Consider the following 57,671-nt stretch of genomic DNA (forward strand, 5'->3'; position numbering starts at 1 on the left):
GCGCAGCGACTGAGCGCCGGGAGTGAAGAACGAGACCAAGGGGGCCCCGAACCCGCGACGCCGCAGGCGGCGCCAAAAACACAGAACCTTCACGAGCAGGCCCGCTCCTCACCTTCACGAGCAGGCCCGCTCCTCACCTTCACGAGCAGGCCCGCTCCTCACCTTCACAACCCACCCAGGGCCCGAACACACCACCCATCACCCCACCCCCACCTCCCCTCCCCACGTAGCCCGACCTCCTGACCTCCACGGCCGAGTCCGTCCCCCACGCACCTCGTTCTCGGCCTCCCCGGCAAGCCCGGCCGCACCGCCCCCACCCACGATGAGCGACACTATGACCTATGCACTACCGGCCACCGACAGATCTGCCCTTCGAGACACAAACAGTCCCGGTGGTCCGCAACGGCTCCTGCGAGCCGACGTCGCCCGCCCGGTCCCGGCCCACACACAATCCTGTTCGCGCCGGTCAGCGCCGCGGAGTAGCCCGGTGAGGCGGCACCGTACCGCCCGTGGCCCGCGTGGACGCCGATGCGATGAACTACGCGCCCCGGCGCACCGCCGCCCCACCGTCCACCCGAACCCCGCGGGGCTCACCGAGAAGCCGTGCGGCGGCGTGATGTGCGTCCGGCCGCACCCCGCGCAGCAGGACGAACGCCGTCCCTGACCCCGGCCCGGTAGCGCCCGGCGGGTCGCAGCCCCGCCGAACCGGCCTGATCAGCGCATACCCGGCATACCCCCGAACAGCACCTCGAAGACCGTCGGGTGGTTCTGGTAGATCCGGGTCGATGGGATGAACGGGTTCACCTCCGAGGTGTCCGTCACCACATAGTCGGCGTGGCTGTCCGGCACCCGGTCCACCACTCCGTCGCAGCGGGGCCCGCCCGTCGCGTTCACCTTGGGCAGGTCGTTGGGGTATTGGTACGCCTCGGCGCCGTACATGAAACTCGCGTTGAAGGACGCGCCCGGGTTGCGACCGCCGAACAGGTCCTCGGCCAGCGGCATCGCCTTGGCGATCCCACGGATAACGCAGGTCAGAGCCGGTTTGTAGTTGTTGAGGAGTTCGCTGGTGGGCCGGAGCAGATCCAGCGCGGTGCCCAGGTTCTGCTCGTTCTCCGCCAGGACCGACCCGGTGGTATCGGCCAATCCGATCGTTTCGAGCAGCAGGTTGTCGAAATTCTGTTCGTTATCGGTGAGCGTGCCGCTCAGGGCGGTGGCGTTGTCCACCGTGCGCAGCAGATCGGGCGCCGTGTCCGCGTAGAGGTTGGTGACCGCCGCGGCGGACTGGAAGTCGTGGCGCAGCGCGGGCATGGTCGGGTTGATCTCGCGCAGCAGTTTGTCCGCGTTCACCAGCAGATCACCGAGTTGCGCGCCGCGGCCTTGCAGGGCCGTCCCCAGTGCGGTGAGGGTGGCGTTGAGTTTGGCCGGTTCGACCATATTCAGTACTTCGGTGAGCCGTTCGAACAGAGTGTTGAATTCGACCGTCACCGATTCCCCGCGCAGCACCTGACCGGGTTCCAGACGACCCCAGGGCTCGGGCGGCGCGACGAAGTTCACGTATTTGGCCCCGAAGACGGTGGTGGAACGGATATCCACGAGCGCGTTGCCCGGGACGAGCCCCATCAGGTTCGGGTTCATATCGAGTTCGATCCGCACCTGCCCGTTCTCGGGTTCGACCGAACCGACCCGGCCTACTTCCGCGCCCCGGAATTTCACCTTGGCATCGGGGTCCATCACCAGACCACTGCGCGGGACCACCACAGCGACGTGTTTTTCCGGGGTGAAGCCCCCGAGGAAACTCGTCAGCGAGACCACTACGACGAGTACCAGCACCGTGACCATGGCAAGCGCCGCCAGTTTGTACTGTACGGCCGACCAGATCTTGCGCAGTGTCGTATGGCCATCGGACTGGGTGCGTATGGGTACCACCACTCACCTGCCTTGCGACGTTCGGCACCCCGGCGTGCCGAACTTAACCGGAATAATGTCCAGACAGCTGTTCATGTTATGGGTGATTCGACCGGGGCGGTACGGTTTTCGCCGAATGCGCCCGGATTACTTCGCGGTACGACATTTTCGCAGGTAGAAAGTGAAAAAGGCCCGCTCACCACTGGGGCGAGCGGGCCTCGATCATAAGCCGTTACGGCATCGGTTACAGCGCATTCTCGATCGCCGCGACCAGCGTGTCCGCATCCGGTGCGGTCGTGGGGCGGAAGCGGCCCGCCACTGTTCCGTCACGGCCGATCAGGAACTTCTCGAAGTTCCACTGCACATCGCCGGCAGCGCCCTCGGCGTCAGGGGTATCGATAACCTCCCGATACAGCGGATGCCGGTTCTCGCCGTTCACATCGGCCTTTTCGAGCAGCGGGAAATCCACCCCGTAGGTGGTCGAACAGAACTGTTCGATCTCCTCGGCGCTGCCCGGTTCCTGACCCATGAACTGGTTGCACGGGAATCCGACCACACTGAAACCGCGGTCACCGTAGGTCTTCTGCAATTCGACCAAACCGGTGTACTGCGGTGTGAGCCCGCATTTCGACGCGACATTGACCAGCAGCACCACCCGGTCGCCCACCAGCTCACCCAGCGTGGCGGCCGAACCGGACAGTGTGTTCACCGGAATATCTCGGACGTTCATTCGTAGCGCACCTGCCAACTCTTGATTCCGTTGATCCACCCCGATCGCAACCGTACCGGATCCGATACAGATTTCAGGTCGGGCATGGCGTCGGCGATCGCGTTGAACATCAGGTCGATTTCGAGGCGGGCCAGATTGGCGCCCACACAGTAGTGGGTACCGGTACCGCCGAACCCGACGTGCGGATTGGGGTCGCGCAGGATATCGAAGGTGAACGGGTTCTCGAAGCCGGCCTCGTCGAAATTGGCGGAGCTGTAGAACAATCCGAGGCGCTGCCCCTTCTTGATCTCCTGCCCGCCCAGGACATGGTCCTCCGTGGCGGTGCGCTGGAACGCGGTCACCGGAGTGGCCCAGCGCACGATCTCGTCCGGCGCGGTCCGCGGGCGCTGCTCCTGATAGAGCCGCCACTGTTCGGGGTTGTCCACGAATGCCTTCATCCCGTGGGTGATGGCATTGCGGGTGGTCTCGTTACCGGCGACGGCGAGCAGGATGACGAAGAAGCCGAATTCGTCCGAGGCCAGCCCGTCCCCGTCGACATCGGCGTTGATCAGCTGCGTGACGATATCGTCGGCCGGACACGAGCGCCGCTCCTCGGCCATATTCCAGGCGTAGCCCAGGATCTCCGCCGACGCCACGGTCGGGTCGCCGTATTCGGGGTCGTCGTAGTTGAGCATCTGGTTCGACCAGTCGAAGACCTTGCGCCGATCGTCCTGCGGGACCCCCAGCAGTTCGGCGATCGCCTGCAGGGGCAGTTCGCACGCGACCTGGGTGACGAAATCACCGCCACCGGCCTTCTTCGCCTCGTGCACGATCTTGTGCGCCCGCTCGGTGAGCGCATCACGCAACCCCTCCACGGCACGGGGAGTGAACCCCTTGGAGACGATCCTGCGCACCTTCGAATGCTTCGGCGGATCCATATTCACCAGCAGCGCCTCGGTCAGCGCCATCTGGTCGGGCGTGATGTCCCCCGGCAGGCGGACGATGGAACCCTTCTGCTGCGACGAGTACAACTCCGGGTTGCGGGAAAGCTCCTTGACATCCTCCAGGGTGCTGACGACCCAATACCCGCCGTCGTTGAAACCGCCCGACGCCTCGTCGGTCTGGGCGTTCCACCAGACCGGGGCCGTCCGGCGCAGCAGCGCGAATTCCTCGACCGGGCTGCGGTCGGCCCACAGGGCGGGGTCGGTGAAATCGAAACCCGGGGGCAGTGCGGTTGTCATCTAGGAATCCTTTCCCTCTTCCGGGAGCGGCCGCAGCGGGGCTTCCGGCTGTACCTCGACGAGCACCAGATGTGCCCCGCGCGGGGTACCGACCACAGCCGAGACCGCGCGGGCCAGATCGGCGGCGCGCAGCATGTACGGATGCCGCGCGAAACCCCATGACTGCCACGATTCGAGCAGCGGTCCCACGACCTCGGGCGCGGCGTTCATCCCCATCCCGGTCACCGTCGGGCCGGGCCGGACGAGCGAGGCCCGGATACCGGTGCCCTCGAGCTCCATCCGCAGCTGCCCGACCATCGCTTCGACTCCGGCTTTGGCCGCGCTGTAGGCGCCGTTCCACGGCCGCGGCGCGGGCGCGCAATCGGAGCTGATCAGTACGACATCGCCGCGGCGGCGCTCCAGCATCCCGGGCAGCACCGCATGCGCCATCCGATGCGCACCGATCAGATGGATCTGCACTTGATGTGCGAAATCCGCGGGATCCATATCCTGAATGAGGCCGAACTCGATATCGCCGGCGCCGGAGACCAGGATCTCGGCCGGTCCGATGGCAGCCTCGGCCGCGGCCACGAATTCGTCCACCGACGACTGATCGGTGACATCGAGCCGGTGCGCGAACGCGGTACCACCGTCGGCGCGGATCTTGCCGGCCAGATCCTCCAGCACCTCCACCCGGCGCGCACCGAGCGCGACCGGATGCCCCTGGGCGGCCAGTTCCACCGCGGTGGCCGCGCCGATACCGGACGACGCGCCGGCCACGATCGTGGGCCGCTGCTCGGGGTTGGGTTCGAACCGGGGCATTACCGCACCTCCACGGAGATCGGGAGCTTGGCGAAGCCCCGTACATTGCTCGAGTGCACGCGCTCGATACCGTCCTCGAGCACCCGATAGGACTTGACGCGCGAGGAGAATTCACGCAGAGCGACCGTGGCCTCCAGCCGGGCCAGATGGGCACCGAGGCAGAAGTGCACACCCGCGCCGAAGCTGGCCAGATTGCCCTTTTCGGCACGGTCCAGGTCGTAGGCGTCGCCGTCGTCGAAAACGTCGGCGTCGCGGTTCGCCGAACCGATCAGCAGCAGCACTTTGGACCCGGCCGGGATCACCTTGCCGTGATATTCCAGATCCTCGGTGGCGGTCCGGGCGACCATCTGGCTGGAGGTGTCGTAGCGCAGGGTCTCCTCGACCCAGTCCGAGACCCGGTCCTGATCGCCGGCGACCTTGGCGTACTGCTCCGGATTGCGACCGGCCCAATACAGCGCGTTGCCGAGGAGTTTGGTGGTGGTCTCGTTACCGGCGACGACCATGAGGAACATGAATCCGATGATCTCGTCGTCGGTGAGGACGTCACCGTCGATTTCGGCGTCGAGCAGGGCCGAGGTCAGATCGTCGGTGCGCTGGGCCCGGCGCTCGGTGACCATGTTCGAGTAATAGACCACGAGGTTCAGCGAGGCCTCGATCGCCGAATCCGGGACATCGGTGACACCGTCCTCGCGGTGCATGACCATATCGGCCATCCGGCGGATCTCGGCGCGGTCGGCGGCCGGTACACCCATCATCTCGGAGATGACATCCATCGGCAGCTTGCCGGCGACTTCCTCGATCCAGTCGAACTCACCGCGTTCGAGGGCCGGTACCAGGTATTCGAGGGTCAGCTCGTGGATACGGGCTTCCATATCCGCGACCCGTTTCGGGGTGAAACCCTTGAACACCAGTCGCCGCATGCGCATATGCCGCGGATCGTCCATGGCCAGGAAGGACATGGTGCGATGCGCGTCGGGACCCCAGGCGGCCGGATCGAGTGATACGCCGTTGGCGTTGGACAGTTGCGTGGCCTGGCGGAAACCGTTCGTCACGTCGGCATGCCGGGACAGGGCGTAGAAGTCGAGCTCCGCGTTGTAGTACAGCGGCGCCTCCGCGCGCAGCCGGGCGTACGTCGGGTACGGGTCCTCGTGGAAGACGTAGTCGTACGGATCGAACGTCACCGGCTCCAACGATGCTGCCGTCATCGGATCCACCTCTGCTTCGATAACGAGTTCTCGCCGGGCGGGACGGATGCACCGCCGGGGGGAGACACATAGCTGGACATGTGTCTGGACGGTACCAGCGGCGCGGCGTCGCGACAATGATCGTACGGGAATTCGCCGCCCAACTGCGCGAATCCGATAGGCACCCGGCCGCGGCCCGGCCTTCGCTCACATCCCGCGCCGATATCGGGCACGATCAGCGCTGAGCACGATTCGATAGAACCCGTTCTTGCACTCCCCGAAGATTCCGGACTATATTCCATACACCTGTCCAGACAGTATTGGGGTCTTCAATGAACAGTCTTCTGCCCGGCGACAGTTCCCGACTGCTGATCGGCGGGAGCCTCCTCGCCGGCGGCAACGGCGTGTTCGACAATGTGAACCCGGCGACCGAGGAGGTCATCGGGACGGCGGCCGACGCGGACGCCGCCGATATGAACGCCGCGATCGCCGCCGCGCGGACCGCCTTCGACGAGACCGGCTGGTCACGCGATCACGCATTCCGAGTGCGCTGCCTGGAACAGTTGCAGGCAGGCCTGAAGGCGCACGCCGAGGAACTGCGGGAGATCACCATCGCCGAGGTCGGCGCACCTCGTATGTTCACCAGCGGTCCGCAGCTCGAAGGTCCGATCGAGGATCTGAGTTTCGCCACGAAACTGGCCGCGAACTACGAGTGGGAAACCGAGCTGGGCGTTGCCGCGCCCATGGGGATCAGCACCCATCGGGTCCTGCGCCGCGAGGCGATCGGCGTGGTCGGCGCGATCACCCCGTGGAACTTCCCGCACCAGATCAACTTCGCCAAACTGGGTCCGGCGCTGGCCGCCGGGAACACAGTCGTCCTCAAGCCCGCCCCCGACACCCCCTGGTGCGCGGCGGCACTCGGCTCGATCATCACCGAGGAAACCGATATTCCGCCCGGTGTGCTCAATATCGTCACCTCGTCCGACCACGGCCTGGGCGCCCAGCTCTCCGGCGATCCGCGGGTCGACCTGATCAGTTTCACCGGTTCCACGAATACCGGCCGCGCGGTAATGGCGTCGGCCGCCGCGAACCTGAAGAAAACCTTCCTCGAGCTCGGCGGGAAGTCGGCGTTCATCGTTCTCGACGACGCCGACCTCGGCACCGCCGTGAGCTATGCCGGTTTCTCGCTCTGCGTGCACGCGGGACAGGGTTGCGCACTGGCTACCCGGCTGCTGGTCCCCCGTGCCCGGTACGAGGAAGCACTCGAGGCCGCCGCGAACACCATGCGCGGTATCCGGCCCGGCGATCCCACCGACCCGGGCACCGTCTGCGGCCCGGTGATCTCCGACCGCCAGCGCACCCGGGTGCTCGACTACATCGATAGCGCCCGGGCCGACGGCGGCCGGATCGTGGCCGGTGGTGGCCGCCCGGCCGAACACGACCGCGGTTTCTTCGTCGAACCCACGGTTATCGCCGACCTGGACAACAGCGCCAAAGCCGCCCAGGAGGAAATCTTCGGTCCGGTGCTGGTGGTACTCCCCTACGACGGCGACGACGATGCCGTCCGGATCGCCAACGATTCGCCGTACGGCCTGTCCGGCGCGGTCTGGGGTAAGGACCCCGAGCGGATCCGCCGGGTTACCGATGGGGTGCGCACCGGAACGCTCGGTGTCAACGGCGGTATGTGGTACAGCGCCGACGCCCCGTTCGGCGGGTACAAACAGTCCGGTATCGGCCGCGAGATGGGCGTCGCCGGCTTCGAGGAATACCTCGAGACCAAGCTCGTCGCCACCGCGCAGTAGGCGCGAATGTGTGCCGCGCAGTAGGCGCGATCCCCAGTTGACCCGAAAACCCTTTACGACCAGGCTTTCCACATAGCAGCGAGGAGCTCGATCCCATGGCTCGTTTCACCGGCAGGTCCGCCATCGTCACCGGAGCCGCACGCGGTATCGGCGAGGTCTACGCGCAGGCGCTGGCCGCCGAGGGCGCGTCCGTCGTCGTCGCCGATCTGAACGTCGAAGGCGGGACGGCCGTCGCCGAGAAGATCAACGCCGACGGCGGCACCGCGTCGTTCCATACAGTCGATGTCTCCGACCCGGAGTCGGCCAAGGCATTGGCCGATTTCACCGTCGAGAAGTACGGCAAGATCGACCATCTGGTCAACAACGCCGCCATCTACGGCGGTATGAAACTCGATCTGCTGCTCACGGTGCCCTGGGACTACTACAAGAAGTTCATGTCGGTGAACCTGGACGGCGCGCTGGTGATGACCCGCGCCGTCTGGGAGAACATGGCCGCCAACGGGGGTGGTTCGATCGTCAACCAGTCGTCGACGGCGGCCTGGGTGTACTCCGGTTTCTACGGACTGGCCAAGGTCGGGATCAACGGCCTGACCCAGCAGCTGGCCACCGAACTCGGCGGATCGAATATCCGGATCAACGCCATCGCGCCCGGTCCCACCGATACCGAGGCGACCAAGACCACCACGCCCGAGAGCATGGTCAAGGATATGGTGAACCGCCTGCCGCTCAAGCGGATGGGCACACCCGAGGATATGGCCGGCGCCCTGCTGTATCTGCTCTCCGACGACGCCAAATGGGTCACCGGGCAGATCTTCTGCGTCGACGGCGGTCAGGTGATCCGCTGATGAGCGCGGACGGGGGCAGCGGCACCCGGGTCGGATTCATCGGCCTGGGCGATATGGGCGCGCCGATGGCGAAGAAGCTGCTGGACTGGTCCGGCGGCCTGACCGTCTGCGATACCCGGCCCGAGGCGCTGGAACCGTTCACCGGCGCGGGCGCCGAGGCGGCCGGCAGCCCCGCCGAACTCGCGGCGAAATGCCGCGTCATCTGTATCGCGGTGGTCAACGACCGGCAGGTCCGCACCGTGCTGACCGGTGAGAACGGCGTACTGAGCACCGCTGCACCGGGCACCGTGGTGGCCGTGCATTCCACTATCGGCGATGAATCGGCCGTGGAATTCGCCCAGCTGTGCGCCGAGCGCGGGGTGGATCTGGTCGACGCCCCGATCAGCGGCGGTGCCGCGGGAGCGAACAGCGGACGGCTGGCGGTGATGGTCGGCGGCAGCGAGAACGCCGTGGCCGAGGTGCGCGAACCGTTCGGCTGCTTCGCCGATCTGGTCGTACACGCCGGAGAAGTCGGGGCGGGTACCCGGATGAAGCTGGCCCGTAACCTGCTGCATTTCATCTCGTTCACCGCCGCCACCGAGGCACAGCGGCTGGCCGAGGCCACCGGGCTCGATATCACCGCCCTCGGCAAGGTCGTCCGCCATTCCGACGCGGTGACCGGCGGAGCCGGCTCGATCATGCTCCGCGATACCACCGCGCCCATCGAAGAGGGCGATTTCTGGTTGCCGATACTCACCCACGTCCGCGAACTCGGCGAGAAGGATCTGTCCCTGGCGCTGGAACTCGGCGGCCGGCTCGGCGCCGACCTGCCCTTGGCCGAAATCGCGCTGGCCCGGTTCGGCGAAGGCCTGGGAGTGGGCCGAGGCGATATCTCCGCGACGCGACAGCGCATCGTCTCCGCTCAGCGGGACGGCGACGGCGCCGCGGCGGCCCGGCATGACACCATCGCCGAGCGCGGTGTCGCCGCTGCTTCCGAGCAGAACGATGCGGCCGCCGCCGGACCGCAGGGCGCCGCGGCGCAGAACGACAGTAAGGAATCCGAATAATGGCCGACGCCACCCCTCTCCGCCCACTGCCCGCCGCCGAGGTCACCGAATGGGACCGCACCACCGATGTGCTGGTCGCCGGTTACGGGATCGCCGGGGTCTGCGCCTCGATCGAGGCCGCGCGGGCCGGGTCGCGGGTGCTGATCCTGGAACGCACCAGCGGCTGGGGCGGGGCAGCGGCGCTGGCCGGCGGGTTCATCTATCTCGGCGGTGGAACGCCGCTGCAGCGCGCGCTGGGCTTCGAGGACAGCCCCGAGAACATGGAGAAATTCATGATCGCCGCGCTGGGTCCGGGCGTGGACCGGGACAAGATCGGTGACTACTGCCGCGGCAGCGTCGAACACTATGAATGGCTGGTGGCCAACGGGGTTCCCTTCAAAGAGGAATTCTGGGGCGAGCCCGGCTGGGAACCCCCGCACGACGAGGGGCTGATGTATTCCGGTGGCGAGAACGCCGCACCGTTCAACACCGTCGCCGACCCCGCGCCCCGGGGACACGTCCCGCAGATGTCGAACAAGCGGACCGGATCCAAGGGCGGCGGCTACATGCTGATGAAACCGCTCGCCGAAACTGCCGAAAAGCTCGGGGTCGCAGCCGAATACGACACCCGGATCCAGCGCCTGATCGTCGACGGCGACCGGGTGGTCGGGGTGGTCGCCAAACAGTACGGCAAAGAACTGAACATCCGCGCCGAACGCGGAGTCGTGCTGGCCACCGGCAGTTTCGCCTATCACGATCAGATGATCGAGGGGTTCGCGCCGCGACTCATCGGCCGTCCCGGCGCCGCCATCGAGGAGCACGACGGTATCGCGATCCGGGTGGCCCAGGCACTCGGCGCCGACCTGGCGCATATGGATGCCACCGAGGTCGCCTTCTTCGGTGATCCGCAGATGATGGCGCGCGGCATCCTCGTCAACGGTCGCGGGCAGCGGTACGTCCCGGAGGACACCTATCCCGGCCGGATCGGCCAGATGACGCTGTTCCACCAGGAGAACCAGGCGTATCTGGTCATCGGCGAGGCCGCATACGAGGAATCACTGACCACCGAGACCTCCACCCCGTTCTTCCGGCAGCCGCCGACCTGGGCCGCGGAGAGCATCGCCGAACTCGAATCCGATATCGGCCTGCCCGAACTCGCGCTGCAGACCACCGTCGAGCTGTACAACAAGCACGCGGCGAACGGCCAGGACCCGCTGCTCGGGAAGAAGCCGGAGTGGACCAAACCGCTCGAAGGCCCGTTCGCGGCATTCGATATGCGCGGGTTCACCGCGGGATTCACGCTGGGTGGCCTGCGCACGGACCTGGATTCGCGGGTACTGCACGTCAGCGGCGAACCGATCCCCGGCCTGTTCGCCGCGGGCCGCTGCACCTCCGGTGTCTGCGCGGGCGGATACGCCAGCGGAACATCGCTGGGCGACGGCAGTTTCTACGGCCGCCGGGCCGGGATTGCCGCCGCGAAGAACTGAAACGGTACATTCAGACACATGTCCGAAGGTGAACCTGCCGTCGTGGAAGCGACCCGTCGACGCCTGTCCGCGAAACAGGCCGATACGGTCGACAAACTGACGAAGGCAGCGGTGGAGGTGCTGGCACGCGAGGGGTTCGCGGGGATGACCATCCGGATGGTCGCCGCCGCGGCCGGTGTCGGTACCGCCACCGCGTACACCTATTTCTCGTCGAAGGAACATCTGGTCGCCGAGATCTTCTGGCGCCGGCTGGTGGCCTCGCCGGCGCCGGCAATCGAGGACCCCGACCCCACGAATCGGGTCGTGGCCGAATTACGCACCATCGCCCTGCTCGTCGCCGACGAGCAGGAGGTCGCCGGGGCCGTCACCAGCGCCCTGCTGGGCCGTGACCCCGATGTCGCCCATCTCCGGGCCCGGATCGGACTGGAGATCCGCACCCGGATCGAACGTGCTCTCGGCCCCGAGCCCGACCCGGACGTGGTCGTCTCCCTCGAACTGGTCTACGCGGGCGCGCTGGTACGGGCAGGCATGGGCTACGCCTCCTACGCCGATATCGCGGACCTCATCGAAAAATCGGCGCTGTTGATACTGCGCTGAGCAGCGGAAGAAAGTTGCGGAAGCTTCTATGGACCGACCCAAACAACTCGACTCGTCCCTGGTACCCACCGTCATCAAGTACATGTCCAAGGTCAACACCTGGGCGTACAAACGCACGGGTGGCCGGATCGGCGGGACTTGGCGCGTCGGGGCAGGCTTGCGCAAACCGGTTCCGACACTGCTGCTGGAACACACCGGCCGCAAATCGGGTAAGCAGTTCACGATCCCACTGTTGTTTCTCCGCGACGACACCGACATCGTCATCGTCGCCTCCCAGGGCGGTCTCCCGAAGAACCCGCAGTGGTACTACAACCTGGTCGCCGCACCGGACACCACGGTTCAGATCGGCAAGGACCGGATCCCCGTGCGAGCCCGCCTCGCCGACGACGCCGAACGCGACCGGCTGTGGCCGAAACTGCTCGACCTGTACGCGGATTTCGACAACTACCAATCGTGGACCGAGCGCCGGATTCCGATCTTCGTCCTGGAGCCCCGTACCGCCTGACGGCGAAACCCTCCCCGGATACCGCGGTGACACCTACTCCCCGGGTGCCACCGCGATCCTCGTTCGGTTACCGGGCAGCCGGCACGTTGGCGCGCTCGGCGCCGAGCGTGGTGTCCGGGCCGTGCCCGGTGTGCACGACAGTGTCGTCCGGCAACGCGAAGAGCCGGCCGTTGATCGAGGAAAGGATGGTCGGGTAGTCGGAGTAGGACCGTCCCGTCGCCCCCGGACCACCCTCGAACAACGTATCGCCGCTGAAAACCACGCCCGCGGCCGGCAGGTGGAGGCAGCACGATCCGGGTGAATGGCCAGGTGTGTGCAGCACCGTCAGCCGCGCGCCGCCGATCTCGAAAACCTCGCCGTCGGACAGCGCGCGGTACTCGACCCCCGGATGGGTCTGCTGCCAGAGCACATCGTCCTCCGGATGCAGGTGGATCGGGGCGCCGGTAGCCGCTGACAGGGTCGGTGCGACCGTCACGTGATCGTTGTGGGCATGGGTGCAGACGATCGCCGTCACCCGGCGTCCGGCCACCGCCTCGAGTATCGGCTGCGCATCGTGGGCCGCATCGATGACCAGAACCTCGCTGTCGTCACCGACCAGCCAGATATTGTTCGCCACATCCCAGCAACCACCGTCGAGGCAGAACTGGCCCTCGGTGACGACCCGCTCCACCCGCACGCTCACAGGACCACCACCGAGCGCAGCACCCCGCCGCCGTGCATGGTGTGGAACGCCTGCTCGACCGCGTCCAGGCCGATCCGTTCGGTCACGAACTTATCCAGCGGCAGCCGGCCCTGCCGGTGCAGGTCGATCAGCATCGGGAAATCACGTTCGGGCAGGCAGTCGCCGTACCAGGACGATTTCAGGGCACCGCCGCGGCTGAAGAAATCGATCAGCGGCATCTCGAGTTTCATATCGGGGGTGGGCACGCCGACCAGCACCACGGTGCCGGCCAGATCGCGGGCGTAGAAGGCCTGCTTCCAGGTCTCCGGGCGGCCGACCGCGTCGATCACCACATCGGCACCGAAACCGTCGGTGAGCTCTTGGATCGCGGCGACCGCGTCGGTGGCGGAGGCATCGACGGTATGCGTCGCGCCGAGGTCGCGGGCCCAGTCCAGCTTCCGGGCGTCGGTGTCCACGGCGATGACGGTGCCCGCCCCCGCCAGCCGGGCGCCGGCGATCGCGGCGTCACCCACACCGCCACACCCGAATACGGCGACCGAATCGCCACGGCCGACGTTCCCGGTGTTCACGGCCGCACCGAGCCCGGCCATGACGCCGCAGCCGAGCAACCCGGCGACCGCCGGATCGGTTTCCGGATCGACTTTGGTGCACTGCCCCTCGTGCACGAGGGTCTTATCGGCGAATGCGCCGATTCCGAGTGCGGGTGTGAGCTCGGTACCGTCCTCGAGCGTCATGGGCACGCTCGCGTTGAAGGTGTCGAAGCAGTACCAGGGGCGACCGCGTTTACAGGCCCGGCACCGGCCGCAGACCGCACGCCAGTTCAGGACCACGAAATCGCCGGGCTCGACATGAGTGACCGCCGGCCCCACGGTTTCCACCACACCGGCGGCCTCGTGGCCGAGCAGGAACGGGAACTCGTCGTTGATCCCGCCTTCGCGGTAGGTCAGATCGGTATGGCATACCCCGCAGGCCTGGATCCGCACCACCACATCGCGCGGCCCGGGGTCGGGTATCACGATCGGTACCAGTTCGACCGGGGCGCCGGAACTGCGGGCGATAACACCTCGAACCTGCTGGGGCACTGTGTCTCCTCTCGGGCGGCCATGCTCTGTCGTCCATAGCGCATATGCGAGTGCCCTGCGTGGTTACGCTGCGCTGCCGCCTGCGGGCCCGACTCGCATATGCCTTGATGCACGTTGCCGCATACGTTATCCGCCCGAGCGGGCCGCCGCTCACGCCCCCGGTGCCCGCGGAGCACGCGTCAGGGGGCTTCGCGTCCGGAAAAGGCCCCGGACGAGCAGGCTGCGGGTCGCCCGCCGGACAGCCGGCCGTCCCGTCGGCAAATAGTCAGATAACTCCCCACGCCCGCAAAAGATAGGTCGCATCGGCAGCCGGCGACGTGAGGAGACTCGCCGGATTCAGCGCCGCGTACCCGGCTTCGATCATCTTGTACTTCCTCCTGCCCCCCGAACGGCGCTCGGGTCGCCGAGCATGGTGGAGCCGGGCAAACATCCGATTACCGCACGGAGCCGCTCGGCTGCGGCGGAAAACCGCGGAAGAAAAAACGATCAACTGTCCGGAAATTTGATCGGACACCTGTCCCACTGAGTGCGCACGCAATACCGCCGGCATGTTCACGACAGGTGAAACACCCGGTCGAGGAGTTCGGCGACCGGCGGCCTGTCGACCCGCACAGACGAGCGAGGACCGCCCCGATCAGCCGGCGATACCGACCTCGGGCTCCGGCCCCGGACCGTCGGCCCGCAATTTGAGCAACGTCAACCCGGCGGTACAGGCCAGGATGAGACCGATCACACTGATCACGACCTGCAGTGTCGCGATACCGAAAACCGCCGCTCCCAGCCCACTGGCGAAAATCAACCAGCCACATACTCTGCTCACCGTCGAGCCGGTCCCGGACGAACCGGAATCCGCCGGCTCCACATCCGCCTCCCGCATATCGGGCACCTTGTCTGCCCCGGGCAGTTCGGTGGCGGTGGTCTGGTCTCCCATCATCTACTCCTCGATGGCGCCGATCCGGAAATCACGTCGCGCCTACCACTTCGGGTACATCGGCACCGCGGAACTCCGGCGGCCCCATGTGTCACTTCAGCAACATAAGCTACGGCCACAACCCGACGATTGTTACGCAACACAAGCCCGCGACACGCGGACGATATCAATTCGATACCTGAATCCTGCCCCTGAGCGTGGCTTACACACCGGTAACCAGCGGAATCGGCAGGGCGGGGACTGGTTCCGGTAGACACCCTCGATTAAGGTGAGGCCACTGACATATCACAGGAGCGTCACCGATGGATAGCAAAACGAAGGTCGCCGGTCCCCTGGCCGCCGCGGGCGCGGTATCCCTCGGGCTGGTGTTCATCGGCGCGTGCGGAATCGGTCAAGATGACACCTACGTACCGCCGCCACCGATCCACTCGGGCCCGCAGGCCGTCGAGCAGGCGCGCTATGCGGACCCGACCGCCACCAGCGTGGCCCAGGTCGTGATTCCGCCGTCCCCCTCCTGGCGGATGGCCCCGGAAGCGCCGCCGCCGCGCACCCTCCCACCGGAGTACCAGATCTCGGTCACCTCGTCGGCGCCCTCGTCGACCGGCCCCGGCGAATCGTCGGAGACCGACGAGACCACCCGCCGGCCCACCCTCTCGGCAACTCCCAGCTCCGCTCCCACATCGGATCCGGATTCGGCCACCACCTCGCTACCCGCACCGGAAATCGAACCGGCACACAGCGAATCCCCGATACCCGTCCCGGGCATCGGCGCCGAAGCGGGGCCACCCGATTCCGCCACACCCCCGGTATCCCGCACCACTCCCGAGCTGCCGGTCGCGCCCGGACCAGCAGCCGAGCCCACAGCGCCCCGGCGAGAGCAATTCGATCCGGGCACCGAACCGGCGCGCACAACCATGCCCCCGGGGTCACCGACAACGGAATCCGAACAGCCCGCGCCCTACGGGTTCCCGTGGACGACTACCGAAACCACCGCGCCGGAAACCACTCCCCCCGGTGCCACCACCGTCCCGACCTCCACGATCGTTCCGACGGTGCCCCCGGGGTACGGCGGCTGAAGGGCCACCGCACGCCCGGCGTCGAACCACCGGATGCTCAGAGTTCGGCGTAGGCCACCGCACGCTGCGCTCCGGTCACCATGGGCCGCAGCGAATTGGTGAATCGCTCGGCGTCGACAGCCGCGATATCGACAATTGTGCCGGTGTGGATCGCGTAGCGACCGTCCCCGGCGATATCGATCCAGCACAGCACGCCGAACGGATCGGTTCTCGTGGGCCGGTGCACCGAGACCACGAGCTGACCGATACTGTCGCGCGGCTGTTTCAGACGCACACGGATACGGGCCGGCGCCGCCGGCCCGGAGACCGGCACGGTCACCCGGTCGCGGCCGTCGCGGAGAACCTCGGCACGCGGCGCGCGCAACCGTTCACCGCTACCGGCCGGGGCGCCCGGCAGCGCTGAGATCACTCGCACAGGCAACGAGGTGGCCGCGCCTGCCGCGATGCGTATTTCACCGCCGCGATCGGGTTCACCGCCCGGCCGCTGAGTGGCCACGACCCCGATATGCCCGGCCGAAGCACCCAGCACCCGAGTGGTCGGCTCGCCCGTACCGTCCTGCCCGAATACGGCCACACTCACCTCCGGCCCGGCCAATACCCGTAACGCGGCTTCCAGATCGGCGTCGAGCGTGGTGTCGCACCAATGCCGCAGCGCGGGCAACTGAGCGGTGCGCTCGGCGGAATCTCGGGCCGACAACCGCACTGCCAGCGGATATGGGATGCGGTCGCCGACCGTCCGCTCCCAGGCCAGGGCGAACTGGTCCGGGGTGAGGATCCAGTTCACTCCGCTTCGGTCCACTCACCCAGGACCGGCGGCGTGGTCGGATCCAGGGCACCGATCAACTGCCCGCCCGCATCCGCCGGCTCCAGGAACGTCAGGTCCTCGTCGGCGAAGTGCAATTCGTCGCCGTCGTCGTCGGTCCGATCGACGCGCGCCGGCGCAACCGGTGGGCCGGAGCGGACCGTATCGGCCGCCATCGCACCACCCATCATGCCGCCGATAGCGCCCGCGCCCATTCCGGTGATCGCCTCACCGCTCGAACCGCGCTGCTGCTCCTCACGTTTGCGGTCGTCGTCGGTGGTGGACGCGGCCGGCCGGACCGGGGCGGAGAATACCGGCACGCCCGGTGCGGCAGCGGGTGCCACGGGGGTGCCGCCACCGGACGGAACCGCCGCGGGTGCGGTGGGCGCGGGGCCCGGTAGTTCCGTTCCGGCCGTGGTGGTCGCCTGGGGCTGGTCCGCCGGGACGGGCACGCCGGGCGCGGAGGGGCCGGGCACACCGCCGGGTACCGGGCCGCCGGACCGGGACGGATCATCCTCGGCCACACCGGCCGGACTCTGCTGCCCCTCCGGAGAGGCCACAGGGTTCGGTGCGGGGAACGAAACAGTCTGTTCCACAGGCTTATCCGACCCCGGTACGGTGACGCCGGGGGTGGTGGGAGAGTCCGAGGCGCCCGGATGGCCGGACTGCGGATCGGGCAGGTCGGGAAAAGCGGGAATCTGCGAACCGGTCGGAATGAAGGCACCCGTGTAGACGCTCTCCATCACCCGCACCGCGTCGGCACGTTCGTCGTCCACCGCCCGCTGGGCCGCGATATTGCCGGTGGCCGCATGAGGGTCCAGTAGCGCGGCGCCGAGATCCGGTTCGGTACCGGACGGTTCGGCGATACCGGCACGCAGCGTTTCCGCGGCATCACCGGCCTGTCCGAGCCGTCCGGCGACCGCGGCCAGAACATCGGCCAGCTGGCGGCCGGCGATCTCGAAATCCCGGACCGCGGCCGCGGCCAGACCCGCGGCCGTGCCCCGCCAGCCGTCGGCGATGGCACCGCGGATCTCCGTATGCGCCTGCGTGACAGCGTCGTTCAGACCGCTCGCGGCACCCTGCCAGAGCTGGCCACCGGTTTGCAGCACCGAGGGGTTCAGCAGCGATACGCCGGCATGGATCTGCTCGTGGGTGAGGTTGTCGAATACTTCGACGGTCGGCGCATAGTCGGGATCCACGCGGTTGTGGGCGCCGCGTATCCCGGTTCGGGGCAGATCACGCACCGGACACCCCCGAGGCGGTTCCGAGCGCGGCCGCGACCTCGGTATCGGCCTGCTGATACGCCGCCGCGGCGATCCGGAAGGTATGCGCGAGCTGCCGTGCCGCGCCCGCGTAATCACGCAGGGCCGCGATGGCGTCACCGGCCTTGCCCTCGAACCCGCCGCGCAGCGCCGCGCCGGAGGCGAAGCCGCCGAAACCCGGCAGGGTGAGCGCCCCGGTCAGGGTTTCGATCTGCGCGTCCACCTGATCGGCGAGCTGCTCATAGCGCAGCGCGCACCGTTCGGGCGCACCCTCCGCGACCAGCACCCCATCGATCCACAGCTGCCCGTCCTCGACGGCCGAGCCCAGAGCGGCAATCGTATTCGGCTGCATCGCCGGACCCCCTTCCTGTTCCGCTGTCGCCCAGCGTGTTTCGTTTCACTCGGTACGGCGAGTCTCATATTCGCCGTACCGGCCCCGCGACGTTCTCCTGCGTCCACTGCACGATATCCGCCGCGACCCGGCCACGCACGCGCTCGTGCAGCAGATCGTGGCCCGCATCCGGGTATTCGCGCAGTGCCACCGATTTGCGCCGGTGTGCCCATTCGCGGACTGCTTCTATCGGCGCCCGCCGGTCATCGACCCCGTGCACCGCCAGCACCGGCGGCAGGGGCGCGATCTCATCCGGTACGCCGCCGAGTGCCCGCGACGGCGTACCGCACAGCACCAGGCCGGCCAGTACCGCCGCGTCCAGCGCTGGGCCCACCGGATCGTCGATGGGTGCCTTATCGTCGCCTCCTACGCCGGGAACGGGCGTGGCGGCGCCGAGGGCGGCCAGGGCCGTGACGGCACCCAGCGAATGTCCCATGAGTGTCAGCGGCAGATCGGGTGTCCGGACCCGCACCAGCGCGACGAAACGCACGGCGTCCTCCACCAGCTCCGGCAAATGGCCGGGCCGGTCGGGATCTCCCTCACTCAGCCCCTGGCCCGCGGTATCCAATGTCCACACCGCGACCCCAGCGGTGTTCAACCGGCGTGCGAATTCGTGATAGTGCCCACTGTGCTGTCCCGACCCGGGTAACAACGCCAGAGCGGAGCGGGCGCCGTCGACCGGGCGATCCCGATAGTGCAGCCGGCCGCGCGAGCCGTCGAAGAACCCCATGATCGAATTCTGGCAAAGAAGCACGGGTCGAGCACAAGTCGCGAGGCCCCGGAACGCGGCACCCAGAATTCACCGGTTGCGGGCGTTCGCGGCCCCGCCCGCCTCGACCGCCGGAAACAACCTCCGGACCAGGGCCTACGCCCCCGCAGGGGCCGGCTGGGACGCGGGGGCGGCGGGCTGGGGTCCGGGCGCAGGCGCGGGAGCGGGCGCCGGTTGGCCGGGCGCCGCCGGGACAGGTTGCGGAGCCGGCGGCGGGACAGCCGCATCCGGCACCGGGGCGGGCGCGGCGGCCGGCTCGTCCGGTACGGAGAACAGTCCGACCGTGGGCGTCATCACGCAGAGCGCGCCCGGGTAGGTGACGGTGCCCCACATCGAGGCGAGGACCGTGCCCGGTCCGCTGTTCACGGTCTGCGACAGCGACGGAGTGCCGAACTCGGTGATATCGCTGAGCGTATCCAGCCCGGCACGGCCGTTGTTGATATTGATCCAGGCGACCACCAGACCCGAGGCCTGCGCGATTCCGGAGTGCCGGGGAGTGGCGTGGAAGGTCAGCGTGCCGGGAGTGCCGTGCAGGTTCGAGCTGGGGCCGTTGGCGGTACCGGCCGCGAAGGTGGTGGTGATGACCCCGTTGTCACCGCAACCGAAGGTGGGGGCGGCGTACACGAAGGGCGCGTAGCGGGAGATATCGCTGATCTCACTGGCGGCCACGATGTCGTGGTAGTTCCGCAGGGCGTCCACCCCGGGGCGGGCGGCCGGATCGCCGGCGGTCTGCTCGGTGAGGGCGATCATCGCGGCTTCGCCGGGCGTGGGTGCGGGTTGCGCTGCCGCGGGTGTGGTGAATGTGAGCGCGGCACTGATCCCCAGGGCGGCTGCCGTGGCCGCGGTACGCGCGACGATTCTGTTGTGCACTGCTGAACTCCCTATATTCCGCTCGCGGCGATGGCGTGCCGGACCCGCCGGCTATCCCCCGCCCACCGCTGCAAGGTACCAGCCGCGGGGGGACACCGCCTGGTCACACTCTTCTCTCGGCTCGGCCGATCGGCGGCCCGCGGCAGGTGTATGTGATGCACTCGACGCGGCACGATTGGTGTGGGGTGTAAATTCGATGCGGGACAATCGAGACATAATTGGAGATGTGTATGAAACTAACTCTGTCTCCCGACGAGGTCGCCTTCCGCGACGAGCTGCGGAAGGTCTACACCACGGCGATCCCCGCCGAGATCCGTGAACGCGTGAAGTACGGTCACGAGCTGTCCCGCGAGGACATCGTGACAACCCACCGAATCCTCAACGAGCACGGTCTGGCCGTGCCGAACTGGCCGGTGGAATGGGGTGGCAAGGACTGGACCCCCATGCAGCGGCACCTGTGGCAGGACGAGATGCAGCTGGCCAGCGTGCCGGACCCGCTGACCTTCAACGCCACCATGGTCGGCCCGGTCATCGCGCAGTTCGGCTCCGAGGAACTCAAGAAGCGGTTCCTGCCGGCCACCGCCAACCTGGACATGTGGTGGTGCCAGGGCTTCTCCGAACCCGATGCGGGCTCGGATCTGGCCTCACTGCGCACCACCGCCGTCCGCGACGGCGACTCCTACATCGTCAACGGCCAGAAGATCTGGACCACCCTGGCCCAGTGGGCCGACTGGATCTTCTGCCTGGTCCGCACCGACCCGAACGCACCGAAGAAGCAGGCCGGGATCTCCTTCCTGCTCTTCGATGTGAAATCGCCCGGCGTGACCATCCGCCCGATCAAACTGATCGACGGCGGCTACGAGGTCAACGAGGTCTTCTTCGAGAACGTGCGGGTTCCCGCCGACCAGCTGGTCGGCGAGGAGAATATGGGCTGGACCTATGCCAAGTTCCTGCTCGGCAACGAACGCACCGGTATCACCGGTGTCGGCCGGACCAAGGTGAAGATCGGCGTGGCCAAGGAATACGCGGCAGCCACCAAGTCCGGTTCGGGAACCCTGCTCGAGGATCCGCTGTTCGCGGCACGGATCGCCGAACTGGAGAACGAACTGCTCGCTCTGGAGCTCACCCAGCTGCGCGTCGTATCGAACTCGGCCGAGGGTAAGCCGAATCCGGTCTCGTCGGTATTGAAGATGCGCGGTTCGGAACTGCAGCAGGCCGCGACCGAACTCCTGCTCGATATCGCCGGGCCGGACGCTCTGCCGGTCGGCGCCGGGGATATCGCGGCGCCGGAGTGGGCGCAACGTACCGGCCCCAGCTATCTCAACTACCGCAAAACAACCATCTACGGAGGTTCCAGCGAGGTGCAGCGCACCATCATCGCCTCCTCGATCCTCGGATTGTGAGGTCAGGCCATGGATTTCGATCTCACCGACGAACAGGTCATGCTCCGCGATACGGTGCGTGACCTGCTCAACCGTCACTACAACCCGGAAGCCCGGATCGCCGTCACCGGTACCGACCTGGGCTGGAGCCGCGAGGTCTGGGGTCAGCTCGCCGAACTGGGCGTCCTCGGACTGAGCTTCCCCGAGAAGGACGGCGGGATGGACGCGGGCCCGGTGGAAACCATGCTGGTACTCGAGGAGATCGGGCGACGGCTCGCGCCGGAGCCGCTGCTGGACGCGGTGCTGGTACCGGGTGGCCTGATCAGCGCCGCCGGAACCGCCGATCAGCGGCAGCGGATCCTGCCCGAGGTCGCCGCCGGGTCGAAACTGCTCGCCTTCGCGCACGGTGAACCCGGTACGCGCTGGCCCGATCACACCATCGAGACCGCTGCCACCACGCAGGGCGACGGTTACGTGCTCAGCGGTGTCAAGAATCCGGTACCGCACGGTGACTGCGCCGACGAACTCGTGGTCAGCGCGACACTGCCCGGCGGCGGTCTCGGATTGTTCCTGGTCGCGGCGGATGCCACCGGCGTGACCCGGACCCCGTACGCGACGGTCGACAGCCTGCGCGGCGCGCAGGTGGAGTTCGCCGGTGCGCCGGCCGAACTGCTGGGCACGGCCGAGGATGCCACCGCCACCGTGAACACGGTGCTCGTCGCGGCCCAGGCGGGTCTGTGCGCCGAGTCGATCGGGGCGATGGAAGAGTCGCTGCGCCTGACCACCGAGTATCTGAAGACCCGTAAGCAATTCGGGGTGACGCTGTCGAAGTTCCAGACGCTGACCCAGCGCGCCGCGAATATGTACGTCTCGCTCGAACTGGCCCGCAGTATGAGCTACTACCTGACGGCGTCCCTGGTCGACGCCCCGGGCGATCCGGTGCTCGCCTCCCGGTCACGGCTGCAGATCAGCCGCTCGGCACGGCATATCGGGCAGGAGTCGATCCAGATGCACGGCGGTATCGGCGTCACCTCCGAGTACCCGGTGGGGCATTACACGGCCCGGCTGACCGCCATCGAGCGCACGCTCGGCAGCAGTCTGGAGCATCTGCGGATTCTCACCGCCCGGGTCGGTGATTACGCGCAGCCGGAGCTGTAGTCCGCGTCCGGCCGGGCCCCGCCACTCAGCGGGTGTCCGGCCGGAGCAACTCGGTGACCTCCGTATCGGCGAGCTGATGGAAATCGCGATAGGCGCCACCCACCCCGGCCAGGGCTCCCGGCGCCAGCGGGCACACCACTTCGTCGGCTTCGGCGCGGATCCGCGGTAGCGCCTCCGGGGCCGAGACCGGTACCGCGACCACAAGGCGGCGAGGCTCCTGAGCGCGGGCCACCCGGCACGCCACAACGACCGAAGCACCCGTGGCGATACCGTCGTCGACGATCACCACGGTGCGGTCCCGCAGCGGGATCGGCGCGATACCACCCCGCCAGACCGCACTGCGCCGCGCCAATTCGGCGCGTTCCTCCGCTTCGATCGCATCCAGCCGCGCGGGATCGAGGCCGGTCTGGCGTACGACATCGGCATTGATCACCCGGACCCCGTGTTCCCCGATCGCCCCCGCCGCCAGTTCGGGCTGCCAGGGCACACCCAATTTGCGGATCAGGAGGATATCGAGATCACCGCCGATGACCTCGCGCACCGCCGCCGCCACCGGCACACCACCGCGCGGCAGTCCCAGCACCAGTGGATCCGCCGCACGCAGGTGCGTCAGTTCGCTTCCCAGCGCACGCCCGGCAGATAGGCGATCGGCGTAGAGCATTACCCCCTGACGCTACTCGCCTCCGGCGCCGCCACGGTGTATCTGCGCAGCGCCAGGCTCGGATTGTTCCGGCGCACCTTGTGCAGTACCTCCGGGTCGAGCTCGGCCACAGCGATCCCCGGCTCATCGGCGAGCTGATGCAGCACCCGGCCCGCGGGGTCGATGATCATCGAGGAACCCGCACCGCGCGGCCCGCACTGATCGGCCGCGGCCAGATAGACGGTGTTCTCGATGGCACGGGCCCGCAGCAGGGTGGTCCATTGATCGACCTTGCCCGGGCCCGGTATCCACTGCGCGGGCAGCAGCAGCACCTGCGCGCCGGCGGCGGCCAGACGCCGGAAACCCTCCGGGAAGCGCAGGTCGAAGCAGGTCTGCAGACCGAACGTCAGACCGCTCGCGGTGAACAGGGGTGGGCCGGTGAGCGGGCCGGGGCGCACGATCTCCGATTCGAGCTGCCCGAAGGCGTCGTAGAGGTGCACCTTCCGGTACTGGGTGCACAGCGCACCGTCGGGACCCAGTACGACCAGGGTGTTGTAGATCCGGCCGTCGTCCGGTTCGGTGGTTTCGACGACCCCGGCCACCAGATACACCCCGGTATCGGCGGCGAGCCGGGCGAGTGCGGTGACATACGGCCCGTCGAGCGGCTGGGCGGCCGCGCGCAACCGCTCGTCCAACCGGCCCAGGGCGAACATCGAGTACTCCGGGGCGACCACGACACGTGCACCCTGCTGGGCCGCGGCACGCACCCGCTCGGTGAGGGCCGCGAGGTTCGCGTCGATATCGGTATGCGGTGCGAACTGCACTACGGCGAGCGCCGTGGTGTCCGCAGGCGGTTGATCGGCGGCGTCGGCATCCATGCTCACACCGTATGGCCCGGTGGGCCGGACAACCAGGCCGTACCAGTAAACTCCTGGTCAATGAGCACCAATCAGGGCGACGACAGCCTCGGCGAGGACCCTGGCCAGACCGAAGCCGAAAACGCCGGACCGTCCTTCGCCGATCTCGGGATCGATGACCGAATCCTTTCGGCCATCGCCGATGTCGGCTACGAGTCCCCCTCTCCCATCCAGGCGGCGACCATCCCCCCGCTGCTCGAGGGCGCGGATGTGGTGGGTCTCGCGCAGACCGGTACCGGTAAAACGGCGGCCTTCGCGATCCCGATCCTGATGGGTCTGCTGGAGGATCGCCCCGTCGGCAAACAGCCCGCCGCCCTGGTGCTGGCCCCGACCCGGGAGCTCGCGATCCAGGTCGCCGAGGCCTTCGGCCGTTATGCCACCCATATGCCCAACACTCATGTGCTGCCGATCTACGGCGGCCAGAGCTACGGAGTGCAGCTCTCGGGTCTGCGCCGTGGCGCGCAGGTCGTGGTGGGCACTCCCGGCCGGGTGATCGATCATCTGGCCAAGGGCACGCTGGATCTGTCCCAGCTGCGCTATCTGGTGCTCGACGAGGCCGACGAGATGCTGAAGATGGGGTTCCAGGAGGATGTCGAACGCATCCTCGCCGATACCCCGGCCGAGAAGCAGGTGGCGTTGTTCTCCGCCACCATGCCCGCCGCGATCCGCAAGATCTCCAAGCAGTATCTGCGCGAACCGGTCGAGATCACGGTCAAATCCAAGACCAGCACCGCCACCAATATCAGCCAGCGCTGGGTACTGGTATCCCACCAGCGCAAACTCGACGCGCTCACCCGGATCCTCGAGGTCGAGGCCTTCGAGGCCATGATCATCTTCGTGCGCACCAAACAGGCCACCGAAGAGCTGGCCGAGAAACTGCGCGCCCGCGGGTTCTCGGCCGCGGCGATCAACGGTGATATCGCCCAGGCACAACGCGAGCGGACCATCGGCCAGCTGAAAGCCGGCACGCTGGATATCCTGGTCGCCACCGATGTCGCGGCCCGCGGCCTCGATGTGGACCGTATCTCGCATGTGGTGAACTACGACATCCCGCACGACACCGAGTCCTATGTGCACCGGATCGGCCGCACCGGCCGCGCCGGCCGCAGCGGTGAGGCCCTGTTGTTCGTCGCCCCCCGGGAACGCCATCTGCTCAAATCCATCGAGCGCGCCACCCGGCACCCGCTGACCGAAATGCAGCTGCCGAGCGTGGACGATGTGAACGCGCAGCGGGTCGCGAAATTCGGCGACACGATCACCGAGAACCTCAGCTCGGACAATCTGTCGCTGTTCCGCAAACTCATCGAGGACTACGAACAGGAACACAACACCCCGCTGGCCGATATCGCCGCGGCCCTGGCGGTCGCGGGACAGGACGGCGAGAGTTTCTTCCTCGAACCCGAACCGGAACCGGTGGAGCGGCCGCGCCGGGAACGCGCACCGCGCCGGTTCGACGAGGGCGGTTTCGACGATCGCCGCGCACCCGGCCGGAGTCGCGCCACCGGCGCCGAACTGGCCACCTATCGCATCAGCGTCGGCAAACGGCATCGCGTGGTGCCGGGCGCGATCGTGGGTGCGATCGCCAACGAAGGCGGCCTGCGGCGCAGCGATTTCGGGCATATCAGTATCCGGCCCGATCACAGCCTCGTGGAGCTGCCGGCCCAGCTGCCGCCGGAAACCCTGGAAGCACTGCGGCGTACCCGGATCAGCGGTGTGCTGATCCAATTGCAGCTCGACTCCGGCCCTCCCGGACACCGCCCGCTCGGCCGCGGGCCGCGCCGCGACGGTCCGAAACGGCAGGAGCGGCGCAAACCGCGCTCGTAGAATCCCACGGTCCGTACCACCAGGTCGGAGGCTGTGATTACAGTGGGCCGCGTCCGGTGTGCGCGAACGCGCCCGCCGGGGGTATCACTGGGTCGCAGGAGGGCCGTGGGTGTTCATTGTCGGTGATCGGGTGGTGTGTGGCGCCACGGATCTGGAGCTCGGCACGCGCTGTGAATTCGCGCTGCTGCGCGCGCTCGACGCCGGGCTGGGCACCGTCGCCGCCGATAGTGGGGTACCGACCGGAACAACCGGTTTCGGCGTCTGCGCCGCGCCGTCGGAAAACGCTTCCGGATACGCGGAATTCGATCGGTTGCGCGTATCCGTGCGGAAACGTCACGGCGCCGACGTGGTGGAGCTGCCCGCGCCCCGCGATCCGGCCGACCCGCTGAGCGCGCTCGCGGCCGCCCACGCCGCATCCGTCGCCGCGGTGCGCTCCGGGGCCCCGGCAATCCTGGGCGCGGTATTCCTCGACGGCGGTTTCTTCACGCATGTCGATCTGGCCACCCGGACCCAGCTGGGGCTTCGATTGCACGGCGCCGCGCCCGGGCGGTCGCATGTGGTGGCCACCGCGCTGCGGCTGGCCGGCGGCGCGCGAATCCTCGAATCGCTATCCGTGCCGGTCGATCCGCAGCTGGGTATCCACGCCGGTCCCGAATCCCACACCATAGAACTGACCGCCGCGCGACCCGTGTACGAGGCGGGCCGGCGACGGATACAGCACATCCTGGACGAACATTCGACGGAACTCCTGCCGGTGCAGTGGGGCGATCCGCGCTTCCGGGCCTGTGGCCGCTGCGCGGTCTGTGCCGCCGCCTGTGCCGAATCCCGCGATCTGCTGCTGGTAGCCGGGATGGATCCGGCCACGCGGGCCGGGCTGCGCGCGGCCGGTATCAGCACCATCGACCGTCTCACCACCCGCACCGCGACCCCGCCGGAGATACCCGGGCACCTCCTCACCCGGCTGCGCTCCCAGGCTGTCGTCCAGCTCCGTCAGGAGCATTCGGGCCGTGGCGAATGGGTGCCGGCCGACACCGCCGCCCTGGATATGCTTCCGCCGGCCACTCCCGGTGATCTCGCCCTGCACACCCGCCGGGTGGCACCCGATCGGCTCCGGGTGGTGGTGGCCTCTCGCGACACCACCCGGCTGACCTGCGAACTCCCCCTCGAACCACCGGCCGATCAGCTCACCCCGCAACACCGCACGACCCTGCGCGACGGTGCCCGCCGTGCCTTCACCGATCTGCTCGCCGCGCTCACCGAACCGCTGCTGGCCGACCCGGACCTGCATATCTTCCACTACACCGCAGACGCGCGAACCCTGTTGCTGCACACCAGCGGACGTCTCGGGACCGGGGAGGAAACCGTGGACGCGCTGTTGCGGGCCGGCGCCCTGGTGGATCTGTACCCGATTGTGCGTGGCGCCTTCGTACTCGGGACCCGTTCGTACGCCCTCGACGAGGTCACCCCCGTTCTTGGCGGCCACTGCGGCGAAGCGGACGGCCACGCGGTGCTGTGGCTCGCCGACCGGCTACGCAAGGAGGCCACCGAATCCGCCCCGCGGTATCCCCGGGTACACACCGGCGCACTGGATCTGCTGCTCCGTGACACCCCTTCGGCGAGATCGTCGTCCACCGAAGCCGCCCTCGCCGAGTACGCGTCTCGCCCCCATACCACCGCGGCTCCGGAATCATCCGGGGCCGGGCCGGAGTCGCCGGGCACCCCACCGGACCCGCACGATATCGCCGCGCTCACCGCCGCTCTCCTCGGATACCACCGCCGGGAACAGCAGACTGCCTGGTGGGCGCATATCGACCGGCTGACCCATCCGCTGCCCGAGTGGTCGCCCGGCCCCGGAGTGATGGTGGCCGATACCTGTGGGGTGGATACGAAATGGCATATCGGCCCGGGTGATACGGTTCGCCGCTTCCTCCGGCTCAGCGGACGGCTCACCGGCATCGGTCCGGCACCCGGCACCACCGTCTACGCCGTGTACGAACCCGTCGACCACGCGCACCGGGCGATCCGGACCACCCGCCCGGCCACTGTCCTCGGCTGTTCGGTGGACGCCGATCTCGTCGATACGGTGCGGCTGGAAGAAACCCTGGCACCGGGCGCCGCGGCACACGATGAGCTCCCGGTCGCCCTGGCACCGGCCCTGCCCGGATCCCCGGAAACCACTACGGATGCGCTGGAAGATATCGGCAGCCGGCTCCTCATGACCCTGCCCGCCGTCCCCGATACCGCGATATTCGATCTGCTCACCCGCCGGCCGCCCCGGCTGTGCGGTGCCGCATCCGGATCCGCGAACCCGGGCCTGCCCGGACCCGGCGACGATCCCGCGACGGCCATCACCGCCGTACTGCGCGAGCTGGATCGCTCGTATCTCGCCGTGCAGGCGCCCACCGGCACGGGACGGACCGCCATCCTGGCCGAGGTGCTCGCCGGTCTGGTCGTCCAGGACAACTGGCGTATCGGTATCGTCGCGCCCACCGCCGCCCCGGTGGAGAACCTGCTCGACGCGATCGTACGGGCCGGTGTACTGCCGGAACTGGTCGCGAAAAGCGATGCCGCGGCGGTATCTCCCGAATGGCTGGTGCTAAACGGTGCCCGGTACGCGCGCTTCCTGGACAACGCTATCCGCGGCTGCGTACTGGGCGGCGTCCCGGACGATTTCGCCGATCCCGCCCGGGTGCCGCGAGATACGCTCGATCTGCTGGTGATCGCCGATGCGAACGCCTTTTCCCTGGCGGCGGCCGCATCGGTATCGGTGAGTGCGCGCAATCTACTCCTGACCGGCGACCCGGCCGACCGGCATCGGCCCGAACCCGGGCCCCATCCGGAGCCGGTGGACACCCCGGCCCTCACCTGGCTGACGGGTGGCGGACGCACGCTGCCCACCACCCACGGCTATTTCCTGGATCGAACCCACCGGATCCATCCACAGGTGAGCGACCCCGTCTCCCACCTCTACTTCGACGACCGGTTGCGCGCCGCCCCGGTACCACCTCATCCGGCGGAGACCCTCGAGCCCGGTATCTCCACCGTGCTCGTGGAACATCACGGCAACAGCACCGCGTCCGATGCCGAAGCCCGGGAGGTCCTCCAGCAGATCCGTGATCTGCTGGGCCGCCGCTGGTTCGACGGTAGCGATATCCGGCAGCTGCAACCGCACGATATCGTCGTTGTCTCGCCGCACCGGGCGCAGGTGAGCCTGATCCGGATCATGTTGTCCCGGGCTCGGATCGACGAAGTTCTCGTGGGGACACCCGAGTTGTTCCGCGGCCGGGAGGCGGCTGTCGTACTGGTGTCACCGGCCACCTCCAGTCCGGAGGATATGGCCGGCCCGGCCGGGGCACTGCTGTCGGCCGCGCTTGTTCACGATGCTCTGTGCCGGGCCCGTCGCCGGGCGATAATCGTCCGCTCTCCCCTGTTGACGGAATTTCTCCCGGAGACACCTGCCGAATTATCGGCCCTTTCCCGGTTCATCCAGTTGTAATCGAGAGAAGTGATCAGACGGCGCGGGCCATAACGAAATTCCGGCCGTACCGATAATGAGGATCACCGGCTGCCGATAATTCTCACGAATCGCGGAATACGGTCCGGCACTTCACCCGAAACATTTCCCTTCGCCCCGATAGGTGGGCACTTCGACACGCGTTCCGTCGCTGTCGACCAGATACAGGCGGTCGAACCGTTCGCACAGCTCACCGGCCTTGGCGTGACGGAACCACACCCGGTCGCCGATTTCCGGTGCCGACTTTCCCGACAACGGTGTCTGCACCTCCCCCGCACCCTCGGTGCCGAGAAGTCGCAACCCCTTGGGCCACACCGGTTTCGGCACCCGGCTCGACCCCGCCGGACCGGACGCTATATATCCGCCGGCGAAAACCGTCGCGATATCGGAAGCGGGCCTGCGCAGTACGGGAAGTGCGAAATACAACGCGGGCCGTGGCCGGAAGGAGCGGTAGTCGTCGAACAGTGTCGGCACGTAGAGCCCTGAGCCGGCGGTGATTTCGGTGACCCCCGTCGCCGCGGCACTGAGTTCGATCGAACCGGTACCCCCGCTGTTGACGATCTCCAGGGGGCCGGCGACGGCCACAACGGCATCCAGCACAGCGGCCCGGCGCCGTTCGATATCCCGTGCCGAGGCCTTCTTCACCAGGCGGACCGCGAGCGACGTATCCGGCAGTCCGGCGATCTGCGCCTCATAGGTCATCACCCCGACCACTCGGAACCCGTCCGCGCGGGCCCGGGCGGCCAGTGCCGCGGCCTGTTCCGGTGTCCGCACCGGCGAGCGGCGTACGCCCAGGTGCAGCGGTCCGAGCCGCAGCGAAGCGTCCACATCCAGGCAGATCCGGGGCGCCACCTTCTCGCTGCCCACGGCCGCGCGGATCACATCGAGTTGGGCGGTGTCGTCCACCATCAGGGTGATCGCCTCGAGCAGTCCGGTGTCACCGGCGAGTTCGGCCAGCGCGGCGCGGTCGGCGGTGGGGTATCCGAGCAGTACATCGCGGGCGCCACCGCGGACGAGCCAGATGGCCTCGGCCAGGGAGTAGGACATGATGCCCGCGAACCCACCCGCGGCCGTCAGTTCGGGGCCCAGCACCTCCGCCAGGACGGCCCGGCAGCGCACCGATTTACTGGCCACTCGCAGCGGCCGGCCCGCGGCGCGGCGAACCAGGTCCGCGGCATTGGCCCGGAGCACGGTCAGGTCCACGGCGGCCAACGGAGGGTCGAGATCGGCGGTGGCCGCGCGTACGAACGGATCGGGCCAGGCGGCGGTAGCGGCAGTCGGCGAGGTCGCGCTCACCCCGCCCACTCAACCATCGGACTGGTCAAACGTCCAGCTTATCGGGGGATCAGGCGTCGACCGCCCGGGTGACCAGGTTGGAAACCAGATCGTCGAAGGCCACCAGGATCGCTTCGTCATCACAGTCGGCCAGCCAGCGCAGCACCGACCCCTGCACCACGGTGATCACATAACCGGCGATCGAATCGACCGGCTCGATCCAGCGCGTACCGGAGCGCTCGGAGCACACCTCGAGCCACTCCACCACATGACGCTCCTGCGCCCGCTGCCGCTCCGAAATCACCGGATCGGGAACATAATCGGCGCGCGAATCCCAGTGCTGACACAGCGTCTGCACAGTCTTCTCGTAGGCGTGGATCTGCTCCACCGGCCGCGACTTGACCAACGGCCAGTAGGCACTCATCCCGGCATGCAGCAACACGCGCAATGCCCGCAACCCCGTGACGTCCAGCACAGCGTCGGCGTTATCGACCGCTTCACGTACGGCCGATCGCATCCGGCCCTCCGCTATTTCTCCACGTACGCCCAACGCAAGCTCCCTCGGCAAACATCTCGCACCCTCCGGCACCGATAAAGCTCGGCACCGAAGCGGCCGGCCGGATCGGTAGGCGCAGGTCGGGAAATTTCAGCCTGACCAATCCGTCATCTCAATATTAGAAACGTTTTCGGGGTTTGAGAACAGTAACACCCGGGAAACCCGTACCCGAAGCCTGTTTTGTGACCACTCCGCAACCGGGGGAACCCGCATCAGGACCCTGACGATCACGACATCGGTGTCGTCTGCCCTCATCCGGGCACAGACCATCGGCCAGTCTACGACGACGAATAAGCGATCTCCGAACGCTGTGTGCCATCACACAACGCACCCCGGGCCCGGCCGGTTAGCCTGATGCGGTGACCAGCTCTCCCCTCGCCGATCATCTCCGGATCAGCGGCACCTTCAATTTTCGAGATCTCGGCGGATTACCCGTCCACGGCGGCGGGACCATACGGCCCGGGGTCCTGCTCCGCTCCGCTCAGCTCAGCCGCCTCGACGACACCGGCCACGCGACCCTGCGCGAACTCGGCGTCGGCGCGGTACACGATCTGCGCGGGCATCGAGAGATCGAACGGGCAGGCGCCGACCACTTACCGCCGGAGGTCCGGCTGCGCGTCACCCCATTCGACGACGGGAACACCACCTCCCCGCCGCACGAAGCCGGGGCAGGCCGCGAGGATGCCCCCGGCGCGGCACTCGCCTACATGATGGACGTGTACCGGAACTTCCCGGCCCGCGCCGAGGCGCACGCGGCCATCATGGCGCTCGCCGAAGCCATCGTCGCCGACCGTGGCGCCGTCCTGGTGCACTGCGCCGCGGGTAAGGACCGCACGGGATGGACGGTGGCGACGCTGCTGCGGGCAGTCGGGGTCGGCGAATCCGCGATCCTCACCGATTACCTGCTCAGCAATTACGCCGTCGCCGAACTGCGCTCCTCGCTCAAAGACGAGTTCGGCGCGGACCTGCCGCAGGCGGTACTCGAAGTACGCGAGGAATACCTGCGCGCGGGGATGGAAGCGGGCACGGAACTGCACGGCGATTTCGACGCCTACCTGACGGCGGTGGGGTTCACCCCGGATCTGCGGGCCCGGCTGCGCGACCGGCTGGTCGCCTGACGTCAGGCGCCGCGGCGGACCAGCCCGTCCGGGCCGATGCTGACCTGGTCGCCGGTGCGGAACCACCCGCCGGCGAACCGGTCGGCGGTGCGCTGTGGATCGTTCCAGTACCGCCGGGTCACATTGGGCCCCCGGCACAGCAGCTCACCCTGGCCCGCCGCGGCCCGCGGCCCGCACAAGGCCAGTTCGGTGCCGCCGAACGGGAAACCCAGCACCGTACTGTCCACGGTCTCGCCCGGACCGGCGGTGGGCCCGAGCGCGAGACCGATTCCGCTGGTCTCGGTGGCCCCCCATACCGACCATTGCCGCGCCGACGGGAAGACGTCGCACAGGTCCTGCGCGAACGCCGGGCCCGCGGCATGCCCCTCGGACCCGGCAGTGAAACGATGGTCGGCCGTGGTGATCCGCACCACACAATCGGTCCGCAACCCACCGGCCCGGCCCACCTCCAGATCCGGGAGCAGGCCGCCGAGGATGCGGGCGCTCGCGGCAACGGTGTCGACCCGTTCGGTGGCGATGGCCCGAGCGATCCCCGGAACGCTCTGCGCCAGCACCACGGTGCCTCCCACGGCGAAGGTCGGCAGGAGCTGATCCACACATCCGCTGGCATGGGACAGCGGCTGCAGGACGAGATTGCGCATCCCGTCGGTGGGCAGATCGAGCGCCGACACCATCGATCGGATCGCCGAGAGCAGGTTCTCGTTGGTGAGCTCGACACCGGTCGGCATACCGTCCGCACCCGCGCCGTCGGTGTAGCAGAGCAACGCCAGATCGTTGAGCGCCGCGCCGTCGTCGATGAACGCGGCCCCGTCCGGGAGGTCCGCGGACCACGGCCCGTCGCCACGGGTCGCGCCGCATCCGCGCTGTGGTGAACCGAGCACGAAATCGGCATCACTGTCGGCGATGACCCGATCGACCACCCCATCCGCGAGCCCATGGTGCACCAGCACCGGTACCGCGCCACTGAGCAGCGCGCCCAGAAATGCCTGCACCCAGCGCACCCCGGGCGGCATATGGACGGCCACCCGGTCGCCGTAACCGATCCCGTGTTCCTGCAGCCCGCCCGCGACCCGCGACGCCGAATGCCAGAGCTCGCGGTAGGTCAGCCCGCCCCGGCCGACCTCGACCACGGCTTCGCGGTTGGCGAACGCGTGGACCTGCAGGTCGAGCAGTTCGGTCAGGGCCGGACTGAGATTGCCGTACCGCAGGATGCCGTCCGCCCCGCGCGAGAGCGGCGCCGCCGAACCAGGGTCGGCGACGGGGAATTCCACCAGCTCCAGCCCGGTGTCACCGGCGCCGGGCGTCGTAAGGGGAAACGGACGTACCGAAGGCCCGATGATCGTGGTCGTACCGGCTTGCATCGGACCTCCGTGCAGTCGAACAGTCAGGCATCTGTGACTATATGACCCAGATCACAAAAATGGGTGCGGAGTTGGTGAATCCGGTCGAATCGAGATCCAGAAGTCTCTGGTCGGCGACTTTTCCGCAACTCAGCGACCGAGATAGGTCGCCTTACCGGGCCCCACCTCGAGGAAACTGCGTACCGCGCTCGGCAGATCCTCGGTATCGAAGAGCTCGCCGGAGATCCGCGGCGTCACCGAATCCGCGTGCGCGATCCCGCCGGAACGCCATGCCTCGACGATCTGCTTGGTGGCCGCGTGCGCACGCGTGGGCCCCTCGGCCAGCCGATGGGCCAGTGCCACCGCGGCGGTATCCAGATCCTCGTGGATCTGATTGACCACGCCCCACTCCCGCATGGTTGCCGCGTCGTACAGATCACCGGTCATCACCAGTTCCCGGGCGCGCCCCGAACCGGCCCGCTCGGCCAGCCGTTGCGGTCCACCCATCGACGGGGTCAATCCGACCACGATCTCCACCAGACCGAACTTCGCCTTCGGCGCGGCCAGGATCAGATCACAGGCCAGAGCGATCTCGAACGCGGCGGTGAGCGTGAGCCCGTGCGCGGCGAACAACACCGGGCACGGCAGCGCCTCGATCGGATGGCTGATCCGATCGAACAGCTCCTGCCACAGCTGTGCGCCCTGCCCGGCGGTCAGCCCGTCGAAGCTGTGCACATCCACACCACCCGAAACGACTTTCCCCTCCGCCCGGATCAGCAGGGCACGCGGCGGGCGCGCGGACAGTTCGGCCATATCCTCGGCCAGCGCGTCGAACATCGCCTGGTCGAACAAATTGAGCGGCGGCGCCGCCAACGTCAATGTGGCGACCTCGGCTCCGCCCCCGGTAGCCGTTCGTTCCAGTCGAGTGGGTTTGGTAGCGCTCATACCGCCAGCTTATGGCCAGCCCCTGCAAGACTGGTGACATGACCGAAACGGAACAGGGCAGCTACGTAGAACCGGGCGAATTCAAACGCGATACCAACTACATCACCACCCGGATCACCGCCGACGGCCGCGACGGCTACCCAGTGGAACCGGGCCGCTACCGGCTGGTCGCCGCCCGGGCCTGCCCGTGGGCGAACCGGACACTGATCGTGCGCCGCCTGCTGGGTTTGGAATCGGCGATCTCACTCGGCCTCTGCGGCCCCACCCACGACAAACTCAGCTGGACCTTCGACCTCGACCCCGGTGGAGTCGATCCGGTGCTGGGCATCCCCCGGCTGCGTGACGCGTACCTGGCGCGCTTCCCCGACTATCCGCGCGGTATCACCGTGCCCGCGGTCGTGGATGTGCCGACCGGACAGGTCGTCACCAACGACTACGCACAGATCACCCTGGACTTCTCGCTGGAGTGGACCGCACACCACCGGCCGGGAGCGCCGCGCCTCTACCCCGAGGAGCTGCGGTCCGAGATCGACGAGGTGAACGCCCGGGTCTTCCGGGAGGTGAACAACGGCGTGTATCGCTGTGGTTTCGCGGGCTCCCAGGATGCCTACGATGCCGCCTACGATCGGCTGTTCACCGCACTGGACTGGCTGACCGCCCGCCTGACCGAGCAGCGCTACCTGGTCGGCGACACGATCACCGAAGCGGATGTCCGGCTGTTCACGACGCTGGTCCGCTTCGATCCCGTGTACCACGGCCATTTCAAATGCAACCGGAGCAAGCTCACCGAAATGCCGGTGCTGTGGTCCTACGCCCGGGACCTGTTCCAGACTCCAGGCTTCGGCGACACGATCGACTTCACCCAGATCAAAGACCACTACTACAAAGTCCACACCGACATAAACCCCACCCAGGTCGTACCGAAAGGCCCGGACCTGTCCAACTGGCTCTCCCCCCACGGCCGCGACGCCCTCGGCGGCCGCCCCTTCGGCGACGGCACCCCACCCGAAGCACCCCTCCCCACCGAGCAAGTACCCCCCACCCACGGCGCGCTATAGGCCGACCTCGCGCCTTGGTGGACATATCCGCATCGGAACCCGGGCACCGGGTAATCCGTTGTCAGTCCGTACGAACGTAGGGTCCGTGCCATACAGTGCTTAGGGCCCGCAAAGGAGGATGACGCCGTGCGTAACGGGGCAGTGGAAAAAGCCGTGATCGAGGCTCTCGACCACGGTTCCCGGCTACAAGCACCCGCCGTCGCCAAGTACGTCGCGCGACTGCGGCGGGCCCATCCCGAGGAGACGCCCGCTCAGATCGTCGAACGCCTGGAACGCCAATATCTGCTGGCAGTGACCGGCAGCGGTAGCGCGGTGGGGGCATCCGCCGCCGTTCCCGGGGTCGGTACCATCGCCGCCCTGGCCGCCGTGAGCGCCGAGACCACCTTCTTCATGGAAGCCTCGGCACTTTTCACCCTCGCCGTGGCCGCGGTGCACGGAGTGCGCCCCGAAGACACCGAACAGCGGCGGGCGATGGTGCTGGCCGTAGTTCTCGGTGACAGCGGTATGGAGATCGTGCAGAAGAGCGTCGGGACCTCGGCGAAGAATTGGGGCACCGTCTTCGCGAACAAGATTCCGGGCTTATCCGGTATGAACGATTCGCTGCTCAAACGGTTCATCGTCCGGTTCATCACCAAACGTGCGGCGCTGATGGCGGGCAAGATCGTGCCCGCCGGTATCGGTGCGGTGATCGGTGGTGTCGGCAACCGCGCCCTCGGCAAGGCCACAGTCAACAACGCCCGCAAGGCATTCGGGACGGCACCGCATCGCTTCCCCGACGAGATGATCGTGGACGCCGTCATCGAGCCGGCACCGGAGAAGGCGGACGGCACAGCGGTACAGCGGGATTCGGAGCCCGCGCGGCCGGAAGTGCCCGCGCCGCTGCCAACCGACCCCCGGCAACCCCCGGCCGGTTCCCGGTGACCCCCGCGATCACGGTCCGCGGCCTGACCAAGCGCTACCCGGACTTCGCCACCGGCGCACAGGACGTTTCCTTCGATATCGCCCCGGGAACCTGCGCCGCCCTCGTCGGGCCGCCCGGAGCCGGAAAGTCGACGATCGTCTCGGTGCTGCTGGGGCTGATCCCGCCCACCGCGGGGTCCGCGACGCTGGCCGGCGGGCGCGGTAGTTCGGCGGTCGGCGCCGTGCTCGCTCCCCGCGGCCTGCATCCCCGGCGCACCGTCCGCGACCACCTGCGGGTGTACGCCGCTGCCGGCGGTTATCCCGACCGCCGGGTAGCGGCTGTGCTCGAGGCCACCGGCCTGACCGACCGCGCCCGGACCGTCCCCGACGATCTGACTCCCGGCGAGGAGACTCGCGCCGCATTGGCGACCGCCCTGCTCGGCGACCCCCGGCTGCTGATCCTCGACGATCCGGCGGCCGAGATGCAGCTGGGCGAGATTTCCTGGTTGCAGGGTTTCCTGCGCAACCACACGCGCCGCGGGGGCACCGTATTGTTCACCGCGCAAAGCCTGGTCTCGGCGTTGCCGATCGCCGACCATCTGGTGGTGCTGAGCGCCGGAACGGTCGCTTTTCAGGGCAGTCCGGCCCGGCTGCGACGGCGCAACCCGGATCGGCTGGTGGTCGCGTCCTCGTCGTCGATCGCCGTCGCCACGGCGCTGGCGGCGCGCGGCTTCACCGACGCGGTCATCCGGCCCGACGATCAGCTCGCCGTGGCGGGCGCGACCGAGGACGAAATCGTCGAGGCCGCCCGGGCGGCGAAGGTCCGGCTGGACGGGATCATGGCCGACCGTATCCATCCCGACCGGGTGCTCGCCTCCCTCACCCACGCTGCCACGGCCAGCCCGGCCGGGCCCGGTATGCCGTCCACCTCTCTGCCGTACGGGGTTTCTCGATGATCGACCTGGTGCCCGCGGAACTGATTCCGCCCGTGCATTCCGAATACCGCAAGGCCGTCAGCCTGCGGTATGCGCGGGTTCTCGCCGGGCTGGCGGTGGCGGCGGCGGTTCTCGCGCCCGCTGTCAGCGCGCTGCTGGCGGGACCACGCGACCCGCAGGGCGATCCGGTGACGGGTACCGCGACCATCGGGCTCTACGTGGCGCTCTTCGCGGTGATCATCGGGTCGGCGGCGTTCGGCGCGGCGAGCGCGGCCGGCGAACATGAGCACGGCACCCTGCTGATCACCGCCTTGTTCACCGTCGACCGGGACCGCCTGGCCGGGGCGAAGTTCCTGGTCACCGGGCTCGTGGCGCTCGCGGCCGGGTTGGCGGTGGAGATCGTCGCGATGGTCTGTCTGCTGCTGTTCGGCCGGGGGAAGTTCGAGCTGACCGGTTCGTTGTTCGCGGTCCTCGGGGGCGGACTGGTGGCCGCCGTCTGCTGGGCGGTGATCGGCACCGGTATCGGGTTGCTGCTGCGGTCGCCGGCCCTGGCGGTCGGGTCGGTACTCGGCTGGATGCTGCTCGCCGAACCGCTGCTGTGGGTGGTGACGGCGGGGATCGGTCTACCCGGCGCGGTGACCTTGCTGCCCGGATCCGCGACGCTGAGCACCGTATTCTCCGGATCTTTCGCCGATAGCGATCTGCTGGCCCCCGCACCCGCGGCGATCGTGGTGCTGCTGCTGTGGGCTGTCGGTCTCGGTGCCGCGGGCTGGTGGACGCTGCGTCGCGCCGAGCTCTGAGGCGGCCGGCCACTCTCGCCGGGAACAAGTCCCTGTCGGTAGGCGTCGTTATGGTCGATGACAGGCGAAATGGGGCGGCGTATGAGCGAGTCGGGTCCGGAGGCGGCGGAGCGTAACCACGCAGGGTCTTCCGTCATGCGCGGTCCACACAGCATGAGCGAGCCGGGCCGGGGCGTAACGCAGGGGCCTCGCCCGTGCGTAATGGGCACGGGACTATGAGTGGCGGTGTGCGGCCGGGTTGGATCCGCAGACTGTGGTCGGAATGCCGGCGATATCGCGGAACCCTGGCGGGTATCGCGCTGGCGCTGATAGCGGGCGCGGTGGCGGAGATCGTGGCGCCGCTGCTCACCAAATGGGCCGTGGACTCGGCGACCACGGGTGCTACCGCGGTCATCGGCACCGTCGCGGGATTGCTGGCACTGCTCGCGGTGGGGCGGTTCGCCGCCTCGTTCGGGCGTCGGATGCTGGCCGGGAAACTGTCTCTCGACGTTCAGCACGGGCTGCGGCTACAGCTCCTCGGATCGCTGCAACGGCTCGACGGTGCGGGCCAGGACGCCCTGCGAACCGGCCAGGTGGTTTCCCGTTCCATCACCGACCTGCAGCTGGTCCAGACGCTGCTGGCGATGGCACCGCTGTCGGGAATGTCACTACTGCAATTCCTCCTCGCCGCGGGTGTCATGCTCTGGCTGTCACCACCGCTGGCGGCGGCAGCGCTGCTGATGGTGCCGCTGGTGATCGGGGTGGTGTACCGGATGCGGCCCCGTTTACATGCCGCGACCTGGTCGGCTCAGCAGCGCGCGGCCGAGCTCGCCCAGCATGTGGAGGAAACGGTCACCGGGGTCCGGGTGGTCAAGGGGTTCGGCCAGGAGGCACGCATGGTCGACGTGCTGGAACAGCACGGTCGACGGCTCTTCGGCGAACGGATGCGCGCCGCGGGGATCAATGCCCGCTTCTCCCCCACACTGGCCGCGATACCGCAGGCCGGGCTGGTTGTGGTGATCGCGCTCGGCGGCTGGCTGGCACTGCACGGCGCCATCGGCCTCGGCACCTTCCTCGCCTTCAGCGCCTATGTCACGACCATGACGACAACCGCCCGCACCATGGCCTCGGTGATCATTCTGGCCCAGCTCACCCGGGCCGCCGCGGAACGCGTGTACCAGGTGATCGACGCGGGTCCGGCGGTGGCCGATCCGCCGCGGCCAGTCCCCGTACCGGACGGGCCACTGGGTATCGAACTCGACTCGGTGACCTTCGGTTTCGACCCCCGGCAACCGGTCCTGCGAGGCCTCGATCTCCGCGTGCGCCCCGGCGAAACAGTGGCGATCATCGGTCCGGCAGGGTCGGGGAAGACCACACTGTCGCTCCTGCTACCGCGGTTCTACGCCCCCGATTCCGGCCGGATCCGGCTGCTGGGCGGCGGCGGTGAGACCGTCGATATCGCCGATGTGACAGCGGGCCGGTTACGCGCGGCCGTCGGCGTGGTGTTCGACGATCCGTTCCTGTTCAGTGCGAGTGTCGCGGCCAATATCGCGCTGGGCCGCCCAGAGGCCACCGACGCCGAGATCCGGGACGCCGCGCGCCAGGCCGCCGCGGACGAATTCATCGAGGCACTTCCGGACGGCTACGACACCGTGGTCGGCGAACGCGGGCTCACCCTCTCCGGCGGTCAGCGGCAGCGGATCGCCCTGGCCCGGGCACTGCTGGCCCGGCCGCGCATCCTGGTACTCGACGACGCCACTTCCGCTGTGGACGCGGTGACCGAGGCTGCCATTTTCGGTGCGCTGCCCGACCAGGGGTCGCGCACCACGATCATCCTGGCGCACCGCGAATCCACCCTGGCCCATGCCGACCGGGTGGTCCGCCTGCCGGAGCCCGAGACCGTCGTTGCCGACGGCCCGGCCACCGTAGCCGACCGCATACCGGTCACCAACTCCGCGGACCGTCTCGCCGCCGCCGCGAATCTGAGCGAAACGCCCGAACTCCGGCGCGAGATCGACCGTCTGCCCGCTGCCGATGAACAGCCCCGGTTGGACCCGTCCCGGCTGCGCGAACCGGACCCCCGGTTCCGGCTGCCCCGGCTCTTGCGGCCGGTGCGCGGTCTGGTGCTGGCCTCGGTGGGGCTGCTGGCTCTGGACGCGCTCATCGGGATCGGTTTTCCACCGCTGGTACGCCATGCGATCGATACCGGCGTCGCCGGATCGGATCCGTCCGCCCTCACGGTGACCGCACTACTGGGGACCGTGCTGGTGCTGGCCGGCTGGGTCGTGGCCGCGGCGACCACGCTGCTGACCTCCCGGACCGGGGAGCGGGTGCTGTACGGGCTGCGGATCCGCAGCTACGCCCATCTGCAGCGGCTCGGGCTGGACTATTACGAGCGGGAACTGTCCGGCCGGATCATGACGCGGATGACCACGGATGTCGACGCACTGTCCACCTTCCTGCAGACCGGTGTCTCGACCGCCCTGGTGAGCGCGCTGTCGCTGGCCGGCATCGCGGTGGCGCTCCTGGTGATCGATTCGGGTCTGGCCCTGGTCGTACTGCTCGGTGTGCTTCCACCGCTGATCATCGCCACGGTGATCTTCCGGCGGGTCTCTTCGGTGGCGTACAGCATCTCCCGGGAACGGGTGTCCACGGTGAACGCCGATTTCCAGGAGAACGTCGCCGGGTTGCGGGCGGTACAGGCCTATCGCCACGAACGGCGCGCCGCGCACCGTTTCGCCGAATACTCCGCGGGCTACCGGCGCAGCCGGATGCGGGCGCAGCGTGCCATCGCGCTGTACTTCGCCTTCATGGCCGCGTGGACAGATCTGGCACTGGCCCTGGTCGTCCTCGCCGGAGCCCACGCGGTGGCGAGCGGCGAGACCAGCGCCGGCACCCTCATCGCTTTCGTGCTCTATCTGGAACTGCTGTTCGGTCCGGTTCAACAGTTGTCGCAGGTCTTCGACGGATACCAGCAGGCACGAGTCGGGCTCCGGCGGATCGGCGAACTGCTGCGCACACCGTCGTCGATCCGGGCCGATCCGCCCGGCGCGGATCCGATCGCCGCGGGCCTGCGCGGTGATCTGGCACTCGACGGCGTGCGTTTCAGCTATCCGAGCACCGACCGCCCCGCGCTGGACGCGGTAGACCTGACCGTGGCACCCGGACAGTCGCTGGCCCTGGTCGGCGCGACGGGCGCCGGTAAATCCACCATCGTGAAACTGCTGGCCCGGCTCTACGACCTCGCGGCCACCGATACCGGGGAGGTCCGGGCGGACGGTGTCGATATCCGCGACTATCGCCTGGACCGATACAGATCCAGGCTCGGTATGGTCCCGCAGGAAGCTCACCTGTTCACCGGCGATGTGGCGAGCAACATTGCATTCGGGAAACCATCCGCCACCGAATCCGAGATCGCCGCGGCCGCCCGGGCGGTGGGCGCGGCGGAGATGATCGCCGGATTGTCCGGCGGAATGCACCGCGCCGTCGGCGAACGCGGGCGCGGGCTTTCCGCCGGGCAACGCCAGCTCATCGCCTTGGCACGTGCCCAGCTCGTCGACCCCGATATCCTGCTGCTCGATGAGGCCACCGCCACGCTCGACCCGGATACCGAGGAGAAAGTGCTGGCAGCGACCGGTTCGCTGGCCCGTGACCGGACAACCGTGGTTGTCGCGCACCGGTTGGCCACCGCGGCACGCGCCGATCGCATCGCCGTTATCGCAGGCGGCCGCGTGGTCGAAGTGGGTACGCATACGGAGTTACTGGCGGCCGGTGGGGAGTATGCCCGCCTGTGGACAGCCGCCGGTGACGCGGAAGGAATATTCTCGGTACCAGACGGGTCGTCAACAATGAGGTCGGGGTAGACCGGTGGTCGGTGACGTTGCCGATGAGCACGGGGGCATATCCTCGTCGGAGGGCGTATCGGTACCAATCCGCCGATCCCCGGTGCCGGGCACGTCACAAACGTCGCAGCGCGAAGAACGAAATGAGGCGAACACCTGCTGTGAGCAGCTCAAAATCCCAGTTCGGTCAGAACCAGTGGCTGGTCGACGAGATGTATCAGAAGTTCAAACAGGATCCATCATCCGTCGACGCCAGCTGGCACGAGTTCCTCGCCGACTACACCCCCGAGACCTCCGGTGAATCCGGCAACACCCAGACCGCCGCGGCACCGGCGGCCCGCGCGAACACGGTGAATACCGCTCACGCTCCCGTGCCCGCCGAATCGGCCTCCGTGCAGACCCGGGCCGCCGCGCCTGCCGCCACGGCCAGCGCCGCCACCCCGGCGACCGCCCCCAAGCCGGCGACCCCGGCCACCACGGCCGCGAAGACCACCGCGACCGCGCAGCAGCAGCGCGCCCCGAAGACCACCCCGGCGCCGACCTCCAACGCCGCCCCCACCTCGGGTGCGCCCAAACCGCCGGCGGCCGATGAGAACAAGGTGCTGCGCGGCGCGGCCGCCGCGGTCGCCAAGAATATGTCGGCGTCGCTGAACATCCCGACCGCCACCAGCGTGCGCGCGATCCCCGCCAAGTTGATGATCGACAACCGCCTGGTCATCAACAACCATCTCGCCCGCACCCGCGGCGGCAAGATCTCCTTCACCCATCTGCTCGGCTACGCGATCGTGCAGGCCGTGAAGGCCTTCCCGAATATGAACCGGCATTTCGCCGAGATCGACGGGAAGCCCAACGCGGTGACGCCCGCCCACACCAACCTGGGTCTGGCCATCGACCTACCCGGTAAGGACGGCAGCCGCTCTCTCGTGGTCGCCGCCATCAAGGGCTGCGAGGAGATGACCTTCGGCCAGTTCCACACCGCCTACGAGGACATCGTCCGCCGCGCCCGCGACGGCAAGCTCACCGCCGAGGATTTCAGCGGTGTCACCATCTCGCTCACCAACCCGGGCACGATCGGCACGGTGCATTCCGTACCGCGGCTGATGCAGGGTCAGGGCGCGATCGTCGGCGCCGGTGCCATGGAGTACCCGGCCGAATTCCAGGGCATGAGCGATGAGCGGATCGCCGAGATCGGCGTCGGCAAACTCATGACGCTGACCTCCACCTACGATCACCGCATCATCCAGGGCGCGGAATCCGGTGATTTCCTGCGCACCATCCACAAACTGCTGATCGCGGACGAGTTCTACGACGAGATCTTCCACGGTCTCGGCGTGCCGTACGAGCCGATCCGGTGGCGTAAGGACATCCAGGAGCGCGGTGTCGACAAGAGCACCCGCGTGCTCGAGATGATCGCCGCCTACCGCAACCGCGGCCACCTGATGGCCGATACGGATCCGCTGCGCCTGGTCAAGGACAAGTTCCGCAGCCATCCGGACCTCGACGTCACCGAGCACGGTCTCACCCTGTGGGATCTGGACCGCGAGTTCAACGTGGGTGGTTTCCACGGCGAAGAGCGGATGAAGCTGCGCGATGTGCTCTCGGTGCTGCGCGATTCCTACTGCCGTCATGCGGGCGTGGAATACACCCACATCCTGGAGACCGACCAGCTGCAGTGGCTGCAGGACCGGGTCGAGCAGAAGCATGTGAAGCCGACGGTCGCCCAGCAGAAGTACATTCTGAACCGGCTCAACGCCGCCGAGGCGTTCGAAACCTTCCTGCAGACCAAGTACGTCGGCCAGAAACGGTTCTCGCTGGAAGGCGCCGAAACCGTGATCCCGATGATGGACGCGGTGATCGACCAGTGCGCCGAGTACTCGCTCGACGAGGTCGTCATCGGTATGCCGCACCGCGGCCGGCTGAATGTGCTGGCCAATATCGTCGGCAAACCGTACTCGAAGATCTTCACCGAGTTCGAGGGCAATATGAACCCGGCCGCCACCCACGGTTCGGGCGATGTGAAATACCACCTCGGCGCGCGGGGTACCTATCTGCAGATGTTCGGCGACAACGAGATCGAGGTCTCGCTGACCGCCAACCCGTCGCATCTGGAAGCTGTCGACCCGGTCCTCGAGGGCCTGGTCCGCGCCAAGCAGGATCTGCTGGACAAGGGCGACGGCCCGGACGGCTTCTCGGTCGTCCCGCTGATGTTGCACGGTGACGCCGCGTTCGCCGGGCAGGGTGTGGTCGCCGAAACGCTGAACCTCGGGGGTCTGCGCGGTTACCGCGTGGGCGGCACCATCCATATCGTGGTGAACAACCAGATCGGTTTCACCACCGCCCCGGAGAACAGCCGCTCCACCGAGTACTCCACCGATATCGCCAAGTTCATCGGCGCCCCGGTCTTCCATGTCAACGGCGACGATCCGGAGGCCTGCGACTGGGTGGCCCGCCTGGCGGTCGATTTCCGGCAGAAGTTCCGCAAGGACGTGGTCATCGACCTGATCTGCTACCGCCGCCGCGGCCATAACGAGGGCGACGACCCGTCGATGACCCAGCCGTACATGTACGACGTCATCGACACCAAGCGCAGCGTCCGCAAGAGCTACACCGAGAGCCTGATCGGCCGCGGTGATATCTCGCTGAAAGAGGCCGAAGACGCACTGCGCGATTACCAGGGCCAGTTGGAGCGGGTCTTCAACGAGGTCCGTGAGCTGGAGAAGTACCCGCAGGGTCCGAGTGAATCGGTGGAGGACGATCAGCAGATCCCGTCCACCGTGCTCACCGCCGTCGACAAATCGGTGCTGCAGCGGATCGGTGACGCGTTCCTGAACGTGCCCGACGGTTTCAGCGTGCACCCGCGGGTGCAGCCGGTGCTGGAGAAGCGCCGCGAGATGGCCTACGAGGGCAAGGTCGACTGGGCATTCGCCGAGTTGCTGGCCTTCGGCACCCTGATCGACGAGGGTCGCGCGGTGCGGCTGACCGGTCAGGATTCCCGCCGCGGCACCTTCACGCAGCGGCATTCGGTGATCATCGACCGGAAGACCGCCGCCGAGTACACCCCGCTGCACAACCTCAACAGCGCCAATCCGGGCTGGTTCGCCGTGCACGATTCGGCGCTGAGCGAATTCGCCGCTGTCGGCTTCGAATACGGCTATTCGCTGGGCAACCCGGACGCGCTGGTGCTGTGGGAGGCGCAGTTCGGTGACTTCGTGAACGGTGCGCAGTCGATCATCGACGAGTTCATCTCCTCGGGTGAGGCCAAATGGGGTCAGCTCTCGGAGGTCGTGCTGCTGCTGCCGCACGGGCACGAAGGTCAGGGTCCGGACCACACCTCCGGCCGGATCGAACGCTTCCTGCAGTTGTGCGCGGAGGGTTCGATGACGGTCGCGGTGCCGTCCACCCCGGCGAACTACTTCCATCTGCTGCGCCGGCACGCGCTGGACGGTATCCGCCGCCCGCTGATCGTCTTCACCCCGAAGTCGATGCTGCGCAACAAGGCCGTGGTCAGCGATCTGAAGGATTTCACCGAGTCCAAGTTCCGCTCGGTGTTCGACGAGCCCACCTACGAGCAGGGCATCGGCGACCGCGGCGCGGTCAAGCGCATCCTGCTGACCAGCGGCAAGCTGTACTACGAGCTGGCCGCCGCGAAGGCCAAGCGCAAGCGTGACGATGTCGCCATCGTCCGGGTCGAGCAGCTCTACCCGATGCCGAAGTTCCGGTTGAACGAGGCGCTGGAGCGGTACTCGAACGCCACCGAGATCGCCTGGGTCCAGGAGGAACCGGCGAACCAGGGTGCCTGGCCGTTCTACGGCCTGAACCTGCCGGAGCTGCTACCCCAGCGGCTCGGTCGCCTGCGCCGGATCTCCCGCCGCGCCATGTCGGCCCCGTCCTCGGGTTCGAGCAAGGTGCACGCGGTGGAGCAGGCCGAGATCATCGACGAGGCCTTCCTGCCGACCTCCTGATCAACGACTCGCCCGACGCCGGGCGCGACCCCTCCCGAGGTGTTCGCGGCCCGGCGTCGTGGTTTCTCCGGCGGGTTTCCATGAGCTGCTGCGATAGACCTCGCCGAGATCTGATCGATCGGCTCGCTCCACCGGGCCCATCCATCGAAGTGGATATTACGAATCACCTGTATTATGAATACGAGCATCTCGCAATATCCAAGGAGTCCGATGGCAACCACGGTGAACATCCCGGACGAGGTCTTGAATGAAGCGCTCCGGCTGACCGGCCTTCCGACCAAGAAGGCGGTGATCAATCTGGCGATGTCCGAACTCGTCCAGGGTTACCGGCAACGCGAAGCACTGAGCAGACTGTCTCGGATGGACCACAATCCTTTCCTCACTGCAGACGAACTTGCCGACGAACGGCGTAACGCGGAGTGACATCGCCGTTCGCCCGGCCCCTGTATCTGATCGACCACTCGCTGATGTCGCACTATCGAACCAGCAGTTCCGCAAAGCTCGCAATCGATCGGCTGGCAGTCGAGGGCGTCCTGTGCTCGTCGATGGTGACCATGGACGAGGCTCGCTTCAGCGCTCGGAACAGGCAGGATCTGATATTCATCACCGAGTTGTACGGCGCGGTCTTCCACTGGCTGGAAACCGATGGCGGAGTCGAGGAAGAGGTGGGCCGGATCCGGACCGCACTGTGGAAGATCGGTGCTGGACGTGGCGCGCAGACCACCGATATCCAGATTGCGGCAACGGCTTTGCGGCACGACGCCGTTGTCGTCCACAACGACCGCGACTTCTGCACGATTCACCGCGCGGTACCCGCACTGAACCAATTACGACTGAAACCCTGACTCCGCCGCCGGGGACAGCTGCCGGATGACCTGGCACGGGTTGCCGTCAACAGCTGGGCCGCCTGCGCCGGATCTCCCGGCGCGCCATGTCGGCCCCGTCCTCGGGTTCGAGCAAGGTGCACGCTGTGGAGCAGGCCGAGATCATCGACGAGGCCTTCCTGCCGACCAGCTGAGCGACGACTCGCTTCGACGCCGGGCACGACCCTCACCCGAGGTGATTCGTGCCCGGCGTCGCACGTTTCCGCAGCACGCCGCACGGCAGATCGGAAGTGTTCGGCTTGTACACTGAGCCGAGCGGAATCGGACCCGCCCGTGATGTACGGGAGGAGCAGTGTCATGACTGTCGAGGCAGTGACCCCGGCGTGGATGCATCAGCAGATCACCGCCGCCGAGTACGAATCCTGGTCCGCAGAGCAGTGTGCGGGCATCGAGATCGTGGACGGGATGGTCGTTGTGAGCCCCAGCGCATCCAAACGGCACAACCGGTTGGCCCGTATTCTGGCGAATGCCCTGGATGCGGCGGGTGGGCCGGATTGGAACGCAGATACGGACTTCGATGTTCGACTCCAGGATGTTCCGCTCACCAATCGCCGCCCGGACGTCGTGGTGTACCGCGCGGATACGATCGACGTAATTCCTACTCGTCCTGAGCATGTGCTGTTGGTCGTGGAGGTGGTCTCACCCGGGTCCGAGACCACGGATCGAATCGTGAAGGTGGACCAGTACGCAAAGGCGGGCATCGTCTTCTACTGGCGGGTCGAACAGACCGCAACCGGCGTGCCGCTGATCTACACCTACATCCTCGACCCTGCGACCAGAACGTATCGGACCGGAGAAATGCACACGGGTGTCGTCAAAGCGTCGGCCCCATTCGCCACCGAGATCGACCTGGCCGAGGGCTGACCGGCAGCCCATCGACGCCGGCCGGTCAGAACCGGAGGGCAGCCGCGAGGGCAGGGTTCACCGCCGTCGACAGCGCCAGCAGCGACTCCACCAGCAGGTCGATCAGTTCGTCCCGCGTAATACTTTCCTCGCTCAGCCAGGACAGCGTGGTTTCCTCGGTGAACGCGACCCAGCCCCGGATCGACAGCAGCAGGCGGGGATCTTCGCGCTCCTGATCGGACAGTGGCACCTCGGCGAGGATGATGTCGACGATCGCTCGCCGTGTTTGTGCCACCATGTTCGCCAGGTCGGGATCGGAACTGGTGGGGCCGCGCAGAAGCGCCACGTATGAGCTGCGGTTCTCGCTCACATAGTCGATATAGCGGCCCACCGAATCACGCAGCATATCGGCCAAGCCCAGGCTGGGGTCCGGGACCACCCGCACCAGCAGTTCCGCATTCGCCTGCTGCACGACTGCCAGCTGGAAATCCTGTTTGGTGGGGAAATAGTGGAACAGCAGCCCGCGGGAAATACCGGCCTGAGCTGCGATTTCACTGACCGATATGTCCTCGATCGCCCGTTCGCCGAGCATTTTGACTCCGAGGGTGATCAACTGCGTCCTCCGCTCGTCCGGACTCAGGCGGACGCGTTTGGCGGTTTCTCCCGGACTCGTGCTCACTCGATCCATCCTACTGAACGCTGCTCAATACTGTTGACTCCGACTCAATAGAGCTTTAGTCTGGGGTACATGAGTCGCAAGGTTACAGACAAAGCTGTCGCCGCTGCCCAGCCCCGCCACCTGCGGACGATCATCATCGGCAGCGGTTTCGCCGGCCTCGGCCTCGCCATCCGGCTGACCCAGCAGGGCCGGGACGATTTCCTGGTCCTGGAACGCGGCAGCGATGTCGGCGGCACCTGGCGGGACAACACCTACCCCGGTGCCGCGTGCGATGTGCCCTCGCACCTGTACTCCTATTCGTTCGCCCTGAACCCCGACTGGTCCCGCTCGTTCTCCCGTCAGGGCGAGATCCAGTCCTATATCCAGGGCGTCGCCGAGAAGTACAACGTGCGCGATAAACACCTCTTCGACTGCGATGTCACCAGCGCCCACTGGAACAACGACACCGCCCAGTGGGAGATCAGCACCAGCAAGGGCGATTTCACCGCCGATACCGTGGTTTCCGCGGTCGGCGCACTGTGCGAACCCAATCTGCCCGATATCAAGGGCATCAACAGCTTCGAGGGCGAGATCTTCCACTCCGCCCGCTGGAATCACGATTCCGACCTCGCCGGTAAGCGGGTCGCGGTGATCGGCACCGGCGCCTCGGCCATCCAGATCGTCCCCGCGATCGCCGGCAAGGTTTCCCACCTCGACGTCTACCAGCGCACCGCGCCGTGGCTGCTCCCCCGGCTCGACCGGCCGTACACGCTGCCGGAGCGGCTCGCGTTCAAACATATTCCGGGTGTGCAGCGGCTGTCCCGCGCCGCCATCTACGCCGCCCGCGAAACGCAGGTGGTGGGCCTGGCGAAATTCCCGCCGCTGATGCGGGGGTTCGAGGCGCTGTCCAAGGCCAAACTGCAGTTCGAGATCCGCGATCCCGAACTCCGTAAGAAGGTCACCCCGGACTACCGGATCGGCTGCAAGCGCATGCTGATCTCGAACGAGTACTACCCGGCGCTGGACCGCGACAATGTCGACGTGGTCACCGACGGTATCGCCGAGATCCGCGCGAACTCGATCGTCACGAAGGACGGCACCGAGCGCGAGGTCGACGCGATCGTGGTGGCCACCGGCTTCCACGTCACCGATTCCCCGGCATACCAGACCATTTTCGGCCGCGACGGCCGCAGCCTCTCGGAAATCTTCGACGAGATCGGTCAGCAGGGGTACAAGGGGGCGGCGATCGCCAACTATCCGAATATGTTCTTCCTGCTCGGCCCGAATGTCGGGCTCGGCCACACCTCGATGGTGTACATGATCGAATCGCAGATCAACTACATCGCCGACGCGCTGGCCACCTTCGAACGCAGGAACCTGCGTACTGTCGAGGTGCGTCGCGAGGCCCAGGACGATTTCAACGCCGGCCTGCAGCGCAAACTCGCCAAGAGCGTGTGGAGCACCGGCGGCTGCGCCAGCTGGTACCTCGACAAGCACGGCAACAACACCACGCTGTGGCCGGATTTCACCTTCGAATTCCGACGCATCACAAGGAAATTCGATATGGCCGCCTACGATACGACGACCGCCGCCGACGCACCCGCTCGTCCCGATCTGAAAGTAGTGACTGCCCCATGAGCAACGAGGCTTACTTCCGTAACAAGGTCTGTGTCATCACCGGCGCGGGTTCCGGTATCGGCCGGGCACTGGCCGTTAACCTCGCGCGCCGCGGAGCGAAGCTGGCCCTCTCCGATATCGACACCGAGGGACTTGCCGAAACCGTACGCCGGTGCGAGCAACTGGGCGCCGAGGTGAAATCGGATCGGCTGAACGTGGCCGAGCGCGAGGCCGTGCTGCTGTACGCGGACGCGGTGAAACAGCATTTCGGCGTCGTACACCAGATCTACAACAATGCCGGTATCGCGCACCACGGCGATATCGTGAAAACCGATTTCAAAGACATCGAACGCATCATGGATGTCGATTTCTGGGGTGTGGTGAACGGGACCAAAGCCTTCCTGCCCTACATCCTGGAATCCGGTGACGGGCACGTCGTGAACGTCTCCAGCCTCTTCGGGCTCATCGCCGTCCCCGGCCAGGCCGCGTACAACTCGGCGAAATTCGCGGTCCGCGGATTCACCGAAGCTCTGCGCCAGGAAATGCTGGTGGACAAGGCGCCGGTCCAGGTCACGTGCGTGCATCCCGGCGGAATCAAGACCGCGGTCGCCCGCAACGCCACCTACAGCGACGATATCGACGGTGCCGACGCCACCTCGAAGTTCGACAAATACCTCGCCATCCACAGCCCCGAGATGGCGGCCCAGACCATTGTCGACGGCGTGCGCAAGGGCCGCGGCCGGGTCCTGATCGGCTGGGAAGCCAAACTGCTGGATCTGTTCGTCCGCACCGCCGCGTCCGGTTACCAGCGCATCGCGGTGGCCGTCGAACGCCGTTACCTGCCCTGATCGCGAGAAAGACCGATATGCGAGATATCGCGCTGCCACTGCCCGTGGTGCGGGCAGTCATGGGTCCGCTGTACCGGGTGACATTCCACGCCGGGTTGCCGTTCCGAGTTCAGCGAGCACTGATCGATGCCGCCTCGGTACTGCAGCCGGTGCCCGCGGGTGTCCGGGTGGAGAAGTTACGACTGGGCGGACGCCCGGCCGAGCGACTCGCCCCGCGCACACCCGCCGCGACCGAACCCGCCGCCGTGCTCTACCTGCACGGCGGCGGTTACGCCGTCGGTTCGCTGGCCACCCACCGGTCACTCAACGGCCGGCTCGCCGCCGAAACCGGACTGCCGGTCTATGCCATCGATTACCGGCTGGCACCCGAACACCCCTATCCCGCGGCGCTCGACGATGCCGAGGCCGCCTACCTGGAACTGGTCAACGGATACGGCTACGCCCCCGATCGGATCGCGGTCGCCGGGGATTCGGCCGGCGGCGGGTTGTCGCTTGCCCTGGCCCAGCGGCTGATCGCCCGGCACGGTTATACGCCCGCCGCACTGGGCCTGATCGCGCCCTGGGTGGATCCGAACGAAGAGTCCCAGCGTCCCCGCGACCTGGTGGTCAACGGTCCCTGGTCGCGCGCCTGCGCGGCGGCCTATCTGGGCTCGGGCGACTGCAACGACACCGGTTACGCCCCGCTGCACGGTGTCCTGGCCGGGCTGCCGCCGGTCTATGTGCAGGCCGATATCGACGAACTACTGCACCCGCAGTGTGTCGATCTCACGACCGCGCTGCGGGCGGCGGGTGTCACGGTGGAATTCACCGAGAGCCGCGGGCTCTGGCATGTCGCCCAGTTACAGGCCGCGCTGGTCGGTCCCGCGGCAGCCGTGCTGACCGAAATGGCCGGTTTCCTACGGCAAGCCATGGAGCAGCAACCAGCGAGCGACCTAGGATGAATACCTGATCGGAACTCGTCAGCCCCGGCCACACCGTGTAGTCCTGCGCATTCACGGGTGGCTCGCCAACGGACCTCGCCGGTGGCGTAAATTACCGACCAGTTAGCAAACAGGGAAAGGCAATGATGCGCGAGTTCGAAGCCCCGGCTTCCTACACCATCCCCGAGGACGCGAACAATTCCGATGCCGTGTTCCGGCACGCGAAGGAATCCCCCGCCGCGGTGATGTTCAACGTCCCCGACGGCCGGGGCGGCTGGCGCGATGTTCGGGCGACCGAGTTCGCGAAAGCGGTCACCGATGTGGCCAAAGGTCTGATCGCCACCGGTATCGAACTGGGCGACCGCGTCGCCATCATGGCCGCCACCCGCTACGAATGGGCCCTGCTCGACTACGCCATCTGGGCCGCCGGCGGCTGCACCGTCGCCATCTACGACAGCTCCTCCGCCGAACAGGCCCGCTGGATCCTGCAGGATTCGGCGACCACGCTGCTCGTCGTCGAAAACGACAAACACCGCGGCGTCGTCGCCGAAATCGATCCGGCCGAACTGCCGGAACTGCGCGAAACCCTGCAGATCGACTCCGGCGCCATCGATACGCTGATCGAACGCGGCGCCGAACTCGACGACCAGGCTGTTCACGACCGCCGCGCCCGGGTCGACGCCGCATCCCCGGCCACCCTGATCTATACCTCCGGCACCACGGGCCGTCCCAAGGGGGTCATGCTGACCCACGCCAACCTCTGGGCCGAATCCCGGTCCGACCGGATCGCGCTGGCCTCCTTCCTCTCCCCGGGTAAGAAGACGCTGATGTTCCTGCCGCTGGCGCATGTTTTCGCCCGCGCTGTGGGACTGGCGGCCTTCGACGCCAAGGTGACCGTCGCGCACACCTCCGACTGGAGCACGCTGGTACAGCAGTTCGCCGAACACCGGCCGGACTTCGTGCTGTCGGTACCGCGCGTCTTCGAGAAGGTCTACAACGCGGCCAAGCAGAAGGCGCACGACGACGGCAAGGGCAAAATCTTCGACGCCGCGGCGGCCACCGCGATCGAATACAGCGAAGCCCTGGAAAAGGGCAAACCCGGCCTGCTGCTACAGGCCCGGCGCGCGCTGTTCGACAAACTCGTCTACGGCAAACTGCGGGCCGCCCTGGGGGGCAACTGCCAGGCCGCGGTCTCCGGCGGCGGTCCCCTGGGCGCCCGGCTGGGGCACTTCTTCCGCGGTATCGGTGTCACCATCTATGAGGGCTACGGACTCACCGAGACCACGGCCGCGATCTCGGTCAACACGCCGGAACATATCCGGGTCGGGACGGTCGGCCGGCCGATCGAAGGACACGCGGCCAAAATCGCCGAGGACGGCGAACTGCTCCTGCGCGGTTCGGTGGTGTTCGGCGGCTACTGGGGTAACTCGGACGCGACCGCGGACGCGTTCGAGGACGGCTGGTTCAAAACGGGCGACCTGGGCGCGATCGACGCGGACGGTTTCATCTCCATCACGGGCCGCAAGAAGGAAATCCTGGTCACGGCCGGTGGTAAAAATGTCTCCCCGGCGGTGCTGGAGGATTCGCTGCGGGCGCACCCGCTGATCAGCCAGGTGATGGTGGTGGGCGACGGCAAACCGTTCATCGGCGCGCTGATCACGCTGGACCCGGAGGCGCTGCCGGGCTGGAAGGAACGCAACAATGTCGCGGCGGATGTCGATATCGCGGAACTGGTCAAGAACCCGACGCTGATCACGGAGGTGGAGGAGGCGGTCGCCGAGACCAACAAGAAGGTCTCCAAGGCTGAGCAGATCAAGAAGATCAATATCCTCACGGTGGACTGGACGCAGGAAACGGGTGAGCTCACGCCGAAGATGTCGTTGAAGCGGGCTGTGGTGATGAAGCAGTACGCGGGGGAAGTGGACAAGATCTACAGCTGATCTCCCCGGGCTCGGCGGGCCCCGGTAGGCGAAAGCCTGCCGGGGCCCGCTGCGTTTCGACGGTGTGTTTCGGTGTGCTGAACCGCCGAGGTGGCAAGCGGGGCCGTTCGTGGAGGTTCTGTGTTTTTGGCGCCGCCTGCGGCGTCGCGGGGTTCGGGGCCCCCTTGGTCTCGTTCTTCACTCCCGGCGCTCAGTCGCTGCGCTCCTTCGCTCTGGTCGCTCCAGAACGAGACGGGCCCCGAACCACCGAGGTCGACCGTCCGCATGCGGGGAAACGGGGTTCGGTTGTATGCGGACAGACCGGTGCCGTGCATACAGAGCGATGGAAACCGCCGTCTAGAGGCTGACCGGATCTGCTTTGGGGGCTTCGGTGGGGCCGGCGGGGCGGGGGGCGGGGTTGCGGATGAACAGGACCGAGGCGGCGGCGCCGATCAGGAGTAGGGCGGCAGGTAAGAAGGTGGCTTCGCTCAGGGCGGTGCTGAAGATCTGCCGGATGGGTTCGGGGACCTGTTCGCTTCCCATGCCTTCGCCCGCGGGGGCATCACCCATGCCGCCCGCGGTCATCCGGGCGGCTACCAGGGCGCTGATGGCGGCACTGCCGAGTACCGAACCGACCTGGCGGGTCGTGTTGTAGACGCCGGCGCCGGCGCCGGCCTGGTGGATCGGCAGGTTGTGGGTGGCCGTGGTGGCGAGCGGTGCCCAGATGAACGAGTTGGACAGGCCCGCGACCGCACCGGCGATCACCATCCAGGTGATATTCGCGTGGGGGTTCCGCATCACCAGGGCGAACCAGGCTACGGATATCGCGAACAGCAGGAACCCGGTGGTCGGGATGAGGCGGGGATGAAAACGCCCGGACAATTTGCCGACCACCGGCGCGGTGAAACCCGTGACGATCGCCATGGGCGCCAGGACCAGGGCGGAACGGGTGGGGGTCATACCGTGCACGGCCTGCAGATAGAAGTAGATCGGCACCATGAGGGCGGTGACCGACGCACCCATACTGGCGATCGCCAGGTTCGACAGCGAGAAATTGCGGTCGCGGAAGAGCCCGAGCGGAAGTAACGGTTCCCCTTTGCCGCGGGCCTGGGTCACCACGAATACGGCCAGCACCGCGAGACCCGCGGCGATCATCACCCAGATCTTCGCCGACCAGTCCTCGGCATTGCCCTCCTGGATCCCGAACACCAGCAGGAACATGCCCGCCGCGCTCAGTACGACACCCAGCAGATCGAATTTGTGCTCATGCGTGGGCAGCGCGGGCACCAGCCAGACCGCGAGCACGAAGGCGACGATACCGACCGGCACGTTGACGATGAAGATCCACTCCCAGCCGAGACCGTCGACCAGCAACCCGCCCAGAATAGGGCCGACCAGCGTCGCCAGGCCGGCGACAGAGCCCCACAGGCCCATCGCGGCGCCGCGGCCGTCCGGCGGGAAGGTCCGGGTGATCACCGCCATGGTCTGCGGGGTCATCAGCGCGGCACCCAGACCCTGCACCGCTCGCGCGGCGATCAGCGTCTCGATATCGCCGGACAGCCCGCACCACAGGGAAGCGAGGGTGAACACCGTCAGGCCGAGCAGATAGACGTTCTTTGGCCCGAACCGGTCACCCAGCCGCCCGGTGATCAGCAGCGGTACCGCATAGGTGAGCAGATAGGCGCTGGTCACCCAGATGACCTGGGAGATATCGGCGTGCAGCTCGGTCATGATCGCCGGATTGGCGACTGCCACGATGGTCACATCGAGCAGGATCATGAAGAACCCGACGACCAGAGCCCCCAAGGCCAGCCACGGATTACGTTGAGTGGGCATTGATTCCATTCCTGTCCCAGCGGCGCCGTATGCGCCGGCTCGTGGATCCGTCGCGGTGCGCCGCGCGATCGCACCACCCCATCCGCCACCGGCCGACCCACAGCAGGGCGCGCGGCAGCGGCAAACGGTTCATGCCGTGGTCACTCCGGACTCCTGGTACGACGTCGCGAGCCGCGCCAACATTCCGGGCATATCGGACCGATCGTAACGCCTACTACAGACCGTGCGCGTCCAGCCAAGTCCGCGCCAGCTCTCCCGGATCGGCACCCTCGTCCCGGACTCGCCGCACCAGGGTCACCAACTCATCGGTGGTGAGTTCACCGGCGACATAGTTCAGCTTCTCCAGTTGCTGCTCGCCGAGCACCCCTTTGCGGACCAGAGCGAGCGGGTTCTCGGTGCGTATCTCCGCCCCGGAGTCGGCCAGAACGGTCAGCCCGTCGGTGCCACCGGGAAGGAATTCGGCGGGGCCGCCCAGCACAGCCGCCTGGATCCGGCCGTCCAGCAGAGCCCGGCGCAGTTCGCCGGGGTCGGCGAACTGCTGAGTCGCCGTGAACTCGCAATCCGGGATCCGCCCCGCGACCGCGGGCAGCTCGAACAGTCCCGGAACCGCCGCGGTCCCCGCGACAAGTCCCGCACAATGGCCGCCGAGATCTTCGACCGATTCGATTCCGCGCTGTTCGGCGCCGGCGGTGGTGAGCAGCACCCGGGGTTCGAAATCGGCCCCGTCGGCCGGGTCGGAGGTGGCCGTGTCCTGAGGCAGCGACCCGTTCAGTTCCTCGGTCACCGAATCCACCGTCGCGGCGTCGGCACCGGTATTCAACTCCGCGAGCAGCGCCCCGTTGTGATCGGCCGCCACCGCGACGGTCCCCTCACCCAGCGCCGCGAGAACATCCCCCCGGCCCCCGAGCCCTGTCTCGACCCGTACCGCGGTCCCGGTCCGCGCCAGCGCCTGCGCATAGATCTCCGCCAGCACCCGCGACTGCGCCGACTCCTGTGCCCCCACCACCACAGGCTCGGTGTCGTCTCCACCGCAGGAGACGGTCAGCACCGCCAGTACCGGCACCAGCACCCGACCCACGGCACGCACGGTCCCAGCCAGCACCATCGCGCGAAAACACCCCACTTCCGTAACCAGCCCGCAGCACCCGGTCCCGGGCACCGACAATCATCCAGAATCTACCGTCGCGGCCGACGCGACCCCGCCTCGACCGGGGAGCTGGTCCCGTCAACGAGATAGGCCCGGATCCGCGGGCGTCGGACGGATCGGTGCGGATACACGAGTGTCGAAACATGTACTGGCCCGGCCCCATAATCCGCCTTGGTGGTTCGGGGCCCGTCTCGTTCTGGAGCGACCAGAGCGAAGGAGCGCAGCGACCGATCGCCGGGAGTGAAGAACGAGACCAAGGGGGCCCCGAACCCGCGACGCCGCAGGCGGCGCCAAAACTGCAGCACCCGGCCATTGGTGTCGGCCGGGTGCTGCAGTTGCGGTTACCGCCCGGGTAAGGCGGAACGATCTATCAGGCGACGCCCTCCGCGCGAGCGGCGGCGGCGACCGCTTCGGCGACCGCCGGGGCGACCCTGGGGTCGAGGGGGCTGGGCACGATCTTGTCGACCGCGAGTTCGTCGGCGACCACGCCGAGAATCGCTTCCGCGGCGGCGATCTTCATACCTTCGGTGATCCGCCGGGCACCCGCGTCGAGGGCTCCCTTGAACACACCGGGGAAGGCCAGCACATTGTTGATCTGGTTCGGGAAATCGCTGCGACCCGTGGCGACGATCGCGGCGTACTTACGAGCGACCTCCGGGTGGATCTCCGGGTCCGGATTCGACATGGCGAACACGATCGCCTCCGGCGCCATCGACGCGATCAGCTCTTCGGCGATCGTGCCCGCGGACAGACCCAGGAACACATCGGCACCGGTGAGGGCGTCCGCCGCGGTGCCGCTGAGGCCGCGCGGGTTGGTGCGCTCGGCCAGATCTGCTTTCACGGCGTTGAGGTCCGTGCGGTCGCGGCTGACGATGCCCTTCGAATCGA

Annotated in this window: 47 protein-coding genes and 1 pseudogene (1 of these 48 running past the window's edge); 25 read left to right on the plus strand and 23 right to left on the minus strand. The window is 67.5% G+C overall.

Annotated features, from left to right (window positions below):
* Positions 1-714 precede the first annotated feature (714 nt).
* From ABZ827_RS15550 to ABZ827_RS15570, 5 genes are all read right to left on the minus strand, one after another.
* Entirely contained in the window at positions 715-1,887 is a 1,173-nt protein-coding gene (locus ABZ827_RS15550; RefSeq protein WP_357237715.1) for an MCE family protein, read from the minus strand.
* A gap of 262 nt (positions 1,888-2,149) precedes the next feature.
* A complete protein-coding gene (locus ABZ827_RS15555) occupies positions 2,150-2,635 on the minus strand; it encodes a glutathione peroxidase (RefSeq protein WP_357237442.1) in 486 nt (161 codons plus the stop codon).
* On the minus strand, positions 2,632-3,855 hold the full coding sequence (locus ABZ827_RS15560; RefSeq protein WP_357237443.1) for a cytochrome P450: 1,224 nt from the start codon (positions 3,853-3,855) through the stop codon (positions 2,632-2,634). The genes ABZ827_RS15555 and ABZ827_RS15560 overlap by 4 nt, the downstream gene beginning before the upstream one ends.
* Positions 3,856-4,656, minus strand: coding sequence for an SDR family oxidoreductase (locus tag ABZ827_RS15565; RefSeq protein WP_357237444.1), 801 nt, complete (start codon positions 4,654-4,656; stop codon positions 3,856-3,858).
* A complete protein-coding gene (locus ABZ827_RS15570; RefSeq protein WP_357237445.1) occupies positions 4,656-5,861 on the minus strand; it encodes a cytochrome P450 in 1,206 nt (401 codons plus the stop codon). The genes ABZ827_RS15565 and ABZ827_RS15570 overlap by 1 nt, the downstream gene beginning before the upstream one ends.
* A 311-nt stretch (positions 5,862-6,172) precedes the next feature.
* On the opposite strand from ABZ827_RS15570, the gene ABZ827_RS15575 reads away from it, so the two are divergent.
* The 6 genes and pseudogenes from ABZ827_RS15575 (at position 6,173) to ABZ827_RS15600 (ending at position 12,101) form a co-directional block, all read left to right on the plus strand.
* Positions 6,173-7,642, plus strand: a complete 1,470-nt coding sequence (locus tag ABZ827_RS15575; protein WP_357237446.1) for an aldehyde dehydrogenase — start codon at positions 6,173-6,175, stop codon at positions 7,640-7,642.
* 95 nt (positions 7,643-7,737) lie between these two features.
* Positions 7,738-8,487 carry an SDR family oxidoreductase gene (locus tag ABZ827_RS15580; protein WP_357237447.1) on the plus strand — a complete coding sequence of 250 codons (750 nt, stop codon included), beginning with the start codon at positions 7,738-7,740 and terminating at the stop codon, positions 8,485-8,487.
* Positions 8,487-9,374, plus strand: a pseudogene (locus ABZ827_RS15585) (NAD(P)-dependent oxidoreductase); the annotation flags it as partial. The gene ABZ827_RS15580 and the pseudogene ABZ827_RS15585, both read left to right, overlap by 1 nt.
* Positions 9,375-9,532: 158 nt before the next feature.
* On the plus strand, positions 9,533-10,999 hold the full coding sequence (locus ABZ827_RS15590; protein WP_357237448.1) for an FAD-dependent oxidoreductase: 1,467 nt from the start codon (positions 9,533-9,535) through the stop codon (positions 10,997-10,999).
* Positions 11,000-11,017: 18 nt separating this feature from the next.
* Positions 11,018-11,596 (plus strand): TetR family transcriptional regulator, encoded by a 579-nt coding sequence (locus tag ABZ827_RS15595; protein ID WP_357237449.1) that lies wholly within the window; start codon positions 11,018-11,020, stop codon positions 11,594-11,596.
* 28 nt (positions 11,597-11,624) lie between these two features.
* On the plus strand, positions 11,625-12,101 hold the full coding sequence (locus ABZ827_RS15600) for a nitroreductase family deazaflavin-dependent oxidoreductase (protein ID WP_357237450.1): 477 nt from the start codon (positions 11,625-11,627) through the stop codon (positions 12,099-12,101).
* A gap of 67 nt (positions 12,102-12,168) precedes the next feature.
* On the opposite strand, the gene ABZ827_RS15605 is transcribed toward ABZ827_RS15600, so the two are convergent.
* The 3 genes from ABZ827_RS15605 to ABZ827_RS15615 all read right to left on the minus strand — a co-directional run bounded on the left by ABZ827_RS15605 (position 12,169) and on the right by ABZ827_RS15615 (position 14,796).
* A complete protein-coding gene (locus tag ABZ827_RS15605) occupies positions 12,169-12,783 on the minus strand; it encodes an MBL fold metallo-hydrolase (protein ID WP_357237451.1) in 615 nt (204 codons plus the stop codon).
* Positions 12,780-13,865 carry an S-(hydroxymethyl)mycothiol dehydrogenase gene (locus ABZ827_RS15610; protein WP_357237452.1) on the minus strand — a complete coding sequence of 362 codons (1,086 nt, stop codon included), beginning with the start codon at positions 13,863-13,865 and terminating at the stop codon, positions 12,780-12,782. The genes ABZ827_RS15605 and ABZ827_RS15610 overlap by 4 nt, the downstream gene beginning before the upstream one ends.
* Before the next feature lie 634 nt (positions 13,866-14,499).
* Positions 14,500-14,796: a hypothetical protein gene (locus ABZ827_RS15615; RefSeq protein ID WP_357237453.1), complete on the minus strand. Its 297-nt coding sequence runs from the start codon at positions 14,794-14,796 to the stop codon at positions 14,500-14,502.
* Between the two features lie 302 nt (positions 14,797-15,098).
* Here ABZ827_RS15615 and ABZ827_RS15620 point away from each other — a divergent pair, with 302 nt between their 5' ends.
* Positions 15,099-15,872, plus strand: a complete 774-nt coding sequence (locus ABZ827_RS15620; RefSeq protein WP_357237454.1) for a hypothetical protein — start codon at positions 15,099-15,101, stop codon at positions 15,870-15,872.
* 37 nt (positions 15,873-15,909) lie between these two features.
* Here ABZ827_RS15620 and ABZ827_RS15625 read toward each other — a convergent pair whose 3' ends face one another.
* The 5 genes from ABZ827_RS15625 to ABZ827_RS15645 all read right to left on the minus strand — a co-directional run bounded on the left by ABZ827_RS15625 (position 15,910) and on the right by ABZ827_RS15645 (position 19,966).
* Positions 15,910-16,656, minus strand: a complete 747-nt coding sequence (locus ABZ827_RS15625; protein ID WP_357237455.1) for an ESX secretion-associated protein EspG — start codon at positions 16,654-16,656, stop codon at positions 15,910-15,912.
* Positions 16,653-17,918: a hypothetical protein gene (locus ABZ827_RS15630; protein ID WP_357237456.1), complete on the minus strand. Its 1,266-nt coding sequence runs from the start codon at positions 17,916-17,918 to the stop codon at positions 16,653-16,655. The genes ABZ827_RS15625 and ABZ827_RS15630 overlap by 4 nt, the downstream gene beginning before the upstream one ends.
* A complete protein-coding gene (locus tag ABZ827_RS15635) occupies positions 17,911-18,288 on the minus strand; it encodes a hypothetical protein (protein WP_357237457.1) in 378 nt (125 codons plus the stop codon). Before ABZ827_RS15635 ends, ABZ827_RS15630 begins: the two co-directional genes overlap by 8 nt.
* Before the next feature lie 64 nt (positions 18,289-18,352).
* On the minus strand, positions 18,353-19,057 hold the full coding sequence (locus tag ABZ827_RS15640; RefSeq protein ID WP_357237458.1) for an alpha/beta fold hydrolase: 705 nt from the start codon (positions 19,055-19,057) through the stop codon (positions 18,353-18,355).
* 135 nt (positions 19,058-19,192) lie between these two features.
* A complete protein-coding gene (locus ABZ827_RS15645; protein WP_357237459.1) occupies positions 19,193-19,966 on the minus strand; it encodes a hypothetical protein in 774 nt (257 codons plus the stop codon).
* Positions 19,967-20,196: 230 nt separating this feature from the next.
* Here ABZ827_RS15645 and ABZ827_RS15650 point away from each other — a divergent pair, with 230 nt between their 5' ends.
* Positions 20,197-21,369 (plus strand): acyl-CoA dehydrogenase family protein, encoded by a 1,173-nt coding sequence (locus ABZ827_RS15650; RefSeq protein WP_357237460.1) that lies wholly within the window; start codon positions 20,197-20,199, stop codon positions 21,367-21,369.
* Between the two features lie 9 nt (positions 21,370-21,378).
* Complete coding sequence (locus ABZ827_RS15655) at positions 21,379-22,506, plus strand: acyl-CoA dehydrogenase family protein (RefSeq protein WP_357237461.1); 1,128 nt, start codon at positions 21,379-21,381, stop codon at positions 22,504-22,506.
* Between the two features lie 25 nt (positions 22,507-22,531).
* Here ABZ827_RS15655 and ABZ827_RS15660 read toward each other — a convergent pair whose 3' ends face one another.
* Both ABZ827_RS15660 and ABZ827_RS15665 read right to left on the minus strand, forming a co-directional pair.
* Positions 22,532-23,167, minus strand: a complete 636-nt coding sequence (locus tag ABZ827_RS15660) for a phosphoribosyltransferase family protein (protein WP_357237462.1) — start codon at positions 23,165-23,167, stop codon at positions 22,532-22,534.
* Complete coding sequence (locus ABZ827_RS15665; protein WP_357237463.1) at positions 23,167-24,024, minus strand: carbon-nitrogen hydrolase family protein; 858 nt, start codon at positions 24,022-24,024, stop codon at positions 23,167-23,169. The genes ABZ827_RS15660 and ABZ827_RS15665 overlap by 1 nt, the downstream gene beginning before the upstream one ends.
* A gap of 60 nt (positions 24,025-24,084) precedes the next feature.
* Here ABZ827_RS15665 and ABZ827_RS15670 point away from each other — a divergent pair, with 60 nt between their 5' ends.
* Both ABZ827_RS15670 and ABZ827_RS15675 read left to right on the plus strand, forming a co-directional pair.
* Entirely contained in the window at positions 24,085-25,887 is a 1,803-nt protein-coding gene (locus ABZ827_RS15670; RefSeq protein WP_357237464.1) for a DEAD/DEAH box helicase, read from the plus strand.
* A gap of 109 nt (positions 25,888-25,996) precedes the next feature.
* Positions 25,997-29,383, plus strand: coding sequence for an AAA domain-containing protein (locus tag ABZ827_RS15675; protein ID WP_357237465.1), 3,387 nt, complete (start codon positions 25,997-25,999; stop codon positions 29,381-29,383).
* A gap of 111 nt (positions 29,384-29,494) precedes the next feature.
* Here the strand turns inward: ABZ827_RS15675 and ABZ827_RS15680 are convergent, their stop codons facing one another.
* Complete coding sequence (locus tag ABZ827_RS15680) at positions 29,495-30,697, minus strand: amino acid deaminase/aldolase (protein WP_357237466.1); 1,203 nt, start codon at positions 30,695-30,697, stop codon at positions 29,495-29,497.
* A 49-nt stretch (positions 30,698-30,746) separates the two neighbouring features.
* The gene (locus ABZ827_RS15685) at positions 30,747-31,193 is read right to left on the minus strand and encodes a TetR family transcriptional regulator (protein ID WP_357237467.1); all 447 of its coding nucleotides are present in this window, start codon (positions 31,191-31,193) and stop codon (positions 30,747-30,749) included.
* Between the two features lie 398 nt (positions 31,194-31,591).
* Between ABZ827_RS15685 and ABZ827_RS15690 the strand changes: the two genes are divergently transcribed.
* Entirely contained in the window at positions 31,592-32,350 is a 759-nt protein-coding gene (locus ABZ827_RS15690; RefSeq protein WP_357237468.1) for a tyrosine-protein phosphatase, read from the plus strand.
* 2 nt (positions 32,351-32,352) lie between these two features.
* Here the strand turns inward: ABZ827_RS15690 and ABZ827_RS15695 are convergent, their stop codons facing one another.
* Both ABZ827_RS15695 and ABZ827_RS15700 read right to left on the minus strand, forming a co-directional pair.
* Positions 32,353-33,711: an AMP-binding protein gene (locus ABZ827_RS15695; protein WP_357237469.1), complete on the minus strand. Its 1,359-nt coding sequence runs from the start codon at positions 33,709-33,711 to the stop codon at positions 32,353-32,355.
* Positions 33,712-33,840: 129 nt separating this feature from the next.
* On the minus strand, positions 33,841-34,635 hold the full coding sequence (locus ABZ827_RS15700; protein ID WP_357237470.1) for an enoyl-CoA hydratase/isomerase family protein: 795 nt from the start codon (positions 34,633-34,635) through the stop codon (positions 33,841-33,843).
* Positions 34,636-34,673: 38 nt separating this feature from the next.
* Here ABZ827_RS15700 and ABZ827_RS15705 point away from each other — a divergent pair, with 38 nt between their 5' ends.
* The 9 genes from ABZ827_RS15705 (at position 34,674) to ABZ827_RS15745 (ending at position 47,859) form a co-directional block, all read left to right on the plus strand.
* Complete coding sequence (locus ABZ827_RS15705; RefSeq protein ID WP_357237471.1) at positions 34,674-35,693, plus strand: glutathione S-transferase C-terminal domain-containing protein; 1,020 nt, start codon at positions 34,674-34,676, stop codon at positions 35,691-35,693.
* Positions 35,694-35,834: 141 nt separating this feature from the next.
* The gene (locus ABZ827_RS15710) at positions 35,835-36,614 is read left to right on the plus strand and encodes a hypothetical protein (RefSeq protein WP_357237716.1); all 780 of its coding nucleotides are present in this window, start codon (positions 35,835-35,837) and stop codon (positions 36,612-36,614) included.
* Positions 36,611-37,549 carry an ABC transporter ATP-binding protein gene (locus ABZ827_RS15715; RefSeq protein ID WP_357237472.1) on the plus strand — a complete coding sequence of 313 codons (939 nt, stop codon included), beginning with the start codon at positions 36,611-36,613 and terminating at the stop codon, positions 37,547-37,549. Before ABZ827_RS15710 ends, ABZ827_RS15715 begins: the two co-directional genes overlap by 4 nt.
* On the plus strand, positions 37,546-38,328 hold the full coding sequence (locus ABZ827_RS15720; protein ID WP_357237473.1) for an ABC transporter permease: 783 nt from the start codon (positions 37,546-37,548) through the stop codon (positions 38,326-38,328). The genes ABZ827_RS15715 and ABZ827_RS15720 overlap by 4 nt, the downstream gene beginning before the upstream one ends.
* 215 nt (positions 38,329-38,543) lie before the next feature.
* On the plus strand, positions 38,544-42,170 hold the full coding sequence (locus ABZ827_RS15725) for an ABC transporter ATP-binding protein (RefSeq protein ID WP_357237474.1): 3,627 nt from the start codon (positions 38,544-38,546) through the stop codon (positions 42,168-42,170).
* Between the two features lie 122 nt (positions 42,171-42,292).
* Complete coding sequence (locus tag ABZ827_RS15730; protein WP_357237475.1) at positions 42,293-46,111, plus strand: multifunctional oxoglutarate decarboxylase/oxoglutarate dehydrogenase thiamine pyrophosphate-binding subunit/dihydrolipoyllysine-residue succinyltransferase subunit; 3,819 nt, start codon at positions 42,293-42,295, stop codon at positions 46,109-46,111.
* A 210-nt stretch (positions 46,112-46,321) separates the two neighbouring features.
* A complete protein-coding gene (locus tag ABZ827_RS15735) occupies positions 46,322-46,534 on the plus strand; it encodes a type II toxin-antitoxin system VapB family antitoxin (protein ID WP_357237476.1) in 213 nt (70 codons plus the stop codon).
* The gene (locus tag ABZ827_RS15740) at positions 46,531-46,956 is read left to right on the plus strand and encodes a PIN domain-containing protein (protein WP_357237477.1); all 426 of its coding nucleotides are present in this window, start codon (positions 46,531-46,533) and stop codon (positions 46,954-46,956) included. Before ABZ827_RS15735 ends, ABZ827_RS15740 begins: the two co-directional genes overlap by 4 nt.
* Before the next feature lie 336 nt (positions 46,957-47,292).
* Entirely contained in the window at positions 47,293-47,859 is a 567-nt protein-coding gene (locus ABZ827_RS15745; protein ID WP_357237478.1) for a Uma2 family endonuclease, read from the plus strand.
* 25 nt (positions 47,860-47,884) lie between these two features.
* Here the strand turns inward: ABZ827_RS15745 and ABZ827_RS15750 are convergent, their stop codons facing one another.
* On the minus strand, positions 47,885-48,517 hold the full coding sequence (locus tag ABZ827_RS15750) for a TetR/AcrR family transcriptional regulator (RefSeq protein ID WP_357237479.1): 633 nt from the start codon (positions 48,515-48,517) through the stop codon (positions 47,885-47,887).
* A gap of 69 nt (positions 48,518-48,586) precedes the next feature.
* Here ABZ827_RS15750 and ABZ827_RS15755 point away from each other — a divergent pair, with 69 nt between their 5' ends.
* From ABZ827_RS15755 to ABZ827_RS15770, 4 genes are all read left to right on the plus strand, one after another.
* Positions 48,587-50,134, plus strand: a complete 1,548-nt coding sequence (locus tag ABZ827_RS15755; protein ID WP_357237480.1) for an NAD(P)/FAD-dependent oxidoreductase — start codon at positions 48,587-48,589, stop codon at positions 50,132-50,134.
* Positions 50,131-50,961, plus strand: a complete 831-nt coding sequence (locus ABZ827_RS15760; protein ID WP_357237481.1) for an SDR family NAD(P)-dependent oxidoreductase — start codon at positions 50,131-50,133, stop codon at positions 50,959-50,961. The genes ABZ827_RS15755 and ABZ827_RS15760 overlap by 4 nt, the downstream gene beginning before the upstream one ends.
* A 17-nt stretch (positions 50,962-50,978) precedes the next feature.
* On the plus strand, positions 50,979-51,902 hold the full coding sequence (locus ABZ827_RS15765; RefSeq protein WP_357237482.1) for an alpha/beta hydrolase: 924 nt from the start codon (positions 50,979-50,981) through the stop codon (positions 51,900-51,902).
* 125 nt (positions 51,903-52,027) lie between these two features.
* Positions 52,028-53,821, plus strand: coding sequence for a long-chain fatty acid--CoA ligase (locus ABZ827_RS15770; protein WP_357237717.1), 1,794 nt, complete (start codon positions 52,028-52,030; stop codon positions 53,819-53,821).
* Positions 53,822-54,157: 336 nt separating this feature from the next.
* On the opposite strand, the gene ABZ827_RS15775 is transcribed toward ABZ827_RS15770, so the two are convergent.
* The 3 genes from ABZ827_RS15775 to ABZ827_RS15785 all read right to left on the minus strand — a co-directional run.
* Positions 54,158-55,636 (minus strand): DHA2 family efflux MFS transporter permease subunit, encoded by a 1,479-nt coding sequence (locus ABZ827_RS15775; protein WP_357237483.1) that lies wholly within the window; start codon positions 55,634-55,636, stop codon positions 54,158-54,160.
* 214 nt (positions 55,637-55,850) lie between these two features.
* Positions 55,851-56,723 (minus strand): glycine betaine ABC transporter substrate-binding protein, encoded by an 873-nt coding sequence (locus ABZ827_RS15780; protein ID WP_357237484.1) that lies wholly within the window; start codon positions 56,721-56,723, stop codon positions 55,851-55,853.
* A 430-nt stretch (positions 56,724-57,153) separates the two neighbouring features.
* A protein-coding gene (locus ABZ827_RS15785; protein ID WP_357237718.1) for an NADP-dependent malic enzyme crosses the window boundary here: on the minus strand, positions 57,154-57,671 show its 3' end. The gene runs 688 nt beyond the window's last position; 518 of the gene's 1,206 nt are visible here — the last part of the coding sequence; its start codon lies beyond the right edge, outside the window; the stop codon is at positions 57,154-57,156.

The sequence above is a fragment of the Nocardia sp. NPDC019395 genome, assembly GCF_040632335.1.
Classification (GTDB): Bacteria; Actinomycetota; Actinomycetes; order Mycobacteriales; family Mycobacteriaceae; genus Nocardia.

What these genes read in the sequence shown, in the direction of transcription:
- ABZ827_RS15555 (WP_357237442.1), bottom strand. Translation starts at nt 2,635, where the DNA reads ATGAACGTCCGAGATATTCCGGTGAACACACTGTCCGGTTCGGCCGCC.
- ABZ827_RS15695 (WP_357237469.1), bottom strand. Translation starts at nt 33,711, where the DNA reads ATGCAAGCCGGTACGACCACGATCATCGGGCCTTCGGTACGTCCGTTT.
- ABZ827_RS15570 (WP_357237445.1), bottom strand. Translation starts at nt 5,861, where the DNA reads ATGACGGCAGCATCGTTGGAGCCGGTGACGTTCGATCCGTACGACTAC.
- ABZ827_RS15595 (WP_357237449.1), top strand. Translation starts at nt 11,018, where the DNA reads ATGTCCGAAGGTGAACCTGCCGTCGTGGAAGCGACCCGTCGACGCCTG.
- ABZ827_RS15725 (WP_357237474.1), top strand. Translation starts at nt 38,544, where the DNA reads ATGAGTGGCGGTGTGCGGCCGGGTTGGATCCGCAGACTGTGGTCGGAA.
- ABZ827_RS15670 (WP_357237464.1), top strand. Translation starts at nt 24,085, where the DNA reads ATGAGCACCAATCAGGGCGACGACAGCCTCGGCGAGGACCCTGGCCAG.
- ABZ827_RS15660 (WP_357237462.1), bottom strand. Translation starts at nt 23,167, where the DNA reads ATGCTCTACGCCGATCGCCTATCTGCCGGGCGTGCGCTGGGAAGCGAA.
- ABZ827_RS15770 (WP_357237717.1), top strand. Translation starts at nt 52,028, where the DNA reads ATGCGCGAGTTCGAAGCCCCGGCTTCCTACACCATCCCCGAGGACGCG.
- ABZ827_RS15560 (WP_357237443.1), bottom strand. Translation starts at nt 3,855, where the DNA reads ATGACAACCGCACTGCCCCCGGGTTTCGATTTCACCGACCCCGCCCTG.
- ABZ827_RS15730 (WP_357237475.1), top strand. Translation starts at nt 42,293, where the DNA reads ATGAGGCGAACACCTGCTGTGAGCAGCTCAAAATCCCAGTTCGGTCAG.
- ABZ827_RS15665 (WP_357237463.1), bottom strand. Translation starts at nt 24,024, where the DNA reads ATGGATGCCGACGCCGCCGATCAACCGCCTGCGGACACCACGGCGCTC.
- ABZ827_RS15720 (WP_357237473.1), top strand. Translation starts at nt 37,546, where the DNA reads ATGATCGACCTGGTGCCCGCGGAACTGATTCCGCCCGTGCATTCCGAA.
- ABZ827_RS15615 (WP_357237453.1), bottom strand. Translation starts at nt 14,796, where the DNA reads ATGGGAGACCAGACCACCGCCACCGAACTGCCCGGGGCAGACAAGGTG.
- ABZ827_RS15640 (WP_357237458.1), bottom strand. Translation starts at nt 19,057, where the DNA reads ATGGGGTTCTTCGACGGCTCGCGCGGCCGGCTGCACTATCGGGATCGC.
- ABZ827_RS15655 (WP_357237461.1), top strand. Translation starts at nt 21,379, where the DNA reads ATGGATTTCGATCTCACCGACGAACAGGTCATGCTCCGCGATACGGTG.
- ABZ827_RS15590 (WP_357237448.1), top strand. Translation starts at nt 9,533, where the DNA reads ATGGCCGACGCCACCCCTCTCCGCCCACTGCCCGCCGCCGAGGTCACC.
- ABZ827_RS15565 (WP_357237444.1), bottom strand. Translation starts at nt 4,656, where the DNA reads ATGCCCCGGTTCGAACCCAACCCCGAGCAGCGGCCCACGATCGTGGCC.
- ABZ827_RS15700 (WP_357237470.1), bottom strand. Translation starts at nt 34,635, where the DNA reads ATGAGCGCTACCAAACCCACTCGACTGGAACGAACGGCTACCGGGGGC.
- ABZ827_RS15760 (WP_357237481.1), top strand. Translation starts at nt 50,131, where the DNA reads ATGAGCAACGAGGCTTACTTCCGTAACAAGGTCTGTGTCATCACCGGC.
- ABZ827_RS15755 (WP_357237480.1), top strand. Translation starts at nt 48,587, where the DNA reads ATGAGTCGCAAGGTTACAGACAAAGCTGTCGCCGCTGCCCAGCCCCGC.
- ABZ827_RS15745 (WP_357237478.1), top strand. Translation starts at nt 47,293, where the DNA reads ATGACTGTCGAGGCAGTGACCCCGGCGTGGATGCATCAGCAGATCACC.
- ABZ827_RS15735 (WP_357237476.1), top strand. Translation starts at nt 46,322, where the DNA reads ATGGCAACCACGGTGAACATCCCGGACGAGGTCTTGAATGAAGCGCTC.
- ABZ827_RS15575 (WP_357237446.1), top strand. Translation starts at nt 6,173, where the DNA reads ATGAACAGTCTTCTGCCCGGCGACAGTTCCCGACTGCTGATCGGCGGG.
- ABZ827_RS15765 (WP_357237482.1), top strand. Translation starts at nt 50,979, where the DNA reads ATGCGAGATATCGCGCTGCCACTGCCCGTGGTGCGGGCAGTCATGGGT.
- ABZ827_RS15635 (WP_357237457.1), bottom strand. Translation starts at nt 18,288, where the DNA reads ATGCAGCCGAATACGATTGCCGCTCTGGGCTCGGCCGTCGAGGACGGG.
- ABZ827_RS15650 (WP_357237460.1), top strand. Translation starts at nt 20,197, where the DNA reads ATGAAACTAACTCTGTCTCCCGACGAGGTCGCCTTCCGCGACGAGCTG.
- ABZ827_RS15580 (WP_357237447.1), top strand. Translation starts at nt 7,738, where the DNA reads ATGGCTCGTTTCACCGGCAGGTCCGCCATCGTCACCGGAGCCGCACGC.
- ABZ827_RS15705 (WP_357237471.1), top strand. Translation starts at nt 34,674, where the DNA reads ATGACCGAAACGGAACAGGGCAGCTACGTAGAACCGGGCGAATTCAAA.
- ABZ827_RS15620 (WP_357237454.1), top strand. Translation starts at nt 15,099, where the DNA reads ATGGATAGCAAAACGAAGGTCGCCGGTCCCCTGGCCGCCGCGGGCGCG.
- ABZ827_RS15600 (WP_357237450.1), top strand. Translation starts at nt 11,625, where the DNA reads ATGGACCGACCCAAACAACTCGACTCGTCCCTGGTACCCACCGTCATC.
- ABZ827_RS15775 (WP_357237483.1), bottom strand. Translation starts at nt 55,636, where the DNA reads ATGCCCACTCAACGTAATCCGTGGCTGGCCTTGGGGGCTCTGGTCGTC.
- ABZ827_RS15685 (WP_357237467.1), bottom strand. Translation starts at nt 31,193, where the DNA reads ATGCGATCGGCCGTACGTGAAGCGGTCGATAACGCCGACGCTGTGCTG.